Source organism: Enterococcus sp. 9E7_DIV0242, from assembly GCF_002140975.2.
GTDB lineage: Bacteria > Bacillota > Bacilli > Lactobacillales > Enterococcaceae > Enterococcus_L > Enterococcus_L clewellii.
In genome coordinates, this window is the sequence record NZ_CP147247.1 from 1,498,770 (window position 1) to 1,556,440 (window position 57,671).

At 39.5% G+C, this 57,671-nt stretch carries 58 protein-coding genes and 1 other RNA gene (2 of these 59 cut by a window edge); 12 read left to right on the forward strand and 47 right to left on the reverse strand.

Annotation, left to right across the window (positions count from 1 at the left end; genetic code table 11):
• The 8 genes from A5888_RS06975 to A5888_RS07010 all read right to left on the reverse strand — a co-directional run.
• Window positions 1-1,481 carry the 5' portion of a choline/carnitine O-acyltransferase gene (locus tag A5888_RS06975; protein ID WP_086350358.1) on the reverse strand. 286 nt of this gene lie to the left of the window's left edge, so the window shows 1,481 of its 1,767 coding nt (coding positions 1-1,481); the start codon lies at window positions 1,479-1,481; its stop codon lies off the left edge, out of view.
• 134 nt (window positions 1,482-1,615) lie between these two features.
• On the reverse strand, window positions 1,616-2,062 hold the full coding sequence (gene dtd, locus A5888_RS06980; RefSeq protein WP_086350359.1) for a D-aminoacyl-tRNA deacylase: 447 nt from the start codon (window positions 2,060-2,062) through the stop codon (window positions 1,616-1,618).
• A gap of 12 nt (window positions 2,063-2,074) precedes the next feature.
• The gene (locus A5888_RS06985) at window positions 2,075-4,288 is read right to left on the reverse strand and encodes a RelA/SpoT family protein (protein ID WP_086350360.1); all 2,214 of its coding nucleotides are present in this window, start codon (window positions 4,286-4,288) and stop codon (window positions 2,075-2,077) included.
• 463 nt (window positions 4,289-4,751) lie between these two features.
• On the reverse strand, window positions 4,752-5,396 hold the full coding sequence (locus tag A5888_RS06990) for a hypothetical protein (protein ID WP_086350361.1): 645 nt from the start codon (window positions 5,394-5,396) through the stop codon (window positions 4,752-4,754).
• Window positions 5,397-5,407: 11 nt separating this feature from the next.
• A complete protein-coding gene (locus A5888_RS06995) occupies window positions 5,408-6,160 on the reverse strand; it encodes a 16S rRNA (uracil(1498)-N(3))-methyltransferase (protein WP_086350362.1) in 753 nt (250 codons plus the stop codon).
• Window position 6,161: 1 nt separating this feature from the next.
• Entirely contained in the window at window positions 6,162-7,109 is a 948-nt protein-coding gene (gene prmA / locus A5888_RS07000; RefSeq protein WP_086350363.1) for a 50S ribosomal protein L11 methyltransferase, read from the reverse strand.
• A 15-nt stretch (window positions 7,110-7,124) separates the two neighbouring features.
• Window positions 7,125-7,610, reverse strand: a complete 486-nt coding sequence (locus A5888_RS07005; RefSeq protein ID WP_086350364.1) for a DUF3013 family protein — start codon at window positions 7,608-7,610, stop codon at window positions 7,125-7,127.
• 3 nt (window positions 7,611-7,613) lie between these two features.
• Window positions 7,614-8,246 carry a DNA-3-methyladenine glycosylase gene (locus A5888_RS07010; RefSeq protein WP_086350534.1) on the reverse strand — a complete coding sequence of 211 codons (633 nt, stop codon included), beginning with the start codon at window positions 8,244-8,246 and terminating at the stop codon, window positions 7,614-7,616.
• 255 nt (window positions 8,247-8,501) lie between these two features.
• Between A5888_RS07010 and A5888_RS07015 the strand changes: the two genes are divergently transcribed.
• The 5 genes from A5888_RS07015 (at window position 8,502) to A5888_RS07035 (ending at window position 11,755) form a co-directional block, all read left to right on the forward strand.
• Complete coding sequence (locus A5888_RS07015) at window positions 8,502-9,284, forward strand: hypothetical protein (RefSeq protein ID WP_086350365.1); 783 nt, start codon at window positions 8,502-8,504, stop codon at window positions 9,282-9,284.
• 34 nt (window positions 9,285-9,318) lie between these two features.
• Entirely contained in the window at window positions 9,319-10,596 is a 1,278-nt protein-coding gene (locus A5888_RS07020; protein WP_086350366.1) for a replication-associated recombination protein A, read from the forward strand.
• A 56-nt stretch (window positions 10,597-10,652) separates the two neighbouring features.
• Window positions 10,653-10,844, forward strand: a non-coding RNA gene (ssrS, locus tag A5888_RS07025) — 6S RNA.
• 80 nt (window positions 10,845-10,924) lie between these two features.
• Window positions 10,925-11,194 carry a hypothetical protein gene (locus A5888_RS07030; protein ID WP_339102011.1) on the forward strand — a complete coding sequence of 90 codons (270 nt, stop codon included), beginning with the start codon at window positions 10,925-10,927 and terminating at the stop codon, window positions 11,192-11,194.
• Window positions 11,195-11,281: 87 nt separating this feature from the next.
• The gene (locus A5888_RS07035) at window positions 11,282-11,755 is read left to right on the forward strand and encodes a universal stress protein (protein ID WP_086350368.1); all 474 of its coding nucleotides are present in this window, start codon (window positions 11,282-11,284) and stop codon (window positions 11,753-11,755) included.
• Window positions 11,756-11,863: 108 nt separating this feature from the next.
• On the opposite strand, the gene A5888_RS07040 is transcribed toward A5888_RS07035, so the two are convergent.
• The 7 genes from A5888_RS07040 to A5888_RS07070 all read right to left on the reverse strand — a co-directional run bounded on the left by A5888_RS07040 (window position 11,864) and on the right by A5888_RS07070 (window position 18,484).
• Entirely contained in the window at window positions 11,864-13,555 is a 1,692-nt protein-coding gene (locus A5888_RS07040; protein ID WP_339102012.1) for a recombinase family protein, read from the reverse strand.
• Between the two features lie 287 nt (window positions 13,556-13,842).
• Window positions 13,843-14,676, reverse strand: a complete 834-nt coding sequence (locus tag A5888_RS07045) for a replication-relaxation family protein (RefSeq protein WP_086350371.1) — start codon at window positions 14,674-14,676, stop codon at window positions 13,843-13,845.
• Between the two features lie 152 nt (window positions 14,677-14,828).
• Window positions 14,829-17,096, reverse strand: a complete 2,268-nt coding sequence (locus tag A5888_RS07050) for a type IV secretory system conjugative DNA transfer family protein (protein ID WP_086350372.1) — start codon at window positions 17,094-17,096, stop codon at window positions 14,829-14,831.
• 4 nt (window positions 17,097-17,100) lie between these two features.
• Window positions 17,101-17,313: a hypothetical protein gene (locus tag A5888_RS07055; protein ID WP_086350373.1), complete on the reverse strand. Its 213-nt coding sequence runs from the start codon at window positions 17,311-17,313 to the stop codon at window positions 17,101-17,103.
• A 185-nt stretch (window positions 17,314-17,498) separates the two neighbouring features.
• Window positions 17,499-17,711, reverse strand: a complete 213-nt coding sequence (locus tag A5888_RS07060; protein WP_086350374.1) for a hypothetical protein — start codon at window positions 17,709-17,711, stop codon at window positions 17,499-17,501.
• Between the two features lie 214 nt (window positions 17,712-17,925).
• Window positions 17,926-18,147: a hypothetical protein gene (locus A5888_RS07065; RefSeq protein ID WP_339102013.1), complete on the reverse strand. Its 222-nt coding sequence runs from the start codon at window positions 18,145-18,147 to the stop codon at window positions 17,926-17,928.
• Between the two features lies 1 nt (window position 18,148).
• The gene (locus A5888_RS07070; protein WP_339102014.1) at window positions 18,149-18,484 is read right to left on the reverse strand and encodes a hypothetical protein; all 336 of its coding nucleotides are present in this window, start codon (window positions 18,482-18,484) and stop codon (window positions 18,149-18,151) included.
• A 426-nt stretch (window positions 18,485-18,910) separates the two neighbouring features.
• Between A5888_RS07070 and A5888_RS07075 the strand changes: the two genes are divergently transcribed.
• Together A5888_RS07075 and A5888_RS07080 are read left to right on the forward strand one after the other, a co-directional pair.
• Window positions 18,911-20,098 carry a hypothetical protein gene (locus A5888_RS07075; RefSeq protein WP_339101833.1) on the forward strand — a complete coding sequence of 396 codons (1,188 nt, stop codon included), beginning with the start codon at window positions 18,911-18,913 and terminating at the stop codon, window positions 20,096-20,098.
• Window positions 20,099-20,255: 157 nt separating this feature from the next.
• The gene (locus tag A5888_RS07080) at window positions 20,256-20,612 is read left to right on the forward strand and encodes a hypothetical protein (RefSeq protein ID WP_339101832.1); all 357 of its coding nucleotides are present in this window, start codon (window positions 20,256-20,258) and stop codon (window positions 20,610-20,612) included.
• A 167-nt stretch (window positions 20,613-20,779) separates the two neighbouring features.
• Here A5888_RS07080 and A5888_RS07085 read toward each other — a convergent pair whose 3' ends face one another.
• Window positions 20,780-22,642 carry an LPXTG cell wall anchor domain-containing protein gene (locus A5888_RS07085; protein WP_086350375.1) on the reverse strand — a complete coding sequence of 621 codons (1,863 nt, stop codon included), beginning with the start codon at window positions 22,640-22,642 and terminating at the stop codon, window positions 20,780-20,782.
• Between the two features lie 269 nt (window positions 22,643-22,911).
• Entirely contained in the window at window positions 22,912-23,577 is a 666-nt protein-coding gene (locus tag A5888_RS07090; RefSeq protein ID WP_339102015.1) for a recombinase family protein, read from the reverse strand.
• Window positions 23,578-23,927: 350 nt separating this feature from the next.
• On the opposite strand from A5888_RS07090, the gene A5888_RS07095 reads away from it, so the two are divergent.
• Entirely contained in the window at window positions 23,928-24,725 is a 798-nt protein-coding gene (locus tag A5888_RS07095; protein ID WP_086350376.1) for a DUF2785 domain-containing protein, read from the forward strand.
• A 52-nt stretch (window positions 24,726-24,777) separates the two neighbouring features.
• On the opposite strand, the gene A5888_RS07100 is transcribed toward A5888_RS07095, so the two are convergent.
• The 16 genes from A5888_RS07100 to ulaG form a co-directional block, all read right to left on the reverse strand.
• Window positions 24,778-25,965 carry an acetate/propionate family kinase gene (locus A5888_RS07100; protein ID WP_086350377.1) on the reverse strand — a complete coding sequence of 396 codons (1,188 nt, stop codon included), beginning with the start codon at window positions 25,963-25,965 and terminating at the stop codon, window positions 24,778-24,780.
• A gap of 34 nt (window positions 25,966-25,999) precedes the next feature.
• Entirely contained in the window at window positions 26,000-27,007 is a 1,008-nt protein-coding gene (locus tag A5888_RS07105) for a class I SAM-dependent methyltransferase (protein WP_086350378.1), read from the reverse strand.
• 233 nt (window positions 27,008-27,240) lie between these two features.
• Entirely contained in the window at window positions 27,241-27,561 is a 321-nt protein-coding gene (gene comGG / locus A5888_RS07110; protein ID WP_086350379.1) for a competence type IV pilus minor pilin ComGG, read from the reverse strand.
• 13 nt (window positions 27,562-27,574) lie between these two features.
• On the reverse strand, window positions 27,575-28,027 hold the full coding sequence (gene comGF / locus A5888_RS07115; protein ID WP_339102016.1) for a competence type IV pilus minor pilin ComGF: 453 nt from the start codon (window positions 28,025-28,027) through the stop codon (window positions 27,575-27,577).
• Window positions 27,993-28,316 carry a hypothetical protein gene (locus tag A5888_RS07120; RefSeq protein WP_086350381.1) on the reverse strand — a complete coding sequence of 108 codons (324 nt, stop codon included), beginning with the start codon at window positions 28,314-28,316 and terminating at the stop codon, window positions 27,993-27,995. The genes comGF and A5888_RS07120 overlap by 35 nt, the downstream gene beginning before the upstream one ends.
• A complete protein-coding gene (comGD, locus tag A5888_RS07125) occupies window positions 28,291-28,740 on the reverse strand; it encodes a competence type IV pilus minor pilin ComGD (protein WP_086350382.1) in 450 nt (149 codons plus the stop codon). The genes A5888_RS07120 and comGD overlap by 26 nt, the downstream gene beginning before the upstream one ends.
• Window positions 28,715-29,023 carry a competence type IV pilus major pilin ComGC gene (gene comGC, locus A5888_RS07130; protein ID WP_086350536.1) on the reverse strand — a complete coding sequence of 103 codons (309 nt, stop codon included), beginning with the start codon at window positions 29,021-29,023 and terminating at the stop codon, window positions 28,715-28,717. Before comGC ends, comGD begins: the two co-directional genes overlap by 26 nt.
• Before the next feature lie 11 nt (window positions 29,024-29,034).
• Window positions 29,035-30,129 (reverse strand): competence type IV pilus assembly protein ComGB, encoded by a 1,095-nt coding sequence (gene comGB, locus A5888_RS07135; protein WP_249274528.1) that lies wholly within the window; start codon window positions 30,127-30,129, stop codon window positions 29,035-29,037.
• The gene (gene comGA / locus A5888_RS07140; RefSeq protein WP_086350384.1) at window positions 30,032-30,991 is read right to left on the reverse strand and encodes a competence type IV pilus ATPase ComGA; all 960 of its coding nucleotides are present in this window, start codon (window positions 30,989-30,991) and stop codon (window positions 30,032-30,034) included. Before comGA ends, comGB begins: the two co-directional genes overlap by 98 nt.
• 533 nt (window positions 30,992-31,524) lie before the next feature.
• On the reverse strand, window positions 31,525-32,205 hold the full coding sequence (locus tag A5888_RS07145; RefSeq protein ID WP_339102078.1) for an L-ribulose-5-phosphate 4-epimerase: 681 nt from the start codon (window positions 32,203-32,205) through the stop codon (window positions 31,525-31,527).
• A 13-nt stretch (window positions 32,206-32,218) separates the two neighbouring features.
• Entirely contained in the window at window positions 32,219-33,079 is an 861-nt protein-coding gene (locus tag A5888_RS07150; RefSeq protein WP_086350386.1) for an L-ribulose-5-phosphate 3-epimerase, read from the reverse strand.
• Window positions 33,080-33,083: 4 nt separating this feature from the next.
• The gene (locus tag A5888_RS07155) at window positions 33,084-33,722 is read right to left on the reverse strand and encodes a 3-keto-L-gulonate-6-phosphate decarboxylase UlaD (RefSeq protein ID WP_086350387.1); all 639 of its coding nucleotides are present in this window, start codon (window positions 33,720-33,722) and stop codon (window positions 33,084-33,086) included.
• An 86-nt stretch (window positions 33,723-33,808) separates the two neighbouring features.
• A complete protein-coding gene (locus A5888_RS07160) occupies window positions 33,809-34,108 on the reverse strand; it encodes a PTS sugar transporter subunit IIB (protein ID WP_086350388.1) in 300 nt (99 codons plus the stop codon).
• 37 nt (window positions 34,109-34,145) lie between these two features.
• Window positions 34,146-35,615, reverse strand: a complete 1,470-nt coding sequence (locus A5888_RS07165; protein ID WP_086350389.1) for a PTS ascorbate transporter subunit IIC — start codon at window positions 35,613-35,615, stop codon at window positions 34,146-34,148.
• Window positions 35,616-35,630: 15 nt separating this feature from the next.
• The gene (locus A5888_RS07170) at window positions 35,631-36,089 is read right to left on the reverse strand and encodes a PTS sugar transporter subunit IIA (RefSeq protein WP_086350390.1); all 459 of its coding nucleotides are present in this window, start codon (window positions 36,087-36,089) and stop codon (window positions 35,631-35,633) included.
• Window positions 36,090-36,266: 177 nt separating this feature from the next.
• Window positions 36,267-37,331 (reverse strand): L-ascorbate 6-phosphate lactonase, encoded by a 1,065-nt coding sequence (gene ulaG, locus A5888_RS07175; RefSeq protein WP_086350391.1) that lies wholly within the window; start codon window positions 37,329-37,331, stop codon window positions 36,267-36,269.
• A 205-nt stretch (window positions 37,332-37,536) separates the two neighbouring features.
• Here ulaG and A5888_RS07180 point away from each other — a divergent pair, with 205 nt between their 5' ends.
• The 3 genes from A5888_RS07180 to A5888_RS07190 all read left to right on the forward strand — a co-directional run bounded on the left by A5888_RS07180 (window position 37,537) and on the right by A5888_RS07190 (window position 39,801).
• Complete coding sequence (locus A5888_RS07180; protein WP_339102017.1) at window positions 37,537-38,304, forward strand: hypothetical protein; 768 nt, start codon at window positions 37,537-37,539, stop codon at window positions 38,302-38,304.
• A 13-nt stretch (window positions 38,305-38,317) separates the two neighbouring features.
• Window positions 38,318-39,085 (forward strand): DeoR/GlpR family DNA-binding transcription regulator, encoded by a 768-nt coding sequence (locus A5888_RS07185; protein WP_086350393.1) that lies wholly within the window; start codon window positions 38,318-38,320, stop codon window positions 39,083-39,085.
• A 188-nt stretch (window positions 39,086-39,273) separates the two neighbouring features.
• Window positions 39,274-39,801 (forward strand): GNAT family N-acetyltransferase, encoded by a 528-nt coding sequence (locus tag A5888_RS07190; RefSeq protein ID WP_086350394.1) that lies wholly within the window; start codon window positions 39,274-39,276, stop codon window positions 39,799-39,801.
• 81 nt (window positions 39,802-39,882) lie between these two features.
• Here the strand turns inward: A5888_RS07190 and rlmN are convergent, their stop codons facing one another.
• The 7 genes from rlmN to A5888_RS07225 form a co-directional block, all read right to left on the reverse strand.
• Window positions 39,883-40,959 (reverse strand): 23S rRNA (adenine(2503)-C(2))-methyltransferase RlmN, encoded by a 1,077-nt coding sequence (gene rlmN, locus A5888_RS07195; protein WP_086350395.1) that lies wholly within the window; start codon window positions 40,957-40,959, stop codon window positions 39,883-39,885.
• A 203-nt stretch (window positions 40,960-41,162) separates the two neighbouring features.
• Window positions 41,163-42,992 (reverse strand): FtsX-like permease family protein, encoded by a 1,830-nt coding sequence (locus A5888_RS07200; RefSeq protein ID WP_086350399.1) that lies wholly within the window; start codon window positions 42,990-42,992, stop codon window positions 41,163-41,165.
• Window positions 42,982-43,731 (reverse strand): ABC transporter ATP-binding protein, encoded by a 750-nt coding sequence (locus A5888_RS07205; protein WP_086350400.1) that lies wholly within the window; start codon window positions 43,729-43,731, stop codon window positions 42,982-42,984. The genes A5888_RS07200 and A5888_RS07205 overlap by 11 nt, the downstream gene beginning before the upstream one ends.
• 164 nt (window positions 43,732-43,895) lie before the next feature.
• A complete protein-coding gene (locus A5888_RS07210) occupies window positions 43,896-44,270 on the reverse strand; it encodes a hypothetical protein (protein ID WP_339102018.1) in 375 nt (124 codons plus the stop codon).
• A gap of 164 nt (window positions 44,271-44,434) precedes the next feature.
• A complete protein-coding gene (locus tag A5888_RS07215) occupies window positions 44,435-45,136 on the reverse strand; it encodes a GntR family transcriptional regulator (protein ID WP_339102019.1) in 702 nt (233 codons plus the stop codon).
• A 163-nt stretch (window positions 45,137-45,299) separates the two neighbouring features.
• A complete protein-coding gene (locus tag A5888_RS07220; protein WP_086350397.1) occupies window positions 45,300-45,716 on the reverse strand; it encodes a YjdF family protein in 417 nt (138 codons plus the stop codon).
• 363 nt (window positions 45,717-46,079) lie between these two features.
• Window positions 46,080-48,482, reverse strand: coding sequence for an FtsK/SpoIIIE family DNA translocase (locus A5888_RS07225; protein ID WP_086350398.1), 2,403 nt, complete (start codon window positions 48,480-48,482; stop codon window positions 46,080-46,082).
• Between the two features lie 295 nt (window positions 48,483-48,777).
• On the opposite strand from A5888_RS07225, the gene A5888_RS07230 reads away from it, so the two are divergent.
• Entirely contained in the window at window positions 48,778-49,599 is an 822-nt protein-coding gene (locus A5888_RS07230) for a VanW family protein (RefSeq protein WP_086350401.1), read from the forward strand.
• A gap of 139 nt (window positions 49,600-49,738) precedes the next feature.
• Here A5888_RS07230 and A5888_RS07235 read toward each other — a convergent pair whose 3' ends face one another.
• From A5888_RS07235 to A5888_RS07265, 7 genes are all read right to left on the reverse strand, one after another.
• A complete protein-coding gene (locus tag A5888_RS07235) occupies window positions 49,739-51,826 on the reverse strand; it encodes a DNA topoisomerase 3 (RefSeq protein ID WP_086350402.1) in 2,088 nt (695 codons plus the stop codon).
• A gap of 313 nt (window positions 51,827-52,139) precedes the next feature.
• The gene (locus A5888_RS07240) at window positions 52,140-52,508 is read right to left on the reverse strand and encodes a DUF1033 family protein (protein ID WP_086350403.1); all 369 of its coding nucleotides are present in this window, start codon (window positions 52,506-52,508) and stop codon (window positions 52,140-52,142) included.
• A gap of 181 nt (window positions 52,509-52,689) precedes the next feature.
• A complete protein-coding gene (mnmA, locus tag A5888_RS07245; protein ID WP_086350404.1) occupies window positions 52,690-53,811 on the reverse strand; it encodes a tRNA 2-thiouridine(34) synthase MnmA in 1,122 nt (373 codons plus the stop codon).
• Window positions 53,812-53,971: 160 nt separating this feature from the next.
• Window positions 53,972-54,145 (reverse strand): hypothetical protein, encoded by a 174-nt coding sequence (locus A5888_RS07250; protein WP_339102020.1) that lies wholly within the window; start codon window positions 54,143-54,145, stop codon window positions 53,972-53,974.
• 411 nt (window positions 54,146-54,556) lie between these two features.
• Window positions 54,557-55,189: a beta-phosphoglucomutase gene (gene pgmB / locus A5888_RS07255; RefSeq protein ID WP_086350405.1), complete on the reverse strand. Its 633-nt coding sequence runs from the start codon at window positions 55,187-55,189 to the stop codon at window positions 54,557-54,559.
• A complete protein-coding gene (locus A5888_RS07260) occupies window positions 55,177-57,360 on the reverse strand; it encodes a glycosyl hydrolase family 65 protein (protein ID WP_086350406.1) in 2,184 nt (727 codons plus the stop codon). Before A5888_RS07260 ends, pgmB begins: the two co-directional genes overlap by 13 nt.
• 297 nt (window positions 57,361-57,657) lie before the next feature.
• On the reverse strand, window positions 57,658-57,671 hold the end of the coding sequence (locus tag A5888_RS07265; RefSeq protein WP_086350537.1) for a glycoside hydrolase family 65 protein. The gene runs 2,290 nt beyond the window's last position; only the last 14 of its 2,304 coding nucleotides appear in the window; its start codon lies off the right edge, out of view; its stop codon occupies window positions 57,658-57,660.

Sequence of the window (57,671 nt, forward strand, 5' to 3'; positions counted from 1 at the left end):
GGCACCATCTTCTGTAAGCCAAATAAATGACGTTCCACTCCTAGGCCTTTTTGACACTTGACCAGTCTCTTGCTGTGAGCAGCTATTCCATCCAGAAACAATTCAGTCAGCTCTGCTTTCTCGAACGCTTTTTCTTTATTTAAAAATGCTTCTGAAAAAATCTTCTTCTGCGTACTCAGGGAACGTGCACATTCCGTTCGACCACCATAAAATCCACGCATCGCCACCGGTTCATAAACTGATTTCAAACACCCAAAAACATCCTTTTGCGCTACTGCCAGCGCCATATGAAAATACGCATCCGGACTTATCTTGAGCTCTTTCAATACATTTTTCCCAATGCCATCAACTGTTCGATGATGAATAGAGTATGCTGCGGCCTCTTCTTCCACTGCTCTGCGGCACCGTACCAACATCTCAAGCAATTCCGGAGAAAACTGCCAGGACAATCGATTGATCAAGCTCGTCTCCTGCCTTTGACTGGTAACAAGGGTCTCCATTTTGATTGCATCGAATACCTTTGCCAATAGGTTCATTGTCGGAACGCCATCGACCGCTGTATGTTCAATGTTAAACCCGATTGAACCATTTTTAGTAATCAGTGCCTGGAGTGTCTTGGTAAAAATCTGATCCTGCCCGTTCAACAGCATGGTAGCTACACGTTCCTCGACTGTTTCATCCTTTCCGTCAGTGAAACTCAAAATAAATAATGCTGTTTCAATCAGCTGACAATTTTCTGCATTCTCTTTTTGTCTATTCAACTGTTGATAGGCCTGATAAGCATTGCTTCTGTCAACACCGAACAGATAGGCCAGATCCCTTTCACCGCTCAAAGCAGGTTGTTTTACAGCTAAAATGTAGTTGATATTTTCTAAAATACTTTTCAAAGAATGCAGGTTTCCAGATGAATCGATGACTTCAAGCTGATAATAATTCCCTTCATTCAAAATAAGGACATAATTATTGGCTTGTTCATTTTTGAAAAACAGATCCTTATCAATAGTTGGTGTTCTACAGCTTCCAAAAAAATTTTCATAATAAGACATATCCACATGCTGCTTGTTTTTTGCAAATTCTAGCGGATAACTTTCCTCAACGAAAGCAAGGTAAATCTTAGTTAACTGATAAATGAGCTGTGCCGCCTTTTCTGCACGTGACGAAACACACCGATGCGCCTCATCTTGAATCACTAGCCCAAAGTTTGTTTCACTCTGAACATATCCGCGCCCATTCAAATAGCTTTCTTGCCAAAAATCAGCTAACCAGCTCCCTTCTGTTTCTTGCCAATGTAATTCCAATCGTTCTTGAAGTTTCAGCCCCTCATTTGTGGAAAACTGCTTCACGATTTTTTCGAAGTCCCTTTGTTCTAAGTCTGTCAAAAACGGCGCAGCCCATTCAACAAGCTGGCTCATGGTATGTGTTAGTTCTGGTACAGGTAATTTCCCCAATAATGGCAATAGTTCTTCTTTATACTTTTTCATTAAGACCTCCAAAATTGTTAACGCTTACTCAATAATCCATTATACCTGATTCAGCACCCATTTACATAGAATACTTTTACACTACAGTAAAACAGCCCACCATTCACAAGTTTACGTGAATAGCGGACTGTTGTTCATTTTTCTTTTGTATCAATAATGATTGTTACCGGTCCATCATTGGTCAATGTAACAGCCATGTCTCCACCAAATTCTCCGGTTGCAACAAGCAAGCCTATCTCCCGAAGCTGTTGATTGAAGGCTTCATATAGAGGAATTGCCTGTTCAGGTCGTGCAGCTGACACAAAACTTGGGCGATTGCCTTTTTTCGTGTCTGCGTACAATGTAAATTGAGAAATACTCAATATCCCACCACCAGCGGTTTGGATGTCTAAGTTCATCTTCCCTTCAGAATCCTCGAAAACACGAAGCTTACCGATTTTCCGAACAAGATAGCCGACATCCTCAAGTGTATCGTCTGAATGAATGCCCAATAGAACCATAAAGCCTGAGCCTATTTCTCCAATCATTTGTCCTTCAATTTCGACTTTCGCCTGAGAGACACGTTGAATCACTGCTTTCATTCTGCTTTCCTCCTAGCCATTTGTTCGACGAACGCTATGAACGTCCGGCACATTCTTGATTTTATCAACAATCGTTTTTAAATGCGACAAGTTCTGGATTTTCACAGTAATGTGAATGACAGCCATCTTATCTTTCGTCGGCTTCGCCTCGACACTAACTAGATTCTTGGTCATCGTACTGACAGCCATCAGAACATCATTCAGCAGGCCACTGCGATTGTAACCATAAATTTCAAGATCCGCGTCATATTCCTGACGAATATTGTTTGTGTCTTCCCATTCTACTTCAATCATCCGCTCAGCCAATTCTTCTTGGTGCTGAACATTCGGACAATCAGCACGGTGGATAGATACACCGCGGCCTTTTGTGATGTAACCGACGATTTTATCTCCTGGTACAGGATTACAACAACGGCTTAAGCGTACCAGTAAATTATCGATTCCTTGAATGACGATGCCGCCTTCATGGCGAACTTTCATTTTGTCGGATTCTTTTTTAACAGGCTGGGTCATCAGCTCTTCGGCTTCCTGCTTCTGACGTTCTAGTTCCTGCTCTTTCCGTGCTTTCTCAGTCAGACGATTTGCGACCACCTGTGCGCTGATTTCTCCGTATCCCACAGCAGCGTACAAATCATCTTCGGTTTGATAGTTAAAGCGTTCAACAGCTTCAGCAATTTTTGTTTTACTCATAAATTCTTTTGGCATAAAACCATGTTCATTCAAGAATTTACTGATTGCATCATGCCCCTTGATAATGTTCACTTCTCTATCTTGAACCTTGAAGAAGCGTTTGATTTTATTACGAGCTTTACTGGTTTTCACCATTTTCAGCCAGTCACGACTTGGTCCAAACGAATTTGGAGAAGTCAACACTTCAATGATATCACCGTTTTTCAAGGTATAATCCAATTGAACCATCTTACCATTGACCTTGGCACCTGTTGTTTTGTTGCCGATTTCTGTATGCACACTATAAGCAAAATCGAGCGGTCCAGATCCTTTTGGTAGCTCAGTAACATCCCCTGTTGGTGTAAACACATAGACTTTATCACTGAAAATATCTCCTTTGACACTTTCCATAAAGTCAGAGGCATCAAAGCTTTCATCCTGAAGCTCTAATATTTCATGGAACCAGCTCAGTTGTCTACTGTCGTCACTTTCTTCAACCTTATCTGTTTTGCCCTCTTTGTATGCCCAGTGAGCAGCAACCCCGAACTCAGCAATTTGGTGCATCTCGTGTGTTCTGATTTGTACCTCGACAGGGTTTCCTTTTGGCCCGATAACCGTTGTATGAATCGACTGATACATGTTCGCTTTTGGCATGGCAATATAGTCTTTGAATCTCCCTGGCATTGGCGTCCATTTTGTATGAATTGCACCTAAAACAGCATAACAGTCTTTAATAGAATCAACGATCACTCGAATCGCAAGCAGATCATAGATTTCTGTGAACTGTTTTTTCTGATCCTTCATTTTTCTATAAATCGAATAAATATGCTTCGGTCTACCATAGATTTCCGCATAGATTTCCAAGTCTTCCGTAGCTTTCTTAATATCCTCTACCGCTTCTACGATGTACTCTTCACGCTCTTCACGCTTTGTTTGCATCAAATGAACAATGCGGTAGTATTGCTTCGGATTGATGTATCTAAGAGCTGTATCTTCTAGCTCCCATTTGATACGACTCATCCCTAAACGATGGGCAAGAGGTGCGTAAATCTCCAAAGTTTCCTGAGCAATCCGGCGTTGCTTATCATCACGCAGATGCTTCAACGTACGCATATTATGTAATCTATCTGCTAGCTTAACCATGATAACCCGTAAATCCTGAGCCATTGCCAACAGCATTTTCCGATGGTTTTCAGCCAGCTGCTCTTCATGAGATTTATACTTGATTTTCCCAAGCTTTGTTACCCCGTCTACCAGCATAGCAACATCTTCACCAAACTCGTCTTTTAAATCCTCTAAGGTCACTTCTGTATCTTCTACAACATCATGTAAAAAACCAGTTGCAACTGTGTGAGGGTCCATATGCAGTTCAGCTAAAATTCCCGCTACTTGTATCGGATGAATAATGTACGGTTCACCTGATTTTCTGATTTGTCCTTCATGAGCCTTTTCCGCATATTTGTACGCTTTGGCGACAAAAGCCGTATGCTCTTTCGACATATACTTTGATACGATCCCTATGACTTCAGGACCCGTTACGATTTCATCTTTGGGCAAAATTCTCACTCCTTTGTTCTGTAGAGGAAAACATGCAAGGTTTGCCTGTTTTCTTCATTTTGATGGTCCGTTATCTATTACTCTAGAAGTTCCTACACAAGAGTAATAGTACTCTTTATAACTATGGATGGAACCAGTCAGATAACTGTCTGGTTCCTTCATTCTGGTGGTCCGATGTCCATTATTTCTAGAGGTTCCTACAACAGAATAATGGCCCTCCTTTTTACTATGGAGGAAATCAGGCAGGGTTTGGTTGTTTTCTTCGCTCTTGTGATTCGTTAGTCATTGCCCTAGTAGTACCTATGGCGTCCCTATTTCTCAGCACGTAACCAATTATCGGTGCTTTATGTATAAGCAATCTTTTAAAAGATTTTTTAGATAAAAAAGAAAAGTACTACTTGAAGCAGCAGCACTTTCAACACTCTTATTATACCTGAAATTTTCAGATTTTCAATTCCCTGATTTAGACTGATTCATCAAACAATGGTAGAATTTCTCTCGGATTGTTGACTCCGATAGTATTCGCGCCACCCTGAAGCAGAATCTCCATCTCCAGTAAGGTAGGAGAGTCGACATTGATTTGTATATGTAGCGGTCTTTCTTTGACTGCTCGGAACATTCCAATATAGAACAATGCTTTCTCTACAGATAGCGCATACCCTAATGAAATGACCTTGACGTTCACTCTGCCCATCTGAAATGCGATTTTTCCTCGCTCTTCTTCGGTCATTTCTGCTATATCGATAAAGAATCCTATAGAACCTTTGCCAAAGGATAGTGGAGCAAGCATCTGATAGGTCTGTTTGATAACTGCTAGGTTTTCTAATGTCGCTACAATGTGAACCTCTGTTGCACCGTTTTTATACAGCTCGCCCGTTTCAAATGCCTGTTTTCCCAACGTCCCAGCACCTAATGGGTAATCTGCAACACTGCCCACATGAATCGGCGTTCCTTCCAACAGTTGCTTTGTTCTGACAACATTGCATGGGAGGACGATGACCATTTTTACCTTGTAGTTTCTGATAAATAGTATTTCTTCTTTCAACTGCTGATCTGTCATTGATGGATCAAGCAGCATCACCGATATTCGATTTAAGTCTATCCCCATTAACTAGCCCCCTATAACAACATATCCAGTTGATAGCTGACTGCACTTAAGGCATACAGCGGTGCTGTTTCCGCTCGTAAAATACGCGGACCAAGACCACAACTGATTCCTCCATTTTCATAAAATATATCAATTTCATCTGGTGAAAAGCCACCCTCAGGTCCAAAAACAAACAACAAGCTATCTCCTTGTTTCAACTGTGATAAAGTCTCTGCCAGCACACGTTGTTCTCCCTGCTTAGCTGATTCTTCATATGCGATGAGAACCTTGTCATATTGAGAAAAGAGTGCAATCAATTCTTGTTCTTTCTCTAGCAAAAGAACATCCGGCATTAGTTGCCGATGCGATTGCTCCGCAGCTTCCTGAGCAATTTTTCCCAATCTTTTTACTTTATTTCCACGTTTTTTGTGGTCCCACTTCACGATTGAATTTTTAGCAGGAAAACCGATAAAGCGATGCGCACCGAGCTCTGTTCCTTTTTGAACGATCCATTCAAGCTTATCTCCCTTAGGCAATCCGCAAGCAATCGTCACATTTACCGGAAGCTCTTTATCCGTCTCTTCCTTAGAAAGCTCACGAACCAATACTTCTTGTTCATTGACTGCTACAATCTCCCCTTGAATCACGACACTGTCATCAAATACCAGAAATAGTTGATCCTCCGGTTTCATCCGCATCACACGTACAATATGATGATAATTTTCACCTGTAACTGAAAACTCCGAATGGTTCTCGTATGTTTCATTTATAAAATAGCGCTGCATGTTATTCGTCCTCTGATTTTTTTAAAATAATTGCATACCAGTCACCTTGTTGAAAAATCTGATCGACAAGAAAACCTGTCTCCGTCATTTTCGCAAGTACCATGTCCTTCTTCTCATGAATGATTCCGGAGACAATGAATGTACCATTTTCTTTCAATAAACGGTAGGCATCCTCAATCATTAAAACAATGATATCCGCCAAAATATTCGCAACGATCACATCTGCTGGCTGCTCAATACCAGTCAACAGGTTATTGGCTGAAACCTGAACATCTGCTGCCACAGGATTCATTGCCATATTTTCTTTTGCAGCAGTCACTGCGACTTCATCCAAGTCGAAAGCATGGATAGTGCCCGCACCAAGATATTTTCCGGCAATACTCAGCACACCTGAACCTGTACCGACATCAAGTAGTGTCTCGCCACCTCTCAAAACGGTTTCCATTGCTTGAAGTGTCAGTCTGGTCGTCGGATGTGTTCCTGTTCCGAATGCCATTCCCGGATCAAGCGTAATAATACTCTCTTTGTCATCCGCCGGCTCGTATTTTTCCCAGCTAGGGACGATCGTTAGGTATCTTGTCACTCGTACAGGGTGATAATACTTTTTCCACGCTGTTGCCCAATCATTTTCAGCAACCTCACTAACCGTCAACTCGTTCTTGCCGATTGACAGACCAAACTCTGGCAACCGCGAAATATTCTCTTTAATAAACGGAAGAATCTCCGGCAAGAATGTCGTTTCAGGAAAATAAGCCATGACCAAGGCGCCCTCTTTGATATGGGTAAACTGCTCCTTGTCAAGGATTTCGCCATATAAATCACTCTCAAAATTCTCTACATCTAGTGCATCCTCAATTGCAACACCACTAGCTCCTGCTTCCATCATGATGTTCGAGATCGCTTCGACTGCCTCGCTTGCGGTTTCAACCTTTACCTCAGTCCACTTCATTTCTATACCGTCCTTTTAGTAGCTTGGATACGGCAGAAAAACATCATTTTCCTCTGCTTGTTCCACTGCTTTATTGAATTTCTCTGTCTCCCAAACCAGCTCAAATGTTTCCTTTTCAGGATCATTCAAAAAATCTAGAAGTTCATCCTGACCATCAATCAGTACCTCATTTAGATAAGCCAAAGTACCGTCGATCACAGATTTTTTTAACCCTTTTTTTCCATCAAATGGAATGACAGCCAAATACTCTTCGGGATCAGGCTTCTGTTTTGTTTTCTGCTCATTATAAAAAATCAAGCCATCCTCAAACTCAATCACTTCTTCTTCCGATACAACACCTTGTGTATCATCGATTGATTCTCCCTCTTTGTTTTCAGCAAACAGGCGAACAATCAATTCTATTGTATGATTCCGTGTATCCCAATCAATTGCTGTGTCAAACTCATTGATTTTTTCGCTAAGCTGTCTGTCTAAGTAATCCAGCATTGTTTCTTTTTTCATCTTTTAAGCATCCTTCCAACCAAATGAATTTTTGTCGATCTCACTTTTTCTTTGTAAAGATATATATGGATTTCCTGCAACTGCATAACGTAAAGGCATATCAGTCCAAATCCCTTTGTTTGGAATACCGATTCGCGGTAGTGCGAGAATTTTTTTCGGATATTTTCGTTTTTCGGGAACCAGATGCAATGAACTATTAAAAATCGACTGTCCATACAAGTTTCGTTCAATTCCTAATGCTGCAACTAATTTTCCCGGCCCATTGGCTACATCAACACCTGTTTTTCCACCTCGCCGTTGAATCATCTCTTCAAAGCCTTCAGCCGGTTGCAGCCCACGAATCATCACACCTTGCGGCTGCCCCTTTTCTCCGGTCACCATGTTCAAAATCAAGTGAGTATGCATCGTATATAAATAAATCGTTCCCGGACATTCATACATTGCTCGTAAACGCGGGGTTTCCCGCATACCAAAGCTATGCGCTGCTTCGTCATCCGGTCCCAGATAAGCCTCTGCATCGACTATATAGCCAGCAAGAACACCATTTTCCGTTTCATGCTCCAAGTACATCCCTAAAAGATACTGCGCAATGTCTTCTGTCTTATTATTATTGAAATATTCGATTACGTCGTTCATATTTATACCACTCTCTATCATACACAATCCTTCGCAAATAAGCCATGAAAACAGCATATCTGATAAGCATTAGTTGGCTATCAGATTTCTGTTGACATATAAATAACTACCTACCAGATCGTTAATTTTTCTTTTACATTGTATCACATTTAAAAATACGAATGTATGTTCTTTTAAGAAAACATGGTATACTAGGGTGTATCTGAAGAAAAATTTGCCAACATATAGGAATTTTTGGCATGAAAGGGTCCGCTCATGAGCATTTTCAAAAAACTATTTGGTTCGAAGTATCCTGAAAATAGATCAACCTCAAGTGTTGAGGAAACAGGTGCTATCAACTATGACTATTTAGCTGACTATGGACTCAGTGAAAGCGAAAAATCGAGCTTCACTGCCTATAGTTACGTCCATCAAAATTATTCGATCCATCCTATCACTCAGGAGGAGCACCAAGCATTGGCATTCATGACAGACTTTCTACCCGATGTCTGCTTTTTATGGGGTGATGAAACAAGCAACTACGCCGGACTATTTTATCGAGGTCCGTTAAAAGGAAAGATAATGATTCTTGATCATTCTAATGCATTCTATGCACCCCTATACAGTAGTATGGATTCTTTTATTACTAGTATTATGGATGACTCAACTGATCTTGCAATACCAACTCTTTTTTCAGCTGAGCAATCAACAAGCTATCATGCGGACTATCCTGCGCATTCACAATCATTGGAAGAAATAGAAACGAATTATACTGCTGCAATGCAACTTTTAGCTATTCTTGACTCACTTTCCGATGACGAAGAGCATTATGCCCAAACCGTGTTTCAACTTTGCTATATCATGCCTTACGAGCATTTGGATGAATTATTGATATTCTTCAACTCAGATAACATGTATGTTTTACAGGAACTCCCGTATATTTTTGCCTTTCATCAGTATCGACCGGCCATTCCATATCTCAAGAAAGCCGTACAGAAAGCTACACCATACATAAGTAGTCATGCAGAGCGAGCATTGTCTTACTATAACCATTTATAAAAACTATTTCACTCCTTAGAAAGGAAGTTTATCTATGCAAAAGCCACTTGCTTATCGAATGCGTCCCAGAAACATCGACGAGGTTGTCGGACAGACTCATTTAGTCGGCGAAGGGAAAATCATCCGGCGTATGGTCGAAGCCCGCATGCTGTCCTCAATGATTCTATACGGTCCTCCCGGTACCGGTAAAACAAGTATTGCCAGTGCAATTGCCGGATCGACCAATTATGCATTTCGTATGCTGAATGCAGCAACAGACACGAAAAAGGACCTGCAAATCGTAGCAGAAGAAGCAAAAATGAGCGGCACAGTCATCCTTCTACTTGATGAAGTCCACCGTTTGGATAAAACAAAACAGGACTTTCTTTTGCCCCATTTAGAAAGCGGACGAATCATTATGATTGGCGCAACAACCGAAAACCCTTATATCACGATCAATCCGGCCATTCGCAGTCGGACACAGATCTTTGAAGTAAAACCATTAAGTGAATCGGATATTCAAGCGGCCATCGAAATGGCTCTAACTGATAAAGAACGCGGTTTGGGAGACTATCCGGTAACACTTGAACCAGAAGCGCTGCAGCACCTTTCCAGAGCGACAAACGGTGATCTGCGAAGCGCATTGAACGGCCTTGAGTTGGCCGTTCGTTCTACTCCTAAAAATGAGGAAGATAAAATTATTATTACGTTGTCAATCATTGAAGAGTGTGTCCAAAGAAAAGCACTGACTCATGACAAAAATGGGGACGCACATTATGATGTCATTTCTGCCTTTCAGAAATCAATTCGCGGTAGTGATGTTGATGCAGCCCTTCATTATTTAGGTAGACTGGTTGTTGCCGGAGACCTACCGATTATTTGTCGTCGGCTAATGGTTGTCGCATATGAAGATATCGGCTTGGGAAACCCAGCCGCCGCCGCTCGAGCAGTAACTGCTGTACAAGCTGCAGAAAAATTAGGGTTTCCTGAAGCCATCATGCCGTTATCCATGACGGTTGTAGAGCTTTGTCTTTCGCCAAAATCAAACTCGGCTAACTCAGCTCTAAGCCGTGCAATTGCTGATATCGAAGCAGGAAACGCCGGTGAGGTGCCTGATCATTTAAGAGACAGTCATTATTCAGGTGCAAAGGAGTTGGGCCGGGGAATCGGCTACCAATACCCACATGATTTTAAAAATGCCTGGGTGAACCAACAGTATCTTCCTGATAAACTGAAACAGGCCCATTACTACGAGCCGATCGATACAGGAAAGTACGAGCAGGCATTGCATCAGCAATATAATAACATTCAAAATTGGAAGAAAAATTCCTAAATTTTGTAAAAGCAATCTCATTGCTCAATGTAAAAAGCTATGCTATTATAAAGATGGTTAATCTGTGATGTGCGTGTTGTCTTTTTTGTGTGTTGACCGAACATTTTATTGATATCTCGGGATCCGACTAGTATCTAGACGGGTAGCAAGCCTTTTCATTTGGTAGCTCGAAGTTATGGATCGTGGAACCCACCTGCTAAGTGCGGGATCAATACTATAGGACAAATAACGGCATCGACGGATTATCCTTTTTTATAAACATTCCGGGCGTGACATTTATCTAAGGATGAAGTGTTACGTCTTTTTATTATTTTTTTGGAGGTTAGTCATGCACATTCAAGTATTGATTTTTGCTGCCGCTCTTCTTGCCATTTTTGTCAGCTTTTATATTCGGAAAAGTTTTCCGCAATTAGCAAAAGCATTTAGTAAAGAAATACCCAATGATTTTTTTCAGAGCTTTAGCCGTTTATTCTTAGTAGTTGGGATTATTGGCTTTCCTGTAGCAATCTTTGACCAGTTTTATTTTTCTCTACTGTATATTTTATTACTTATGGTCGTTTCCGCAATTTTCGGGTTGGCTTTTGCAAAAAAAATCTAATTGTTTCCTCCTTTTTGATTTGAATTTTTGAAGTTTTGTTCTACAATAAAAGTAAGAATACTTTCAAATAGAAAAGGAGTGATTTATATGTTACAAAATTACAATAAAATCATGGTCGCTGTCGATGGCTCTGCAGAAGCAGAATTAGCGTATCAAAAAGCTGTGAATGTCGCTATCCGAAATGATGCAGAATTACTACTCGCTCACGTCATTGACACTCGTGCCTTCCAATCTATTTCATCATTTGACGGTATGTTGGCTGAGCAAGCAACTGAGATGGCCAAACAAACATTATCAGATTATAAAAAACAAGCAGAAGAGCATGGCTGCGAGAACGTATCAACAGTTATTGAGTATGGTTCACCTAAAGTGATCATTGCGAAGCAATTACCTCAAGACCACAATGTCGATTTGATTATGATTGGTGCCACAGGTCTGAATGCAGTCGAACGTCTATTCATCGGTTCAGTTTCCGAATATGTTATTCGTAACTCAACTTGTGATGTATTAGTTGTTCGAACCAATCTAGAAAACAATACGCCAAAAGAAGAGAAAGAATGATACAGCTCATTTGAAAATGAAAAGAAGGTCTCCGAATGAAGCCTACAGTTAAAACACTAAATGTGTAATCTATAACCAGACAAGAAATAAAATCTTGTCTGATCTTTTTTATACTTTTAAATCTACATCATCTAACGCACCCACAAAGTTATAGTAAATGTCAATTTGCTGAGCTTGTCTGCAATGTCTGTCAGATTCATGAATTTCAATTCGTTCAATTAGAGTATTCACAATTAACGGCGTAAGTTTTTCTAAGTGGCTAAATTCCTTAATTACTTTCATAAACTTACTTACGTTTTGCTTTTGCTCCTTTTGCTCGTTTAAAATTTGACTTGTATTTTGCACAAAAGTTTTTAATTCTTGTTGTTCTGATTCATACTCTTTTGAAAATTGAATATAGCGCTCATCTGTTAGTTTGCCGATAATATTATCTTCATATAGTCGTTTAATGATTTTATCTAGCTCAATGATTCGCCGTTCTGCCTTGAGCAATTTCTTCTCTTGCTCTCTTAATTCTTTTGCGGAATTATTTTCAGCTCGTTCTTTTAGGAGGTTAACAAATCGCTTTTCCATATCTTTAACCAGTTTAATTTTTTGGTTAATATCCTTTAAAACGATTTCTTCTAAAATCACTTGGCGGATATAATGGGCGTTGTCGCATGAAACAGTTCGCTTCTGGTAGCCAGAACAAACATATCGTTCTTGGTTAGGCGAAACACTATTGCCTGTGCAAAAATAGTGACGATTGCCACAATCTGCACAAAAAGCAATTCCAGCAAATAACCCTTTTCGGTCGCAAGCCGTGCGCCGTTGTCGTTGCTTTCTGAGATTTTGCACAATGTCAAAAGTTTCTTGGTCGATTATCGCTTCATGAGCATTCTCAAAAATCATATATTTATCTGGTGTATTTTTTATCTTTCGCTTATCTTTGAACGATTTCTTATATGTCTTAAAATTTACGGTATGCCCTAAATATTCCATCTTTTCAAGGATGCTATTCACTGTCATAGCCTCCCATTGACAAGGGTTAGGCGGTAGCTTTCCGGTCGATTTTCTATCGTTATTAAGGGCATGTTCAGTTGGTGTGGGGATTTTTTCTGCATAAAGTTTTTTAGCAATTTTCGTAATTCCTAAGCCTTCTTTACAGTAGTCAAAAATCTTTTTCACAATTTTCGCCGCTTCATCGTCAACCAGCCAGTGATTTTTGTTGCTAGGGTCTTTCAGATAGCCATAAGGTGGATTTGTGGCAAGTTTTTCTCCAGATAAGCCTCTTTCTTTCATGACAGATTTAATTCGTTTACTTGTTCCTTTAGCTTGCATTTCATTTACGATATTAAGAAAAGGCAGAATGTCCATTTCGGACGTTCCCACGCTTTCCGTATCGACATTTTCACTAATGGACAAGAAACGAATATCTAATCTAGGAAATAGGAAATCCGTATAAAGCCCAACTTCTACCGCCGAACGTCCCAACCTCGACATATCTTTTACGACAAAATTTTTCACTTTGCCAGCTTGAGCTAGGTTCAATATTTCTTGAAAGGCTGGTCGCTTAAAATTTGTCCCTGAAAAACCATCATCAACAAAAAATTGAGGATTTTCAAGCTTATTTTCTTTAGCGAATCGCTCCAGCATAGCTTTTTGGTTAGTGATTGAATTACTTTCGCCTTGCTTATCATCATCACGAGAAAGCCGACAATACAAAACAGTTATATCTTGTTTTGCGTTTCTCGCTTTTTGAGGATTCAAAAGAGTATGATATTCAGTTGTCAAAGTGCTTTGCAAAGTTTCTTGGTTCATGGTAATTTACCCCTTTCATTTAGGAGTAGTCGAAACCTTGCGGTCATCTTCTATTATACCATTTTTACTAGCATAAATGTTGATTTGGCAAGGTTTCTTTTACTATTTACTGATTATTTTCTTCTTGATTTTCCAACTTTTGAATAGCTAAAGCCAGTAGAGAATTAGCTAATTTTTGGTAGCTTTCTTTCTTGACGTGGCTATTTACTACATAGGTCTTTTTTCCTTTCTTTAGCTCAAAAGTGCTATATTTTTCATGGGTTGGCTTAATCTCTTGGTTTTCGTTTTTAATCCTCCTCCTTTGTTTCATCTCCAGCAATTAACGTTTCTAGTTCGTCTAAGGTTATTACTCTGAAAAGCATTTCAGCTTTTGGAATAGCTTCATGGATATATCTTAAAAGCTGTTCACGCCGTTTGATATTCGGCACGATCCAGACCGTAAACGGAATTACGCCGATTTGTCTTTGAATCACACCAGAGTTAATAAATTTGATATATTCTTTGGCCTTGCGAATTATTCGCTTGGGGTTCTCCGTATTATTATCTACTTCAAACCAGTAAAATTGTTCCCATTCCCTGATATGCAAGTTTACATATAAATCAGGCTTCAAAAACCTTGCGACATTATTTTCAGAATAGACCCGCCAGCATTTACTTTCAAACTCTACGTTAATCAGTGAAATTTTATTTTGTTGCTCCATCTCCTTTAAACGAACATAGACTTCACCAATTCCAAGCGAATGTTCTAAAAATAAAATGTTTGGTTCATACAATCTTTTTCTAGTGGCTTTCAAATCTAAATCATCAAGTTTTAAAAACTGATAGCCAGCGCTGGTTATTGTCCAAATGGTCGCACCACTTCCAGCACGTTCACCGCCGATTCTTCTTTCTAAGCAATCAATTAAACCATGTTTCTTTAGTTTGGCAGTCATGCGATTACATGCCCGAATATTGCTTAAACGGCTAGAATTTTTGGTAAAAAATAAGCGTTGCAGTTGGTTAGAAGTTGCATATTTCACCATAAAAATGTGTTTTATGCAACCCGTCTCGGTTTCGCCAAGTAGCGCCGACAGGCGGCGAAGTTCGTTTTTGGTTATGCGTTCGGTTTGTTTTTTGGTCATGTTGGTTCTCCTCCTTGGGAGGTGGTACCGCAACAGCTAAAAAGAGAAAGAAGTGCGGTGTCAGTCGTCTCCCTTATTTTGTATAAAGTGAGTTGTCATACTTAATCAAGCCAAGCAATTACTTGCATGACGAGACAAGCGACAAGACGCTTTTATTCTTCTTTTTTAACTGGTTTTTGGCGTATCATGCCAACATTTATTGTTGAATCGATGTTATCTAATGGACTTAAATCTACCTCAGTTTTATCTTTTTCAATTAAATCAATATAACTTTTTTCGATTTCTTCCAGATTTTTTGCACCATATTTCTCAGCACTTCTGGCGAAAACTTCGGCGGGATCTCTCAAGCTTGGACGTGGCGGAAAAGTTTTTCCAGAAACGAACGAACTTAAGCTTGGATTGTTTAGTAAAAAAGCGTATATTGAGAATGGGACTGTCGTAAGATAGTCTTCAAACGACAAAGCAGGCGAAAGTGCGGAAAACTCTTTAGCGTCTGCTTTGTTTGTTGTTCCAAAAAAGATTTTGTTTCTGGCGTTGGCTAGCACGGATTCTTTCAGACTTGAATTTAGCTGTCCTAGGTGTTGATGGCAGAATATGAACTGCAAGCCTAGAGACCTTGCCATGCTTAGCATTTCCTCCATAGATTCACCACTCTTTTTGACGTATGCTTGAAACTCGTCGATGAAAAAGCTGACTTTATTTTTCTTTAGTTCTTCGGCAGATAGTTCGGCACGCTTTAATGCGATATTCCAAATCATGCCAATCAATAGGCTACCTACAATCTCAGAAACTTGATTTCCAACTATGGCGGAATTTAGAGGCACGAGCAAAATTTTTTTCTCCTCAAATATGCTTTCTAAATTAAGCAGTGGCTTGGGTTGAAACAATACTTGTCTAAGTGCTGGGCGCATAAGCACTCGCATTTTATTCATTACAGGCGCAAGCTGTTTATTGCGCTCACCATCTGAAAGACTATTGAAATATTCCCAGTATGCCTCAAGTCCTAATTTATCGTTTAAGTTTGCACTCATACGTTTTCTAAAACTCGGATTATTTAGTAAGATTTGAAGGTGAGCTAAAGTAACATTTTTATCCTTATTTTTCGCAAGTGTGAGGATTGCGGATTGAAGAATATCTTCTGTATACACTCCCCATGTCTCAGCGAATAATCCCTTTATAGAGGATAAAATCGCCTCACTCGTGCACTCTGCGTGGTTATCACTAGTGTTAAATGGATTTAAACCTACAGGATTGTTCATATCTGCTAAATTGAGTATCACAACATCATCAAGGCGGTGTTCAGGTATTTTCTGCACAAGCGATTCAATTAGGCTGTATTTCGGGTCTATGACGATAATGCCTTTTTGCTTGTTTTTGTCTGTTCCTCCAGCCTCTATATCTGAAAGAATCATATTTTCCATAACTACTGATTTACCACTTCCTGTGGGTCCAACGATGTGGCAGTGTCTACTTCCGGCTTCGTCGCTTAAATACAGCGGTTGACGTTCTTCTGGATTTTCGTGCATTGTCTCAGCAAAAGGGCGTAAAACTTTATCTCTCGTTAGCTTCTTGCTTGTTCTTGGTGGTAAAAGAATTTTCGGGTGAATATCTCTAATTCCTAAAAATGAACTTTCACCAGTCGGCAATAGAAACAAATTTGCCATTTCTTTTATACTTAGTCTCTGTGAATAATGCCACGGGGCTGTAGCTTGGTTTAAGCGGTTAGCTTCTTCGTTTTTTAGGTAAAGTTTCACCCCGATTGCTTCCAGCGTTTTGAGGGCGGAAAACAGGCTTAAAATATAGCTTTGTCGTTTGGCTGGGTCTTTTGCATTTACGCCTAATCGAATCACACAATTAAGCTGGAAGCTCTCCGTTTTGCTTTTAATTGAATTTCTAATATCTGCGGTCGCTACTGGAATATCTCCCGAAAGAATATGCCACCATGATGTTTGCGTGGGATCAGGTAGGTTCTTAGCGACTGCTTTTGGTGAAAGTGTGCCACCTATTACTAACTGTAAAACTAATTCATCATCTTTTTCTACTTGGGCAAGAGTTGTTAGGACGGCACGGCACAAGGCTTCGTTATCTGACGTTTTGAGCGACAACATCGGGCGAGTGGTGGAGAGTTTCTTACATAGTTTCACAGGCGTCCTTTTGCTCGTATGAGCCACTAGCGGACTGGAAAAGTCAATTCGTCCATATCCTCTAAAAATCTTTTCTAGACGATTAAATTCGCTTTTTTCGGCACCAAGAAAGAAGCGGATAGAATCACTTTCTTTAGGGCTTCTAATTTCCCAGATAATCGGCTTGCGTGGTTCTTGGGTAGCAATTTGCCCGACTAGTTCCAACACTGATTTAAAATCAATTTCACGTTGCCAGAACACTTGTTTAAAGGTAAGTTCATCAAATTTACGTTTCATCTGATTACCCCCAGTCTTTTCTTGCTTTGTGAACTCGCCAGCCAACTGTTAGCAGAATTACAAAGATTCCTAAGAATAGTAGTGGCAGCCAGACGGCAGATAACAAACGTATACCGTAATTTAACAGCCAACAGCCGATGGCGAACATAACCACATAAGAAAACAGCTTTTTCACTGGGTTCACGTCCTTTTCTTTGTCTTGATTTTGTTTTATCATTATTCATTTCAATCCTTTCTTTTTAGCGAATAACTTTCTCATTTCACCACACAAAAGTTAAAATGAAAATGGTAATATTCGGCAACTTTTCGAGCGGTGAGACAGGTGCGACTAGGGCAAAAATAGCAGTTTCTGACATGAAAAGACGGTGTTGTTTTAATTACTATAAAGACGATTTTTAGCGATCACGGCGGTTTTTTCGGATTCTTGTCATCTTTAACTGGCGGATTATCAAATCTATTTTCTCGTCTGTCTTGCCACTGTCTTTTTTTAGATGCGTTTTTTAATTTTCTGTATAACTCTGGATTCTTCCGTCCACTGTCGTTTTCTGGTTCGTCTGGAGGTGGAATCATTAGCAACATGACAAGGGCTAATAAAGCAATAATATTTTCAAGCATTTGAGTTCACCTCCTTTCGTGGGCTTTGCTTGGTTATTTTTCGTCTAGCCCGATAATTTCAGGGAACGGCCTACCTCAATGAAAATAAAATTCCTCTTTCAGTTTTTCGTCTGTTTCGTAGCGTATTTCTTCGTATAGGTCATTAAAAGTGTATTCTTCCATTTTTATTTCCTCCATTTCTTTTTAGATAAAGGGACGGTTTAGCCCCGTTATCTTAGTTTCGGTTTTTTCGTAAAGCTTCGTCATATAGCTTTCTCCGAGCTTCCATGGCGTCCATCTCAATCTGAATTTGAGTAAGAATTGTCTCAGCTTGGACAATTTCTTCTGGTGTAAACTGCGGTTGTCCATTTAGATCATCATTTATCCAGTTTAAAACCCACTTACCGAGCTTATGCATTGAGTAAATAAAACAGATTGCAAGAATTAGGCTAAACATATTAAATTCCTCCTCCAAATTTAGTCACTCGTTCTGATGCAGAAATTGTAAAATCATGAAGTATCCGATTGAAACAAGCTTGAGCCTCTGGATTTAAATGTGACAAGGTTGCAACATCTGAGGCAAGCAGTGCCGTTTCTGTCAACGCAGAATGAGCAACAATACCTTGCCCCTTGATTACAGCATTGTGTAAAACGGTGGAACGGACAATTAAAGCTGTGTCTTGAGAAATTTTTCTTTTCATTGCTGGTGAGAGGCTATCCATTGAAAAATTTTGTGGCGAGAATATTTCTGAGAAATGGGAGACTGGGTTATTTTGATTTTGTTGGTTTGGCATTTTGTTTTCCTCCTGATATGATTTTTGATGATTTATTTAATCTACTCAGAAACTTCACACTCTGCCGGCATTTCAAATATATGAGTGTTTTCGTTTCTAAGATTGATTACTTAATTAAAGTTTCTTGCTTGTCTTATATAGATATAGAATGACGACAAGCATACCTATAAAGTATGGGGTGAATACTAAAAATTTGAGCATATGGCATACCTCCTAATTTGATAGATAAGCGCTTATTCTTGTGATATTATTAAAAGTAAATGTGTATATGTTTATGCAACAAGGATTTGATGGTAGTTCTTTTAATAAATCCACTTTATCAAAAGAAACTATTACCATCATTATCGAGTTTATTACTAATTATTTTGGTAAAATTTGAGTTAGTCTAGTAATTTTGTGGAATTTACTGTAAAAGAGGTGCAATTCATGGAAAGGGTATGTTTTTATTGGTTTTGTATGCAATTAAAAAAGTTTTCAGGAAAAAGTAAGAAAGTTCAAATAGTTAATTTCTTAAACGAAGTAATCCATCCAATCTTAAGTTATGAAAAATTAACAAAATTGACAGACTATCCTGAGACGACAAATCCAACAAGAGATATTAAAAAGAAGGAAATTAGAAGTGATTACTTGGAATTGATTGACATTTCTAATGAAGATAAAAAACAAAAAGAAGTAAAAAGACTTTCAAGAGCATTCTCTGAGTTACCTAAAATTTGTAATTTTAAAATTGATACAATAGGGGCTTTTAAAGATATAAAAAAATCTATTTCTAGTAATAAAACAGAACTAAAAAAATACCTGTCAGAAAACGATTTTAAAGAGCTGTTAGCATTATTAGATGAAAAAGAAGTAGCTATACCAGATGTCCTTGCACTCTTGCTTATTTATACAATCCACTATATACCGAATTTTCGCGATAATCTTTTAGAAGAAGTAAAAGAATCAAACCGGGGAAATAAAATTTCTTTTCTTATCGATTTGCTTGAACAAGAGATAGTTTTCAATGATATAAGAACATATGGCTTATCTACTATAATTCACAATAACACTCTGTTTTCAGAAAAATTTGAAAATGACTTTATCAAAATAATTTTTGTTCCGAATGATAAATTTCAACCATTTTCAGAAAAGAACAAAAATGAATATCTTTTGAGTTTACTGACACATTATGATTATCTTCATATTCTTTTAACCACATCAATTTGTGACTCGAGAATCATACAGAGAGGTTTTATTGCCTCAAATTCAAGAATTGATAGAACTATTGATAGAAAAATAGAGACAGTATTTTATAAAACCAATAGTTTACCTAAACTTTTAGTTGGATATTTTGACACTTTTTATAGATGTATTGAGAGAATAGAAGACGTTGTAGAGATAGGGAGTGACAGTTCTGTGTTTATATCGCTTGAAAATTCCATCAAGGAGGAGTCTTTGGAACCTTATGACTTAAAAAATGAGAACTTTGAAAATGAAAATTTGAAAACTGCGCGTTTTGGAAGAGCCTTAAGAAAAATTACAGAGTTTACAGAGAACGAAAATATTTTTTTTAGATCTTGGACAAATGGAGAGCTAGAGGATGGATTAATCTGCTGGTTATTAATTTCCGAATGACAAAACATTGACTTAAATCTCATTTTATGATATAATTAAAAAGTTTTAGCTATGTTGTAAATTTCATATTATCTTTAATTTCCCGCCACTGGGATAGGTTTCAGAAAAACCTACTTAGTGGCAAGTGGGTTAATTTATCGAGAAAGTGTGATTGAATATGCTAAAAGATGATTTACAAGCTAGTATTTACAAAAAGATTATCCATGGAAAAACTGGTGGAGGAAGTCAAGAAGATGTAATGCGCCGGTTACTTCAAAATGGTTCAATAGGAGCTACATTAGACGAAATATACACCCATAATGATTTTGAAGCGACAGAAAGACTTATTGAAAAGAACATAGAAGATATCAACGAAACTCACAGAGTTGTTAAGGAATATATTGTTCGGCAAAAAGAAACATATGACTTCTTCAACCTGAACGTTATCGACGATATTCTTTGTCCTACCTTCGACTTGACTAGAGAAGAAATAGAATTTTTGGCAAATACCGAACCCTTTCAAGATTTTAACTAGCACCTTCCAGCCCTCACCCTGAACCTAAAAAATTCAGCGAGGGCTTTTTCTTTTCTCTTAAATTAGTAATGAGTGCATAGTAAAACAACCTTGTCTGGTCTTTAGACAAGGTTGCTTCTTTTGTTCTAGTGCTATTTGTAAGGTCTTAATGGGGTTGGTAGTTTAAATTATACTTTCTTTCTCTTAAACCATGCAAGTATAGAAAGCATTGTTAGAGATAAGCCAGCAATAACGGCGTTAGCTGTAGACTGTTCACCAGTTTGTGGCAAGCCGTCTTTATTTGTATTATTGCCAGTTGGTTTAGTTGTTGTGGTAGTGCTGTTTTGGTTGTTGCTATTAGTTTGGTTATTTGTGCTACTTGCTCCATTGTTGGAAGTGTTCGGGTCGTTTGAACTGTTTCCTGTGCCATTTGAGCCGTTGTCTCCAGTATTGCCACCGTTTGAGTTGTCTTCCTTAACTAAAGCGTTAATGGCGTCATTGATGTCTTTAGTTGCTTGGTCAATTTGGTCTTGAGTGCGGTTTGGGTCTTTTAAGATTTCTTCGCCTTTATTCAAAGCTTCTTCTAGAGCTTTGTCAGATTCCCAACCACCCTCAGTGATTTTATCTTGACCGTTTTTAATCGCTTCGGTCAATTTGGAATCATCGACATTTGTTACTGGCGGTATAACATCATCTGTAACCGTCACGACAAAACTAGCTTCTCCGTAGCTTTCAGATTTTAAAGTTCTAGTTCCGGCTTTACCAAAAGTAATTGTTCCATCTTTTATAACGTCGCTAGAATCGGAACTAATCAAGGCACCATATTCATTTGGGAAATCGAGGATTGTTGTTTTCTTAGTGCCATCACTAAAATATTCAATCTTTTCAAGTTGGTAAGTTTTAGATTCGCCAACTTTAGCGGAAGTTACTCCAATTACGTTAAGTTCAATATCTATGGTTGTTGGTGGAGTAACATCATCTTTAGTGACAGTTACCTCTAAAGACATGCCCGCATTACTTGCGCTTAAGGTTCTAGTGCCTTCACTACCAAAAGTGATAGTTCCATTTACGATTATGTCGCTTGGGTCTGAACTAGTTAACGGTAGACTGGTATCCTCCACATTAACAATAGTTTCAATCGAAGTGCCATTGCTCCAATATTCAACTTTATTGTATTTGTAAGTTTTTGTCTCTCCAACTTTAGCGGTAGTATCTCCGATTACATCATAAAATTGATTTGTTGGCGTCAGTCGTCTATACACGAATGCAAATACGGTATTGTCGCCAATTATTTTAGTTTGAGTAGTGCTTTCAAGCACAAAGAAACCTTCAATCTCAGGGGCGGTTTCAGTAATAGAATCACCCTTATTAGCAGATTTAGTAATATCTGAAACTCCGGAAACAGAATTGCCAGTTACTTCATCTACGCATTTGATCGTGTAATTTACAGTTTCGGCTTGGTTTAATTCGTCTTTAACTTTTTGAATTTCTGCTTCTAGGGCTGGGATTAGAGAGTTGTCTATTTCAACCAACCATTGAGCTGGAACTTGTCCAAAGTCGCTTTCGTAATAGCCAATCATTGTGTCCATTTCGCTAAGCATTAAGTTTATGTTCTCCATTTGACTAGCAGTAGCTCCAGCAGTTACAAGGTCACTTGCTTGTTGCTGGTAGTTAGCAAGTTTAGTTCTATATTCTGTAACTACATCTGGATTACTAAAAGGTGCTACTGCTTGTGTTCCAGCTTCTTGAACATTCTCCTTAACTGGTAGTAGCTCCTCTAAAACTGGTGCTTCGGTTGCTGGTTGAGTTTCCTCAACAACTTCTGGTTGGACTGGCTCAATTATTTCAGTTTCTTCTACTGGTGTAACTTCCTCAGTTGTTGCTGGTGTTTCTGCCACTTGTTCCACTGGTGGCGTAGTTTCTGCCTCATCTGCTAAAGCCTTAATTGTCCCGATGGCTAGCGGACAAATTAGTAAACCAACTGTGAGTAGTTTTGTGGCTTTTTTAACCCGTTTGCTTTGTTTTAATCTTGCTATACGCGTATTCTTCAAGATTTAAATTCAGCTCCTTTGCTTTTTCATTTTTTAAAACCATTCATCTTAAAATAAATGTAGTTTCACCTCCGTTATAAACTGTTTCAAACGGTCGTTAGAAAAATGTTTGAAAAACACAAAAAAGCCGATTCAACAAAAGCTCTCTAAACCTTGTTAAATCAGCGAATATGAATATTTACATTGTATGTATAAGTGCTAAATATTGAACCTTTTTCAGACGACCGTCTGAGAAAGAAATGGTTTCAGTAAAATTCTACCATATACAATTACACTTTGATAGGTATTTTTAAATTCTTGCGTCTAGAAACCCCATATTTACGGGCTACTTTGTAAACGGAACTTTCTGAAATATGAAGCCTTTTAGCTATTAAAGATATTGGTATAGTATTCATCTGGTATTGCTTTAATATTTCTAGTTCTTGTTTCTCGGTTAAAGAAGGATTACCAAGAATTACGCCGTTTTCCTTAGCCTTACGCAAACCGTCCTTTGTCCTAATGCGTATATTATCTAATTCAATTTCTGCAACATATCCCAAAACAAGGCACAACAAGCGTCCAGTGAGTGAATCGGTTTCAATATTTTCTTGCAAGGAAATAAGCTTGATGTTGTGTTGGTTTAGCTCGTCGATGATGTTTGCAAGAGTCAACATTTTACGAGTGAGGCGGTCTAGTTTGTAAATTTGTAGAGTAATGATTTTATCTTGTTTTGCTAGTTGTTTAGCAAGTGATATAGCATTTGTGAGTTCTGGTCGGTTGTCGTTATCTCCGCTTTGCTTTTCTGAAAAGATAATATCGCAATTCTTTAGTGCTTCCGTCTGGACTTCTAAACCTAATTTCTGCCGATCGTCTTGAGATGAAACACGAGCATACCCGATTTTGACCTTGTCTAATTTCTCCAGTTCCTTTACTTTCTTTTTCTGCTGTTTTTCCATGTTGGAAACCTCCATATATATTATTTTGTCTTACATATATATGGTAAAACGAAATGGAGGGAATGACTAAAAGAAGGTAAATAAAAAGCCTGTAGTTTTGAGGACTACAGGTTTTTATGACCGCAAGGATTAACTACTTTTTTTATTAGTTTTGTAAATAGTGTTTTAGTGGTAGCTTCCTAAAGGAAGGCCTTCTTTTTTTAGTGGTTTACGATTCAGTAATACCCAGGCCTTTGATCAATACCTCAAAGCTTGTTTTCTATCGAAACACAGTTTCTTTTGGCTAAAACCAGCCTTTCACTGCATTCGTTTGGTATACTAGCAGTAACACGAATAACGGAGGAAAAAGTATGGACGAACGCATTTTAATCACCAAAGAATTGGAAAGTAATCAACCAGCTTCTGATGAGCTAATCCACTTAATGCTTCAAAACATCGGCTCGTTATCAGAGGATCTACGGGAAGCTATCTATAGCGGTTGGTGTGAACTTTTAGAGAATAATCGCTTAACAAACAGTCAAAAACAGTGGCTAATGGATGAGATTTTTGCGAAAGAGCTCCTTTATCAAGGTATTGAAAGGGGGCAGACAGACGATACATTTACAAGAAGCTTCACGTCACTACTCCTTGTACAGTTGTTGAAGGATCATTATAGGAACAACTGGATGAAAAACGAGATGGAACAGCAGATTATCTCCACTTCCTTACGCTATATGGAAGTAGAAACAGACAATCGCGGGCTGGTCCCAGTTATCGGCTGGGCGCACGCTTTTGCTCATGGAGCTGACCTATTGTCTGCTATCGCTCGTTCTGAACAAATAACAGGGACCAATGTACGACAAATCCTTTCTATCCTTACAAGAGCTTTACTAGAAATCGACGATTTTCTATGGGAAGAGGAAAGCCGAATGGTTCCTGCCATCAACGTTTTAATAAAAAGAGAACTTCTTTCTCAGGATGATTTAAACCATTGGATTCAACAAAATAATCAAACAATTCTTCATCAAAACAATCGTAACATTTGTTGGAATCGTTTTTTGATCTCCCTCTCTTGGGTATTAAAATTTGAGTTGATTGATTTTGAACTTGTTCAAGAATCTATCTTTGACTTTCTTCATAGCTACTATAAAAAAAGGGGCATCATCTAACTGCAAAAAACAAGGAAGCTACTTCAAAAGCAGCTTCCTTGTTTTTGAGTTATTATCCGCGTAGACGCTCTACGTCACGAGCAATCATCAATTCTTCATCCGTTGGAATCAACAGAACTTTAACTTTTGAATCATCTGTTGAAATCACTGTTTCTTTTCCACGTACATTGTTCTTCTCAGCATCGATTTCGCAACCAAACCAAGTCATACCTTTGATTACTTCGCTACGAACATGAGCATCATTTTCACCGATACCAGCTGTAAATACGATGGCATCTACACCGTTCAATACAGTTACATAGCTTCCGATATATTTACGGATACGGTCAGTAAATACGTCATATGCCACTTGAACTTCTTCTTTGTCGATATTGTTTTCCAAGTCACGCATATCACTAGAAATCCCTGACAAGCCCAAAAGACCTGATTTTTTATTTAAGATGTCGATCATTTCTTTAATGTCTGTCAAACCTAATTTGTCCATCAAGTATGGTAGCAATGAAGGATCGATATCACCGGAACGAGTACCCATTGTAACACCAGCTAATGGCGTGAAGCCCATAGATGTGTCAACCGATTTTCCACCGTCAACCGCAGTGATTGACGCGCCGTTTCCTAAGTGACAAGTGATGATTTTTAATTCTTCGATTGGTTTGCCCATCATTTCAGCTGCACGCTGCGCAACATATTGATGGCTTGTTCCATGTGCACCGTATTTACGAGCTGAGAATTTTTCATAATATTCAGTAGGAATACTGTATAGATAATTATGCTTAGGCATTGTTGTATGGAAAGCTGTATCAAAAACAGCTACACTGATAATCTCAGGTAGGATTTTTTTGAATGCTTTGATTCCCATTGCGTTTGCAGGGTTATGAAGAGGAGCTAAATCTGCCAGTGCTTCGATTTTCGCTAATGCTTCATCATCAATAACAACTGATTCTTTAAAGTCTTCTCCACCAGCCACGACACGATGACCTACGCCGGTAATTTCATCATAAGAAGACAAGATGCCCAGTTCAATCAGTTTATCCAACAGCATTTTTACAGCAACATCATGGTCATTGATATCAACGATTTCTTCGAATTTTTGATCTTCACCATATTTGATTGTAAAAATAGAGTCGTTCAAACCAATTCGTTCAACGATCCCTTTTGCGATAACTTCTTCATTAGGCATAAGATATAATTGCCATTTTAAACTTGAACTTCCAGCATTGATTGCAATTGTTTTAGACATGATACTCTCCTCTTTTAAGTTTATTGTAAGTAGTTTATTTCAAATTTGAAGATTTCCAAGCTTCAAATTGTTGAAAAAATTGAGTGACTTTTTCCGGTTCTTTCAGTGATCCAAGTTTGGCAAGAAGCACTTCTTTTACTTGATTGCTCTTCTCCCCTTGGTTCTGGATAATCAGAATACTCTTTCGTGAGTGCTCCGTTTGGAACATCGCATCCGGCAGTTGAATCACACCTTGTAAAAACACATTTTCCTGAATCCACTTCTTAAGCTGTTCACTTTGTTCTGTTTCAAAAATATTTGTAGGTACCAGAAAAAGACCAAAACCATCGGGCTTCACATATTTCATCGCTTGCTCCATCAACAAATGGTGCGCAAAGGTATGTCCTTCCATAGCTGCTACAGTAAATCCGGCTGCTTTATCATCGTTCGGATAATAGCCAATCGGAAGATCACTGATCGCTGCATCAACAGGATCGATCAATAACTCTTGAAGTCCATCTTGATGGAATAGCTTGATATCTGTCCCGGTTAGCCCGCTATTCACAGACGCAACCGATAACAAGGTATCATCAACATCAACACCATAACCAGTTATTTGCTTCTTGGACAACTTCAAGTTCAACAGCACCGTCAATAGTAAATTACCCATTCCAGATGAAATATCAAGAATCTGTAAATTATCTGTGTCTGAAAAGAATTGCTCCATCAGATAAACAAAAAGAAAACCGATACTATCCGGTGTAAGCTGATGATTGGCCTGCACAGGCTCATCCTTATTCCCTTTCAGCAGAACAAGCTGAGTCAAACGCCGAAATTCTTCGGGCTCCAAATCAATTTCTTGAAGCGCCTTATAAAGTTCTTTCAATTTCAAAATTGTTTCTTCATCAGGTTTTCCGTCGAGAACACGAACCTGGAAATTATCCAGTAGATTATCCCCATTTTCAATGTATGCATCCAGAAATGAAGTATCCAACGATTTCTTCAATAACTGTATTGCTTGTTCCATCAACTCGAAAGCCTTTTCGATTTTCTCAGAAAACAAAAAAACACCTCAACTTCTAGAAAAATATAACAACTTTTATACCTGTTCTATTTTATCTAAAAAACGCATAATAATCAATCAATTTTACGACAATATTTGTAAATTAAGTTTCTCTGCCCTAGAAATACTGATTTCAAAGAAAAATTCTCATTGTTTTAGTATTTTTTACCAATCTGTATTAGTGAAATTCTCATCCTGTTTGATACACATTTCACAAACTCTTATTCTGATTTCTACTTCTCTAAACGCTCATGAAATGTATAACGATTTTCTGAAACAATTACTTGAATTTCTATTTCTTGATCTGTACGATAGAATTCAACCATTCCCGTCGAGTACGTTAGGCTACCTTCCATGCCAAGCGACTCGCCTTTTTTTATTTCTGATAGAAACATCATTTTCATGATTCGTGCTGTGTAGAAATCTCGCGTACTTTCTGTATAGGAATGGGTCAAACGATAATCAGTGACCATCAATAAAAAGAACTGCATAAACAAATAGAAAAAGAGAAGCACCGTGACAATGACACTTCCCTTATACTTTTTTACGGACATCCGTACGCTCCTTTCATAGAATCAGAACAGCCTCCCTACTTTTCCCATTTTCGAATCTTAGTTGAATCTGCACCCTTTGCTTTTCCTGCTTAAACACAACAGCTTCTACTCTCATCAGCATAGGTTGGTAGCCGCCATTTGCGGATTTGACAATCTTATTCTTTTTAAACTCTATTAATACTGTATAATTCTGAGATACATCATGAAAAGTCAGAAGATTAGCCTCAGCTGAAATTAGTCTGCACCCCTCCAATTCCTTTTCAAGCTGAATCAGAAAAATATGCCATTCTTTCTCGGATCTGTTTTGCAGATGACTGCCAATTACCTGTGCATTTTTGACATAGCCTGAAGCCAACATACAAATAACGGAAAAAAGAAAGAGCGCCATTATACTTTCTAAAAGCGTAAAACCCAACAACCGATTCTTTCTGCTATTGGCGTTCAATACTAAATGTCTCTGTTCCATGTCTGACCTCCGCCTTTATCCATTTCTCTCCATCTTGAGTAATCGTCACAAAGTACTCCTTATCGCTACGATACACAGTCTGACTCGATACTTCCTCGTATCTCTCATGATCTGCCACTTCCTCGTACAATACTCTTTGCAGAGTAAGCTGACTGTTCAAATCTGAGGTTTTACTATAAAGAAAATAATTCGCTGAAAGAAATCCGCCAATCACGAGAGTCATCAGCGATAAAGCCAACAAACTTTCCGCAAAAATATACCCACTAAAGTGCGATGATATTTTTGGCATAGCGACCACTCCCCATTTGAAATTGATAGTCTACCTGTTTCTTTTTATTTCTCCACACAAAACTATACTTGGATAATCGACCATTATTTCCTGTTCCTTTCTTGAAAATGATTTTTTCAGGTCCAACAGCTTCTAACTCCTTTGGAATAACTAGAACATTTTTCGTATGGGCAGATAAAAATGCCAGTTCGTTGCTTTTCGTGAAAATAATGGTCGTATCTTCCTCCCCTGTGACAGCCAGCTGTTGGATATGAAGCACTTGGCGTTCAAAGCTTCCAAAGAATTGTCCGACAAGAACGTTCTCCTGACCTCTCTCCAGCAATAGAGAGGGTAATCCAATTAGAAAAGTAGTAACAAACAATACTAAAAGCGTTTCAACTAATGTGAAACCGGCATAATTACTTGTTTGCTTTGTATTTGTCATATTGCTCCTGTGTAATATATCCCTCTGAGAGCAGCACATCAATGGTTGGAGCCTGATCATTTTCCAGCCTGTAAACATCCATTTGTGTCTCCACAACTTTGATTATTGCTTCATTCCCTTTTTTATCTATACTGTCTTTCTGCTTGGATAAATTTGGAGCAAATAAAAGAATCAAAACAGAAATAATCAGTAGAACAATCAACATTTCTAAAAGAGTAAATCCTTTCAACGGTTTCTTTAATTTTCTCGATACATTTCCTGTGTAGCATTCGACAATACCCATTTTTCTCGTTTTCATAATTTCTCAATCCCTCCATAAATTGGCAGTAGCATGGCTGCATAGATTCCTACAACTGCAGCTGCGATAATTAAAAAGATTATTGGCTGAAACCATTGAATCAACTTTTCAATCCTCGTAAAAAAGCTATTTCGGCATAATTCACTGTAAATCAGCAGCTCTTTGCCTAAACTTCCTTTTACCTCTCCTTGTTGGATAATCAACGATAGCTCATCTGCAAAAAAAGGGTATGTACTGAGTTGTTGATAAAAAGCTACACCCTCGATCAATCCTTTTTCTATTGCGGTCGACAGTTCTTTCATCAATGATTCGTTTATTAAATTGCCCATCAAGCCAACAATATGCTTGATTTCCATCCCCTGATCAAAGAGCTTGCCCCATTCCAAAGCAAAAAAACCGGAAAGGTATTGGATATAATAGGTCCGTAGCCAAGGAACCTTAGACAGAATGATCGCTCGTTCAAGTGCCGTTCGACCTTTGAGAAACTTCGAAATACCGATATACAAAAGAAGGACCAACAAAACAAACCCACCGATAAAATACGGGCTTCCCTGTACGATCAAAACACCTACATTGTCAGTCGAGGTCAACCCACTCATTTGCAACTGGGGTAACAGAAACTGCCTCATACCAATCAATGCTGAAAAAAGAAAGACAAGCAATATCAGAGGGTAAATCAATATCTTCTTCATATTTTCCCGTTGCTTTTGTATGGTCACTAAATGCTTTTCTATTCCTTGTAATGTTCCCGATAAATTGCCGTGGTTCTGAGCAAATTCAATTTGTGTAATGATCTCTGCTGAGAGATCTAATGCTGTCAGTGAATGCGTCAGTTCTTCCCCTTGCTCTAGCTCATCAATCAAAAAATCAAGCATGCTTTGCGGAAATACTTTCGCTTTCTGCATAAAAGAAAAACTTTGGTTGATTGAAAAGCCATTATCAATCAGCTCCGCCAAAAGCTTGAAAAACGCAGCTGATTGTTTCTTTGATAAGCTAAGCTCTTTGTTCTTTGAAAAACGTATTTTTGTCAATAAAGCCATATGCCCAAGCCTTTCCAAGCAGTTCATTCCAGCTCCTGCTTTCTTCTTCAAAAAGTGAGTACTCCATCAATAAAGCAGAATGCTCTTCGGTTCCCACTGCGATTGGAATCAACCGTTGGTAGATAACACTACGCAAGCATTCCTTCATTTCTCGTTCTTGAACACCTAACTCAACCAAGCGTTCGGTTGCTCCCACAATGCCTCTGCTATGAACCGTTGCAAAAACCGTATGACCAGTCAAAGCTGCTCTGATAGCGGCTTTAGCTGTCAGTGAGTCTCTTATTTCCCCGATAATCAAGATATCAGGACGATGCCTCAGACAAGCCTTTATCAGCACGTCATAGGTTAAATCAATCTTTGTGTTCGTTTGTAGCTGCAGAAAGGAATGCTCTTCAATCTCAACAGGGTCCTCAATGCAGATGACCTGACTATTTCTTCTATCTTCCTTAGCCAGCTTGTACATCAAGGTTGTTTTTCCTGAGCCAACTGGTCCACAAAATAGATGGAGGCCAGCTCTTTTCACACCGGTTCTAATCTTCGTCAGTTGGTGCGGCAGCACATAATTTTCTTGGCTCTGCCCAAAGGAATGCAGAAAGCGAATGACCAAGCTTTCCCGTTGTCTAAAATCACCAACAGTTGACAAGCGTAGGCGTCGTTCCTGAGCATCTACCAGATAAGTCACTGCACCAACCTGTGCCTTTCGTTTCTCTCCCACATCCATTTGACCAATAAACTTGAAATGGAAAATCAGCTTCTCTCCGTATTCCTTTGATAGCTGTCTGTATTTCTTCTTATACTGAGCGACTCTAAACAAAACATCGTATCGATCTTGGTCGGGTAAAATATACAGATCTTGTGCTTTATTACGAATCCCCCATTCAATCAACTCTCTGGAAAAGTCTTTTATATCCATAGCTTCCTCCTCAAAACAAATTACGCAAAATTTGTTAAAAACAACAAAAAAAGCCAAGACAACATTTTGCCTTAGCTTTTATGTGGGGTTGCCGGATGATTCTTTTTATTGAAAAAAAGAAAATGTCTTCTGCCCAACCAGTTATTTGAAAAGATACAACTCAAATTTTTGCATATTTTTTCAAGAGGAAAAAATGAGAACGCTAGATAAAATAATATGGCAAACGTCATCGAAATGACGTCTGCCATATTACTAAGAGTTTTAATGCACTATCTTCCCCAAAATAGTTTATTGCTTTTATATGTATATTATACTAAAAATTTTATATTTGTAACTTTCAAAAATTGTGTAATTTATTGAAATTTTTGAGAAAAGAGCTTTTATCTGAAAGGGTCAGATAAAAGCTCAGGCTTTATACTAAGACAAAGCACTAGATCTCTTACATTATAGCAGATAGTCAGAAATTCATTTTCTCAAATTTTTTAATAAAAGTCAGTTATTTTTGATAAAATGGAATGAAGTTTTCTTTATTTTTACTGACCATAATATGCATTTTTACCATGTTTTCTAAAATAGTGCTTGTCCAACAGATAGTTCGGAATCGGTTTTACCTTATCATTGATACTCTCAGTCTGTAAAGCCATCTCAGCAATTTCATCCAAAACGATACTGTTTTCGACAGCCTTTTGTGGCTCAGGTCCCCAAGTAAATGGACCATGTCCATATACAAGAACACCAGGTACTGCCTGCGGATCGATTGCCAGCTCTGCGAAGGTCTCTGCAATAACTCGACCGGTTTCCACTTCATAGCCCTCTTCGACCTCAGTCGCTGTCAATTGTCGTGTACAAGGTACTGCACCGTAAAACGTATCTGCATGGGTCGTGCCATAAGCAGGCAGTTCTCTACCTGCCTGTGCCCACATCACTGCATACTTGGAATGCGTATGTACGACTGAACCAATCTCTAAAAAGGTTTGATAAAGAATGACATGCGTCGCCAAATCAGACGATGGTTTCATTCCTTCTTCTAAAACTGCTCCAGTTAGATCTGTTACGACCATATCCTCTGCCGTCATTTTACTATAAGATACACCACTTGGTTTAATGACGATTACTCCCAGCTCCCGATCGATTTCACTGACATTTCCCCAGGTCAGCTTAACGAGACTAGCTTTCGGCAACGCAAGATTGGCAATGTACACCCGTTCCTTCATTTTTCTTATCTTCTCATGCTTCAAAATAGCCTGCCTCCTTTAAATAGGGAAATAGAAAGCTCTTCGCTCTTTCAATCTCCTTTTCAGGTGTTTGACTGGTCTCACTCCACATTTCTATTAGAAACGGACCATTATAGTCCAGTCGTTTCAATGTTTTCAAACAACCGGAAAAATCAACACAGCCGTCCCCAAAAGGAACTTCCTTAAATTTTCCACCAAACGCATCTGTCACCGCCAACGTATCTTTCAAATGAATTGCAGAAATCTGGCTGATCCCTTTTTCAAGCTCATAACCAATATCATTTTCCGGCCAGGCAGACAGATTGCCTAAATCAGGATATACCTGTAAATAAGGCGACGGAATCTGTTCCTTTATTTTTAAAAATTTAGAAATAGAATTAATGAATGCATCATCCATAATCTCGATAGACAAAACTACCTCTTTTGATGCAGCCATCCCAACAGCCTTCTTTAGGTTTTCTATAAAATAATTTCTGGATGCAATGGTTTTTTCTTCGTAATAGACATCATATCCGGCAAGCTGAATCGTACGGACACCCAAATCTGAAGCCAAATCAATCGCTTGCTCCATAATCTTTAGTGCTTGCTCTCGAACAGCTTCCTCTTTTGAACCAAAAGGAAAACGACGGTGACCACTCAAGCAAATAGACAAAATCTTTATGCCTGTTTCATGAATCGCATCAATCACTTGTTTTCGTTCTTCCTTGGTCCATTCCAATCTGGATAATCGTTCATCCGTTTCATCGATTGACATTTCTACAAAATCAAAGCCCAGTTTTTTTGCCAGTATCAATCGCTCCAACCAGCTGATCCCTTTGGGCAATGCTTTTTCATAAATTCCCAATGTTGCCATTCGGTCACCCCCAAATACGGTTAATTTCAGCTTTAAATGCTTGTGCCGCAGCTTTTGGATCGTTTGCCGCTGTAATTCCCCGCCCTGTAATGAATGTATACACATCTACGCCTGCAAACAACCTCAAGGTATCTACATCCAAGCCGCCTGTAACAGAAACCCTAAAACCCATATTAATCAATTTTTTGACTTTTGATAAATCTTTCTCGCCCCATGTTTCTCCGGCAAATAATGCATCTCGGCTTTGATGATAGATAGCTTGAGAAATACCGGCATCCAACCATTTCTGTGCTTGCTCATAGGTCCAGTCTCCGTATAATTCGACTTGTACCTCTTCTACTTCTTTCGCAGCTGCCTCCATTGTCGGAATCGTTGCACAGCAGATGACCGTCATCCAGTCAGCGCCTGCATCCGCACAGTTTTTGGCAACAGTTCCACCCGCATCGGCACATTTTGTGTCGGCGATGATTCTTTTGTCCGGGTAAAGCGCTCGTACACAACGAATCGCTTCCTCTCCTGCTTGCAGGCAAAGAATTGTCCCCACCTCCAGAATATCAACAACATCTCCTACATTTTTTACATCTGCCAAAGCACTCGGCAGGTTCGAATGATCCAATGCTACTTGCAAATTGGGTACTCCCATCTAATTCTTCCTCCTAAATTCATTATAGAACGCAGTGAGTGAGTATCCATCGACCCACTCACTATTGTCAATGAAGCAGCATGGTTCTATTTATATTTTTCTTCCAATGTCGTTTCTTTGACCTTCTCTTGCACCTCTTTCGCCGACATAACATTGCGAATGCCAATGACTGTGATTCCTTTTTCTTTCACTGCATCAAACATATTCAGGAAATTCATTGGTGTAAAAACAACATCATATTGTGCTGCAGAGCTCTTTCCTTCTGCAATCGAGCAATGATGGATTTTTGTAATCTTGAAGCCCATTTCCGTCAATCCTTTTTCCACACTTCTCATCATCATTAAGCTTGTTCCAGATCCATTTGCACAAGATACTAATACTCTCATTATAAATTCCTCCTAAAATTTTTTTTTATCTACTCAATCAAGCAGCCATTTTTTTCACATATTCATCATAGTCATCAACAATCAAGAAATACCCTTCTGGATTTGCCCGATATTGCAACTGTGGGATGGCAAGAAAGGCAATCACAACAACTGCGATTCCCGCGTAACCTAAGAATTTCATGATGACTGTTGCTAGCGGCCAAACTGTCGCCCAGTCGAACATACCTAGGTAACCACCATATTGCGCCAAGCCCACAAAGGACGCAATCAATGCAGAGCCTATAACCTGAATAATTCCTGAAAGGAACGGGAAGATACATGCCGCTTTCACCCCACCCCGATTATTCGCAAACAAGGCAATCGCTGCATTATCAAAGAACAATGGGATAAATCCGGCAATGACGATAACAGGCGATTTAAATAGAATCAGCAAGCCAATCGTCAGAAATTGTCCCAGTGCACCGAACAAGAAACCAATAGTTACGGCATTTGATGAACCAAAGGCTAAAGAAGCAGAAACATCGATCCCTGGTACAGCACCAGGAAGTAATGTATTAGAAATCCCTTGGAAAGATGCCGTCAGCTCATCCACGAATGTCCGTACACCAAGCTGAAGAATAGCCAGATAAACCGCAAAATAAAGTGAGGTTTGTAGAATATAGAAGAAGAAGCTCTGTCCCTCTACCATAAATTCTGCACTGATCAGATAATCCTGTCCTAAAACAAGCATGATGATCCCAAAGAAGAACAGCATGAGAATTGAAGTGGAAACCATGTTCTCATTAAAGATCGATAAGAAGCCCGGAAAATTAAGGTCTTCGATTCGCTTGTTATTTTTTCCTTTTTTCATCTTTTCCGCTAAACGAGCGAAGATATAGATTCCGAACATTTGCTGATGGGCAATCGCAAAACCTGCGCCCTCAGTCAGCTCCTGTGTGATGCCAACGGTAAGATTTGACCCTACTGCCCAATAACAACCAAGAATAAGTCCCATGATCAATAGAATCTCTACACGACCTAAGTCTGGAAAACAAAACAGTAACAACCAGAACGCTGTTGCAGCCTGTTGAATCTGAACATTTCCAGTTGTGAAAACAGCGCGTAGCTTCGTGTATTTCTTGAAGCGAACCAATAAGATATTCATGACAAAAGCAATCAAAAGTAAAATCATCGTGTCACTGAACGTCCGACCAAATGTTTCTTCGATCCCAGCGGTCACCGCATTCTGACCAAAATAGGGATCAATTACCATCGCATCCAAATCAAAGCGTTCTTTTAGACCCACTAGAATGGGACGGAAATTGTTGACCAGTCCACCGGAACCCACACTCAGAATCAAATAACCAACCGTTGCTTTTAAGAAACCCGCAACACTTTCATAAAATGGTTTTTTTAGCAGCATATAGCCCAATAACACAATAAATCCAATCAAAAATGCCGGCTGCGTTAAGATATTCGCAGCAAAATAATCCCAGATACCTAATAAAAAATCTAAAAGCTGATCCATTTTACCCCTTCTTTCTTATAAATGATATTTCCCCATAACGTCCTTATAATCGGCCATTGTTTCAATTGCTGACAAATCCTCGATTAGCCCGTCTATCATCAGCATTTCAGAGAGATTGGCAATATTCTGCATATGTTCTTCGCCATTTTTCGCAGCTAAAGTAAAGAATAGCTTAGCGTTTTTCTCCGGATTCCCTTCTTCAAAAACAACCTCCTCTGGCATCTTGGTAAAGGCAATCCCAGTTCCAAATACTCCCTCACTTTTTTCAGAGGAATGGGGCATAGCCACTCCCGGAACAATCACGATGTATGGACCGAACTCCTTCACACAAGAAATGATTTCATCCACATAGGTTTGGTTGATGATCTTTTTTTCTAAAAAATTTTCGCAGCTTATTCTGATTGCATCTTCCCAATTTTCCGGTACTCTGTCACTAAAGCGAATCAAATCATTTTCATAAAAATAACTCAGCATTGTGAATCCCCTTCCATTTTTTAGTAAAAATCAAATTGATACTGGAACAAAAGCAGCAACATCCATAAAATTTGATTTCGTTCCTTATTTTCGAGAGTTGAGACAGCTAAAACCAACCTTCATCTTAGCTGTCCTCTCGATTTTTAGTTTCTCACACTATTTCCACCACTTTCTCTCCTATAAAAATGAAGGAAACGGCGTATCATTCTCTACCGTAAAGACATCATCAAACCCTCTGTAGAAGTTGAATTCCAGCTTGTCTTTATCGTTCGGATAAGTGAATTTTCCACCAACCTGCCAGATAAACGGCTTGAATTGATAGTTCAAACGATCCTTTTTGAATTTCCAAATCTCAGTGATTTCTTTCGGATCAGCCATGAAGTTTGCCCAAATATCGTAATGTACCGGAATAACAACCTTTGCATTTAATGATTCTGCCATTCTCAACATATCCACAGAGGTTACCTTGTCTGTAATCCCGCGAGGATTTTCTCCATAGGCACCTAGACAGACATCAATCGTGTGCTCATTGCCATGTTTGGCGAACATATTTGAGTAATGAGAATCTCCTGCGTGATAGATATTGCCGCCAGATGTTTCAAACAGATAATTCACTGCGATTTCGTCCATATCTTGAGGCATTTTTCCTCTCAATGTCACGTCTGGATCTTCACAGGTAACTAATGCTGTTCGATCGAACGCTTCTAATGCAACAAGCTCGATATCTTTTACAGCCACTCGATCCCCCGGGCGAACGATCACCGTTTTCTCTTCTGGAATCCCCCATTTCAGCCAAGTGTTGACTACTTCTTTCGGTCCGATAAACCGTGCATCCGGGCAATTCTGATGCACAGCGGCTGCCGTGTTGATATCCAAATGATCGGAATGAATATGTGTGACAACCAGTGCGTCAACATCCTTTACTGCAAAAGGATCGATCACAAAAGGCTGTGTCCGCAAATTCGGCTGCATGTTTTCACAACCACTCATGCGCATCATCTGATGTCCTTTTTTCATCTTGCCATTGCCGTGGCTTTGCTTTCCTGTGCCGCACCATAAATCACAAAGAATATTGGTTCCTTCATGAGATTTCAGCCAGATACCTGTACAGCCCAGCCACCACATAGCTACTGTCCCTTGCTGCACTTCTTCGTGTTCGATTTCTTCATTTAAATAAGTTCCCCATTCTGGAAAAGTACTTAAAATCCAGCTCTCTTTTGTTACATCATGAATCGTTGCCATATGCTACCTCCATTATTTTGATTCTATTCAGATTTCGTTTACATTTTTATTCTACAATAAAATAAACCGTTTTCAATCTATTTTTACGATCATCAGAACTTTTTACGATCGTTTATATATTTTTAAGTCTTTTTATCGATCGTTTAACTATTAAGAATATATTTTAAGATTGTTTTATGCTATTATTACCTGTGAGGTGAGGGAAATGAAAAAAATATTCTGGACAAGTATTTATAGTGGAAAAAAACTGATGCTGTGGTGTGTTTATTTGATTTTTGTTCTATATATTGTAAAATTAGTCATTACAACAGAACAAACTGGAGCAAAGCTTATTTTTGCAGTCATTGGAGCAATTGTTGTAAGTGTTGTTTTACTCTTTGAATATCTGAAAAGAAAATACGATCATATGATCTATTCATTAGCAATGGACTGTTCCATTCCACAAGCCGAAGCGTTGAAGCAACAGTTGATAGAAAAGGATATTTTCCATGGTTTTAGACGCTCTATTTACATTTTCGATGCGTTACTGCTGTTGGATAAAGGGGATTATCAAGGCTGTCTGAACCATTTGGCTGCTCACGAAGCATTTTTCCGATCCACCTATGATTATTTATTTATCTATTATCATACACAGCTTCATTGCTATTACTTCCTAAACCAGCACGAACAGGCAGAGCAAGTGCTACCTGCCCTTCTTAAGCTAAAACAGCTGAAAAAGAAACAGCTTAGCGGACTCTATTCTTGGGAGGAGATCGAGGGAATCAAATTTTATTTACAAGGAAGAAATAAAAAAAGTGTTGAAGCATTTGAAAGAGTCGATACCACCCTTTTGAATAATCGAGAACAGGCGTATCTCTTTTACATGATGGGGCGTAGTCAGCTTGCTGCCGGACATCTAGCTGAGGGAAATCGATTGATAAAAGAAGCGCGGTTAATCGGAACCACATTGCATATAAAAACTGTTGGGGCATAAGGAGAGAAAAACTATGAAAAGTTCGTATAAAATGATTCAAGATAGGCGTGAACAGATCATTGATTTATTGAAGGAAAAATTGACTGTTTCGGTTAAAGAAATCAGCGAAGCTCTGCAAGTATCTGAAATTACTATTCGACGTGATCTAACCGCTTTGGAAAAGATGGGCTTGATCCTCAGAGAGCATGGCAAAGCACAAATTATCCAAAAAGAAAACGGCGAAATTTACAACAAAGAGCTGGAAGCCTTGAAATGTCTAATCGCACAACGAGCAGCGGCCTTCGTTAAAGAAGGGGATACTCTCTTTATTAATACAAGCTCCACTGCTCTATCAGCAATAAAAAAACTGGAGGAAAAGCGAGTGACGATTGTCACCAATAATGTAAAGGTAGCAAGTATCGATCATCACCCAAATTCTACGGTTATCTTGTCTGGCGGCGAGATTCGCTTTCCTAAAGAAGCTCTTGTTGGTGATATCGCGATTGAATCCTTTTCTAAGATGTCATCGGATATTTCAATCATCGGCTGCTCTGGGTTAAGTCTTGAGAATGGTATCACCACACCCGTATTACACGAAGCTAAAATCAATTCATTAATTATTGAACGAACCAAAGGTCCTGTCGTTGTTGTTGCAGACTATCGAAAAATAGGCTTTTCTTCAAATTTCACCAGCGGCAATATCAAGGATATCGACTATCTGATCACCGACAGCTTTGCACCACCTGAAGCCATCAAGTCCTTTGAAAAAGCCGGTGTTCATGTCATTCAAATTGAAATTTAGTAGCTAAAACAGACGTAAGAAATAAAGAGGGCAACTTTTCACCTTTTTATTCCTTGCGTCTTTTAGATTGCGCTATACTCAATTCTGCCATATTCTGATACCCAAGCTGTCAAACTTCCTGTATACTAGACAGAAAAAAACAGCCGATTACTCCATAATAAGCTGTTCTTGAAGGGATTGATTTTATTATGACGATTCATTTGGCACTCGCCAATCAGGCAGACGTAGATGAACTAGATCAGCTATACGATACAACAATCGACTATTTAAATCAGCACACCAATCACCCCGGTTGGAAAAAGAACCTCTATCCGGTTAGAGAAACTGCCATTACCGGTATCAAGGAAAAAAATCTTTATATTGTCCGAAAAGATGAGCAAATCATAGGAACAATCATTCTTAACCATCATCCTGAACCAGCCTATGACCAAGCAACTTGGGCGATTGAAGCAACGAGTAAAGAAATATTGGTAGTCCATACGTTTGTCGTGCATCCAGATTTTTCCAATCAAGGAATCGGTGAACAAATGTTATTGGCTGCTTGTGAGCTTGCTAAAGATAAAAAAATGAAGGCGATTCGCTTAGATGTGTATAGACGGAATGAGCCTGCCATACGACTCTACGAAAGATGCGGCTTCCACTACGTCGACACGGTGGATCTAGGTCTTAGCGAACATGGTTTGGACCGTTTTAAACTCTATGAAAGAGTCCTTTGAATAAAAAAGAACTGCTGTGTCATTTCCGGATATACTTTCCAGAATGTCGCAACAGTTCTTTATTTTATCTAATTAAGAAGGCTATTTTGCAGTTGCCTTCTTTTCTTTTTTGATTTGCTTGCTTCTTAACTGCCCGCAAGCAGCATCGATATCCGTACCATGCTCCCGACGTATCACACAGTTGATCCCATTTTTCTTCAAGACATCGTAGAATTTCAACACATCGGCCTTTGAGCTGCGACTGTACTGATCATGTTCACTAACCGGATTGTATGGAATCAAATTGACATAAGTCAGCTTCTTCTTGTTTTTCAAAAGATCCGCTAACTGCTGAGCATGCTCCGGACGGTCATTGACCTCTTTCAACATGATATATTCAAACGTAATCCGTCGATTGGTTTTTTCTATATAATTATCAACTGCCGCCATCAATTTTTCAATTGGGAAGCTGCGATTGATTCGCATGATCGATGTTCTGACTTCATTATTTGGTGCATGGAGTGAAATGGCCAGATTGACCTGTAAACCGTTTTCTGCAAACTCATTGATTTTCGGCACTAAACCGCTTGTTGATACAGTAATATGACGGGCACCGATTGCCAGGCCTTTCGCATCATTGATGACATGTAAAAAGCCCATCAAATTATCATAGTTGTCAAACGGCTCACCGATTCCCATAACAACCACATGACTCACACGTTCATCTTCCTGACGTTCATCAAAATAATGCTGAACCTCCATGATTTGAGCAACGATTTCTCCGGCAGTCAAATCACGTTGTTTTGTCAGTAACCCACTGGCACAGAAGGTACAGCCAATATTACAGCCGACCTGTGTTGTCACACAAACAGATAGTCCGTATTCCTGACGCATCAGCACAGTTTCGATCATGTTCTTATCGGGAAGCTCAAAAAGATACTTTACTGTTCCATCCTGTGATTCTTGAATAATCACTTGCTTTAATGGGTTGATGATGAAGTTTTCTTCTAATACCGTGATCAGCTGTTTTGATAGGTTGGTCATTTCGCTGAAGCTGCGAACGCGCTGAATATACAGCCATTCCCATACCTGTGTCGCACGGAATTTCTTTTCACCATGTTCAATAAACCAGTTGATCAATTCTTCCTTAGTAAATCCATAGATGGAGATCTTTTCCACTTATTTTCCTCTTTTCCTCAAGACATTCGTTTCATTACTATAACGCATTCTCTTTGCCAATGCAACAAGAGTCAGATTAAATTTTCATAGAGTTTTCATGGAAAGAAAAAGATCAGAACAATCCTCCAAAAGAAAATTGTTCTGATCTATCTACTCGAAAAATCATCTAGTTACTATCTAGTATTATAGGATATATAGTCTGGTTAAGCCTGAACCATTTGATAAACCTTTTTGAAGTAAAAGATTCTGGCAATCAAATAGTACACCACCTGAATCAGGATAAATGCTCCTAAGACTTGCCAGCCTGCCAGCTGCATCGTCTGATTGAAGATGTGGTACATAGCACTCAAAGCAACGATTCCATGAATCACTGAAACAATGATTGGTGTAAAGAAAAGAATCCCTACTTGCTGATTGATCATTTTCTTCAATTCTTTCTTGGTTAGGCCCAATTTATAAATCATTTTGAACTTCTCTATATCGACATCCATGTCACTGTACAAGCGGAAATACAGGAAGCTGCCAGCAGAAACGAAGAAGACAATACCGATGAAGACACCGACAAACAGAATTGGTTTATAGCTATCTATAATAGATTGTGCCATGTAGGTTTTCCCTGTGAACTGATACTTGCCATCTTGCGTTTTACCCAGCGCAATCATTTCCTCACGTGAAATATCCTTTGGCTCCCAAACCGTACCAACAGTGTAGGTTGTTCCATCAAGATTCATTTCATCAGGCACAACTACCGCTGTACCAAAGAGAGAGAGCACCTTCTCTTTTTCAGCTCTGGCAACTGGCAGTGTTTGCTGATCAGGAAGGACAACCTGATTTATGTTTCCAGCATCACCAGCACCACTGAACTGTGTATCGAAAATCAACTGAACCGCTTGCCCATTCGTTTGGATCGATGGTTGTTCCGCTATTTGAGCCAGACGATTGTATTCACTTTCTTTAATATAGCTCACTTGATTTTGATCCGTATAAATTTTATAGTCGCCTCGCTCTGTCTGAACCCCTTTTTGGTCTAATAAATCAGAGAATTCACTGAGTATTGGTGCAACCTCAGCTTCCTCTCCCGACAATTGAAACTCATACGGCATACTATCTGTCGATTCAAGAATCATTTGTTGGAAGCTGTAAAGTGTGCCAATTGCCGCAAAGGCTACAGTCGAAATGATCGACACTAAAAAGAAAGAACGTGCATTGTCCTTCATCCGAAACGCTAAATCGGAAAAGACCACCATATTGGTTTTTTTCCAAAATATCTTTTGACTGCTTTTCAGTTTCTCGATGCTCCAAACACTTAACTGATTGAATAAGAATCTCGTTCCTACAACGACTAAAAAGATAACGGGAATCATCACGATCGGTACCAATTGCCCCGGTACCAATAAAGCTATTCCATAGCCTCCGCCAATCAAAAGAATGGCCAACACACCTTTAACAAATGATCCCTTGAGCGACCCTTTTCCCATGTCTCCGGCCTTCAATAACGTTTGCAGACTAAGTTTTGGCAAACGGAACTGTATAAAGAAAGAGATAGCGAAAAAAAGTAGCGCAAACGAGACGATTGTAATGATCAATGCCTGTAGCGGAAAGTAAAAGGCCAGATTGACATGAATCAGCTTGTTGCTGACAAACAAGATAAACTGAGAGAAGAAGATTCCGGCAATACTACCAACAAATGTTGCGAAAAAGCCGATCACTAAGTTCTCAATAAACACCATTCGTTTTAGCTGCTTGGGACTCATTCCTTGAATCATCAATAGCCCAAATTCTTTTTTTCTCGATTGAATAAACACATCCATCGAATAAAGAACAAAGAAGAAGGAAAAGCCGTAAATGATGATTGCAGCTGCGAGCATCCCTTTTTGGGCGCTGGCATTCAATCCATCCGATAATGCCGGGTGGAAGGCAAACCCTGTAAAGGTAAAGAACACCATAACCGAAAACAAGGTGCTGAGGAAATAGGCCATGTAGAGTCGCTTATTCCTCATCGTATTTCGAATAACAAACTGTCTAAAATTCATTGCCGACACCTTCAATCTCCGCCAGATTCACCATGATTTCATCGTAAAACTGTTTTTGACCATTTAACTGTCTGATCTCCTTGACCAGTTGTCCGTCCTTGATGAACACGATGCGTTGGCAATAGCTTGCTGCAAGAGGATCATGAGTCACCATTAAAATCGTAGCTCGTTCCCCTCTGTTTAACTGCTGTAAAAGACCCATAACATCTTTAGACGACTTTGTATCCAGATTTCCTGTCGGTTCATCCGCTAAAAGCAATTGGGGTTGATGAATCATCGCTCGGGCAACTGCCACCCGTTGTGCCTGTCCACCAGAGATTTCAGCAATTCTCTTTTTCAGTAAAGATTCAATCCCTAATCGTCCGGAAAGATCGTTTAATTTACGCTTCATCACTGAAATTTTTTCCCCATCCAGCGTCAAAGGTAAAATGATATTTTCTTCTACTGTCAACGTCGGCATTAAATTAAAGTTCTGAAATACAAAGCCCAGTTCTCTTCTTCGAAACTTTGCGATCGCTTCCTGATCCATCTTGTGAGGGTTCTTGTCATTCAATACAATTTCTCCTGATGTCGGCTGATCGATCGTAGCCACGAGGTTCAAGAATGTACTTTTCCCACTTCCGGAAGGCCCCATAATTCCGATAAATTCACCATCATTCACTGTAAGGTTAAGACCTTTTAAGGCCTGATATTTAATTTCATCCCCATAGGTCTTTGATAAATTTTCAATTTTAAGCATTAATCTCCACTCCATTTCTTTTCTCCTATATTCTAAAAGAAAGAAACGAGCTGGACAATTGATACAGATAACAGCTGACTTACATTTTTGTCATGTTCCTACTCTTTATAGCTTGAATAGAGGCATGCTTGGTCAAGATACTAGTACGAATCCTTTTTACTCACTCAATCCCAACGTTTTTCATAGTCAAATGTGTAGCCTAGCTCATTAAGAATTTCTATCCCATTATTCAGCTCTACTGTTCTTGATAACTGATTTAGTTGGAGGTGTTTCATTGAAAAAGAAATAATTTCCATAATAAAACGCGGTTGATTTAAATTGATGACTACAGGCTCACCCATATAAATCCCAGGAACCCCTCTATTGAATGGACAATACCCATGATCCCAATTACCCGTTCGAAAATTGATGAGCAATTTTCCTTGTTTATCAGCACTTTTAATAATAAGAGCAGAATCATTCTGATAGTCATAATCATCAAACGAATATTTCCACAGATATGCTTTACCATCCACAACTATTTTGCGAAATGTTGCCATAAATAAGCTCCTCCCTATCTTTTTTAGTGTATTTGGTCTGTTAATTCCTGCCATAACTAATTATTTACCCTAAAAAAGAACTTAAGCTGTAAACACATGCCCAAGTCCTTTTTTCAGTCTATTCAGATTCAATGTTTCCAGAAATTCTCAGAGACAGACCTGCGCTATGCCTCATATTCAATAACATAAGGATGCATTGCAGTGTTATAAAGAGCCTCTGAAAATTCGACCACTTGATTCTTTTTACCAAACGAACGACGGATTCGCTTCATAGCCATTTTCTCAGTCGTATCCAATAAAGCTTGTTGTTCCGCTGTTAATTCAACAATCTGAAAACTGTCTTCAAATCGGAAAATCTCAATACTATGTTGATCAAGAATTCGATACAAAGAGTCCTTGCTAAATTTTTCAATGGATACATCGGAAAGCTCTTTTGGAAGAAAATAATTAAAATAGATATAGGGACGATCATCCAGTAAATACAGCCTTGAAAACTTCACTGCTTCTGCTCCGAGACAGTCATATGCAGCAGAGTCTTTCGGCAAATCAATCAGCTCCAATTGGAGACTCTTTTTGACGATATCAAGCCCTGATTCATGCAGATACTCTGTAAATGTACCTGCTTTGGAAATTTTGTTGTATGGGCGGTCACTCAGCACAGTGGTCCCTTTTCCGCTCTTTTTTTCCAACAGCTCTTCGTCTGCCAATATTTCTATAGCACGACGAATGGTAATTTTACTGACGCCGAAAAGCTCCTCAAGCTCTGATTCTGTCGGCAATAAAGATCCTACCGGATATTTTCCACTTAAAATATCCGCTTTAATCTGCTCGGCCACATCCATATACAATACACTTTTTCTTCTCATCTTCTTCCACCTCAATTTTTACTTGATCAACAAAGCTATTGCTAGTTATCAATACTTCATTGAAAATCTATACTCCCCTTAAAACGTGCTTTCTCAAATTACTTTCCTCTATTCAAGCAAAAATCAATGCTTCAATACTTAATGTTCCATCACAGTTAACCCATCAATGACCTTTTCTTTTTTCCAGCCGCTTCTGCCGCTTCTTTTCAAAAATATCCTGCTTCTTCTCTTGTTTTTGGTTCCTAGTCGTATGCTTTCGTTCTTGCTTTAACGCTTCTCGCTGCTCTGCAATTGCAAGCTGTGCCTTTGTTGACAACAACGGTTTGTTTTTCTGTTTTTGAAGCAGGCGTTGCATTCGCTTCGGGTTGATTGTTGTTCGTTCTTTTTCTTCACCCTTGATCTCGCTATGCCAATCTGTCTCCATAATCTCCGGCAAGCGCTCACAAATGAAACGCTCAACATCCTGATCCTTCGGTTTACTGCCGAACACATGACGATGCACACGCAGCCGCCCTTCTGCATCTTGATACTCTACCAAACCACTCCAATACTGCCCATCAAAATAAATCGTTAATTCCATTGTGTACCTCCTCCTTAAAATAGAACAAGAACAATGGACGACCCAGGAGGGAAGGTTACTGACAAATTATGCTTTTGTACTACCAACCAAAACGTGTTTTTATGCCCTTATACTAATCATACAATAAATGAGAAGGATTGCAATTCCGTTAATTCCATTTTCTTCATAAAAAATGAGCAACTAATCTTTTCAATAACCTAAAAGTAAAAAATAGATAACCAAGACCTCTTTGAAAAGCAAATTCCCTGTTATAACAGACATCTAATTCGATCTCATCTACAAATTTTTAATCAACTAAAACACAAAAAAACTGAGTGTCTCATTAGACCCTCAGTCTTTTCTAATTTACATGTATATACTGGTTTACAGTTGATCTGGATCATGCTCCGGCATTTCCTCTTCTGGCTCTGCCTCAACAAAAACTTTACGAGGCTTACTTCCTTCAGACGGCCCAATCACATGATTTTCCTCTAGCTCATCAATCAAACGAGCAGCACGATTATAGCCAATCCTAAACCTACGCTGCAATAATGAGATACTTGCTGTCTGCATTTCAACCACCAAAGCTTTCGCTTCTCCATACAGCTCATCCTGCGGGTTGTCGCTCCCGCCGCTACTTGTGGCAATCTCTTCAGTCGGCATCATATCTTCCTGATAATCTGCTCCTTGCTGTTCCGTAACAAATGCAACGACACGCTCAACCTCTTGATCTGAGATAAATGCGCCCTGTATACGTATCGGCTTGTTCTCACCCATCGGTAGAAACAGCATATCTCCTCGTCCCAATAGTTTTTCTGCACCGTTACTATCAATAATTGTCCGTGAATCCGTACCACTTGAAACAGCAAAAGCCATTCGCGACGGTACATTCGCTTTGATGATTCCTGTAATAACATCTACACTTGGTCGTTGCGTCGCAAGAATCATATGGATACCAGCCGCCCGTGCCATTTGCGCCAATCGAATGATTGCATCCTCCACTTCATTACTGGCAACCATCATCAAATCGGCTAACTCATCTACGATAACAACAATAAATGGTAGAATCGGACGATTATCACCGTCCTCCAGATTTTTTTGAATCACAAGATTATTATAGCCTGAAATATTTCGAACCCCTGCTGCAGCGAATTTCTCATAACGAAATTCCATTTCCTGAACAACCTTTTGCAATGCCTGAGCGGCTTTACGCGGATTCGTTACAACAGGTGTCAATAAATGAGGAATGCCATTATAGACATTCAACTCAACCATTTTAGGATCGATCATCATCATTTTTACTTCATGAGGTTTGGCCCGCATCAAGATACTTGTAATAATCCCGTTAATGGCAACTGATTTCCCACTACCGGTAGATCCGGCAATCAACATATGCGGCATCTTCGTTAAATCTGCGGATTGTACCATTCCGGAAATGTCTCTTCCTAATGGCACCTCCAACAACTTATCCGGATGACTCGGTTGCGCTTCAACAATATCTCTGAAAGAAACAGTACTCACTGTATTGTTTGGTACTTCGATCCCAATCAAGGATTTACCGGGAATCGGAGCTTCCATCCGTACATCCTTGGCAGCCAAGGCAAGTGCGATATCATCAGTTAAACCAACGATTTTACTGACCTTCACACCAACAGCCGGCTGAATCTCGAATTTAGTTACAGATGGACCCAGACTTGCTTTGACGACCTTGGCATCTACATTGAAACTCCGGAAGGTCTGCTCAAGAACCCCAATATTGCTCTCTATCTTCTGATACTCATCACTTTGATCCGTTGCCGGAATCGAATCCAGTAAGTTCGGTGATGGTAACTGATAATCTCTATCTTCTGTCTCAGCTGAGATTTCAAATTCCAAGTCAGTATTGTCTTCATACTGATCAGACAGCTCTGGTTCCATTGGCTGCTGGCTCTCTTCATAATACTCTTCATAGAAGCCCGCTTCCTGATTTTGGAAACTGTCGATCGGTACCAACGTCAATTGCTCCGGCTCTTGCTCGGGAGCATCGAATTGCTCTCTTTCAGATTTCGCCAGCTGTTCTCCCGGCGTATGCTCTCTCACCTGATTTTTCTCCAACCATTGCTCGGCCATTTCTTTTGCACGTTCCTGTTTCGCTGCTTCTTTTAACTTCTTTTTTTCTGCCCGCTTTTCAGATTGTGCGGAGAGTCGTTCATCACTTTTAGCAAACAAGCGTCCCAACGCGTTACGAAACCATTGAATACCGTCAAGAATTTGTTGAAAATCCAACATGCTAATCATATAGCCACCTAATGCAATAAGTAATACAGCAATCAAATAGCTCCCAAGCTGTGCAACCAGAAAGTGCGTCATTGAATACAGAACAGCTCCGACCATTCCACCACCGACATTTTCCTGAACAACATTTCTAGTCAGATCCATCTTCAGAAAATCCCATGTTGTATTGAATATATTTGGATTGCCGTTGCCAATATTCCTGAACCAATAGGCCTGAATAAATAGCAGAACACCAAGATAAATCAGTCCGCCGCCAATAACCTTCCGAGGCGATTTTACTGGAAAATTATCTCCAAATAGAATCAGAGAAAAACCATATAACATTAATAGGATCGCTGCTGCTGAATAAGTGTTTCCAACAACCAGACGCAATCCGTTAGCAATCAAAACTCCTAAGAAGCCTAATTTCAATACTCCGAATAAACCAAAAAATACAAAGAATATTCCTATAAAAATATAACGCAGCTGTTCTTGCTGCTTCTGTTGCTTTTTGGTTTTCTTTTTCTGCGCCATTTTTGCCCCCTCTTCCTCTTTCCAATAACTTCCATTATACCTAAAAAATAAGCCGAACAAAAGTACCCCCATTCGTTTTTACATTCAATTAGAAAAAAATCAAGTATCTGTTCTATTTTATTTGGCATGACAAGGAAAAATTGCTCTCTATCCTTATTGCACTAAGCAAAAAATAGAGTAAAATTTTTATTAATATTACAAACAAAGAAACATTACAGTAATACATTTGACTTATTTGTAATACCATGTAATACTATTGTAGAAAAAGGGGAGTAATAATTGGAGGGTATGTTCCATGGGAAGAAAATTGTTTTGCGAAATTTCACCAACGACTTACAAAATTTCAATGGCAAAAAATAGAGTAGGTAGAACGATTCATGACAAACTGAGCAAGCATCTTTTCGCTTCTGAAAAAAGAAAACGACACTTGCCTGTTTCTATTTATAAACATCGGTCCTTGATGCGAAGAAAACTTGGAAATGTCGATCTTCACTTACAAAATAATAAAGTGGTCAATCTTTCGCTGTCCACACCTAAAGTTTCAGGTATTCTGATCAAACCTGGGGAAACTTTTTCTTTTTGGCAGCTGGTAGGCCCTTGTAGAGACAAGGACGGTTATAAAGAGGGCCTAATGATTGGCAAAGAAGAAGCCATCAGTGGTGTTGGAGGAGGTATGTGCCAGTTCACCAACTTAATTCATTGGATCATCTTGCATACACCATTTGAAATCATTGAACATCACCATCACGATGGGCTGGATCTTTTTCCTGATTTCGGACGCGTGATTCCGTTTGGAACCGGCACTTCTATTGTCTATAATTATTTGGACTATCGGTTTAAAAATACGACCGATCAAACGTATCAACTGGTTACCTATATTGATGAAGCCTATTTGCATGGAGAGCTTTATGCAGAAAAGGAACAGCCCTACAGCTACCATATCAAAGTGGAAAATGAATATTTTAGTCGTGAGCAAGGGGTTGTTTATCGTAACGGAAAAATCTATCGTCATATTATTGAAAAACGAACGGGAAATACACTAAAAAAAGAGCTGATCAAAACCAACCATGCAAAAGTTGTTTATGACACCTCTCATTTAACTATCATCGATCAATGATGTCTGAATAGCTTTTACTATTTTTAAAGTGGCTGGGACATAACTCAATTCCTACGCCTTATCTACACTTAAATTCAAATAAACAGTGGGCCAGAAGCAGTTTCTTCAACAATAAGCTTCTGGCCCAACCTCTTATACATTATTCGTTTGTTTCTCCCATCGCAACTCTTAATGCTGCTGCTAATGGACTTTCTTCCGGTTCGTCCTTTTGAGAATATTTCTTCATCAGACGACGTTCCTCATGCTTCGTAATTTTCTTACTACGCTGTTTCTTGTCCTCTATTTTTTCGCTTATTGAACAATTATTACACTTGAAATAGGCACCATTTTTTCCTTCAATAATGACCATCTTCTTGTGACATTGCGGACAACGATGATTGGTTGTTTTTGGATCTTTCCGTCTTCTATAGCTACATTCCTGACTAGAACAAACATAAATTTTCCCATCTCTGGTATTTTTCTCTCTTAAATTCTCGCCACAGTCCGGACATTTTTTCTGCGTAATCGAAAAATCCTGGTATTTGCTTTCACTTTTTTTGATCTCACTGACCAGACGTTTCGTATCAGCTTCGATTTCTTTCAAGAAAGCCGTGCTGTTCTTCCTCCCTTTGGCAATGTCCTCTAATGCTTTTTCCCAGTTCTCAGTTAGCTCTGGCGTAACAAGAGATGGATTGACCAATTGAAGCAACTGCTTACCTTTCGGAGATACCTGTAAGCCTTGTGGTGTTCGCTCCATCAACTCTGATTTAATCAGTTTTTCGATGATCTCAGCTCTCGTTGCAGGCGTCCCAAGACTGTGCTTCTCCATGGCACCAAGTAAACTACCTTCACTCAACGCTTTAGGCGGTGCGGTCAATTCCTTATTGATTGTGAAATTCGCCGGAACAACCATGCCGACCTTCCAATCCGCACGAACAATCGCATCTTCTTTTTCCTGTTTCCAGCCAGCCTCTTCCACTTTATTCTGACGGAAGATAAACTGCTCTTTGCCAAACTGAACCGTGATTTTTCGTTGATTGGCACGATGCGGCTTCGCGAAAAGACCTAAGAAGCGATTAACGATCATAAGATAAATCTTCTGTTCATCATTGCTTAGTTTTTCAAATCTCGGGGCTTGTTCTGTCGGTATCAAAGCGTGGTGATCGCTGACTTTACTATCATTGAACACTTTATCTTGAACAACCTTGCCACCATTTTTCAAATAAGCTTTGGCTTCTGGGAAGCTAGTACTAATTGCCTGTAACCGTTCTTTCATTGTCGCTTTCATATCTGTAGTCAAATATTTACTATCTGTCCGCGGATACGTCACGATTTTATGAAACTCATATAAACTCTGAACAAGTGAAAGCGTCTTTTTCGCCGAAAACTGATAGCGTTGGTTGGCGTCTCTTTGTACCTCGGTCAAATCATAAGGTAGTGGGGCTTGCTCCGTTTTGATTTTATCCTGAATATCAGAGACTTTTCCTTTTTGCTTACTCAGCTCCTTCACAAAGCTTTCCACTTCATTCCGCTCTTTGAAAGCAAATTGATTTTTTTGTTGCAGTCGCCCCTTTTCCTTTTCATGTAGTAAATCGACAGTGAAGTAAGTCTGTGGACGAAACGCTTCAATCTTCTTCTCCTGATCACGAACAAGTGCCAGTGTTGGGGTTTGAACACGTCCAGCAGATAAATTATCCTGATATTTTACCGTCAATGCACGTGTGACATTCAGCCCCACCAACCAGTCTGCTTTTGCTCTAGCCAAAGCGGAATAATACAGATTGTCGTATTCTTTTGCCGGCCTTAATTTTTTAAAGCCATCGTTGATCGCCTTATCTGTTTGAGAGGATATCCATAACCGTTTGACTGGTTTATCGAAGCGAATATATTCTAAAATCCATCGAGCGACCAGCTCCCCTTCACGTCCGGCATCTGTCGCGATAACCACTTCACCAATGTCTTTACGATTTGCCAGCTGCTTGATCGCTTTCAATTGATGACCCGTTTTAGGTAATGGCTTGATTCCTAACTGCTTTGGCAGCATCGGTAAGGTCTCCATCTGCCAGCTTTGCCATTCTTTATTGATATCCTCCGGCATTTTCAGTCCTAATAAATGGCCCAAAGCCCACGTAACAATCGCGGTAGGACCTTCATAATAACTTTTATTTTTATTGTTAGCTTTTAAAACCCGGCTCAAATCTTTTGCTACACTAGGTTTTTCAGCAATGATCAATTGTTTTTTTGACATAGTGATCTCCTTTGTTTTTTCTCTGTAAATCCTATTTAAATCATACGCTTATGAAAACCATCTTCACTCTAAGACGGCCTGAGCTTAATCAAACTTTGACCTCTAGTATATCTTTCATCAAAGGACAGTTCTGGTTCAATCAACAAAATTTACATATACTTCTGTATTATAACAAACCCCGAGGAAAAATTACCTATTTTTTTCAATCTAAAAATGAATCGGCCCAACTAAATAAAATCAACTTGATTATTCTTTGTTGTCCAGGATATGCAAATGGCTGAAGCAGAAATTGCCTCAGCCATCACCTATTCACTTATCTTACAAGACTACTCTTGCAGCATTTTGGTTTTCCACACTGATCGGTGGTTTCATAGAGATCTTTCACACTTTCAAATGCGACCGGCTTATCATTTTGTAAAAGCGCTAATCCCATATATTGTTGGAGGTCTTCATCACATTCATCACACCAGCGTTCATCCCCATCATTCCAGAAAGCAGAAAGATAGTTTGGCTTAGCACTTGTATATGTATATTCTGATGAAATCTCCTGCCATTTTTGCAGGTAGTATGTAGCTGCCTCTTCCAAACAGTCAAATTCCTGTTTTTCCACAATGTCCTCGTGCCAATCCTCGAAAAACCACCATGGTTCGTTATCTCCGTACATTGTTATCACTTGGTACACATTTTTCACCTCTTTAAATTCGTACAAATGCTATTGTAGTCAGTTCCACTCGAAGTTGCAAGTAATTGAACCGTTAAAAAACAACGGTTATTTATTAAATAACAATAAACAGAGAACCGAAACCCGGTAAAGAACAAGGGCCCGGTCCATCTGCCATCGCTTTTAATCGATGGATTTCACTTTAAATATATTGGAGTGTTTTTTCTTCTTTATACGCTTGATCAATCAAGCCTCCGCCTAAGCATTCCATTCCATCATAGAATACAACTGCTTGTCCTGGTGTGATCGCCCGTACAGGTTCATCAAAAATCACTTCTGCCCGATCTCCATCCAACAAACGAACCGTTACTGGTACGTCTTGCTGACGGTAACGGAATTTTGCTGTGCAACGAAATTCCTTTGGTTTATCTTCGGTTGTTGTAAAATGGATTTCGCTGGCATCTAAATGTGTTGCATACAATGTCGGATGATGGAAACCTTGCCCAACATATAGCGTATTTGTTGCCAGATCCTTGCCAATAACGAACCACGGATCTTGTGTTTTGCCTCCGCCACCAATACCTAGTCCTTGACGTTGACCGATCGTATAGTACATCAAGCCATCATGCTGTCCTTTGATTTCTCCATCTTCGGTAACCATGTTTCCCTTTTGGGCAGGTAAATAGTTACTCAAGAAGGATTTGAAATTCTTTTCTCCGATAAAGCACACACCCGTGGAATCCTTCTTCTTAGCAGTGGCTAAGCCTGCTCGTTCTGCGATTTCTCTAACCTCAGATTTTTCCATCCCACCAAGCGGGAACATCGTTTTTGCTAGTTGTTCTTGAGACAATTGGCTCAGGAAATAGGTTTGATCTTTGTTATTATCTATACCTCTAAGCATATGGACTGTCCCATCTTCCTCTTTGCTTACTTGCGCGTAATGACCAGTCGCCACATAGTCAGCACCTAATTGCATGGCATAATCCAAAAATGCTTTAAATTTGATTTCCTTGTTACACATCACATCTGGATTTGGGGTTCTACCTCGACGGTACTCCGCCAAAAAATATTCAAACACCCGATCCCAGTACTCTTTTTCAAAATTGACCGAATAATAAGGAATCCCGATTTGGTCAGCAACCTTTGCGACATCCTTATAATCTTCCGTTGCTGTACAGACACCATTTTCGTCTGTATCGTCCCAGTTCTTCATGAAGATCCCGACCACATCATAGCCCTGCTCTTTCAATAAAAGAGCCGTTACTGATGAATCGACACCGCCACTCATTCCGACAACAACACGTGTTTCGCCGTTATCTTTCATTGTATCACCATCATTTCATATAGATTCTGAAATATCCACGATTTGAAGGTCGCTGTTTCCAGTGATACTCATTATACTAGGATTTTTTGAGATGTAAAGATGTTGACCATATCTGTAATTTCTTCTTTATAATCCAATCATTTCTCGTCTCCTATTCTCCTTATGTGTCCTTCAAGCGAATCAAAAGAACTCGTTCATCTAGCGTATAAGCAGCATTTTCGATCCATCTTTCATGCGCTATCGAGTAATCGACGATTTCAAGCGGCGGATCGAGGCTCACGTATTTATAGGCAGAACCCAATTCCTGCTTTTTCTGATTGCCCTCCTTGATCAACACATGATCCTTGACAACGGTGGAACAGAAAAGCGGTTCAATTGTCCTGCTTTGCCTCGAGTTGCCAGTTCTACTTTTCTTATTTGCTAGATAGACTAGACATTCTTTCCACCATTCATCTACTTGAAAATTAGTAGACTGGAAAGATAATAGTAGAATGGTATGCGTAAAGATAGTTAAAGGAATTAGCTAATCGCAGAGGCAGCAACTACTAGTAGCGAGCTGCGTCGATGTCCGCTCAACACTCGTAGGCCCTAAACTGCGACGAGTCACAAGCGAGAATGCCTCAGTGGTAAACCACTGTTTTTCGAGCCTCTTCGAAGAGGCTTCGGCAGGAAAATGTCCCCAAAAATAAAAAGGCAAGGCCTGTCATTCAGAAAATTTCTCTGCCTTGACGGCCTTGCCTCTCTTCTATTTTACCAATTCATAAAGTCCCGCTACTACTTTGTCTGCTTCAGGAAGATTTTCCTTCGTGCCGATACCAATCACATACATTCCTGCTGCTTTTCCTGCCTGTACACCAGCCTGAGCATCTTCAAAAACAATACAGTCCTCTGGAGATAGCCCCAAACCTTGCGCCGCTTTCAAGAAAACTTCCGGATCAGGCTTGGCATTTGTTACCTTTGTTCCGTCAATAATCACATCAAACAGCTCATAAATATTCAGGCTTTTCAATATGGAAACGGCATTTTTACTAGCTGATCCCAATGAGATCTTAACTCCTTCCTTCTTCAGTTGGAGAAGGTATTCCTTTGCCCCTTTTAGAAGCTCGTCTTCAGTCATATCTTTGATGAACGTCAGGTACCAGTCATTCTTCATTTCTCGCAATCGACTTTGCTCCAGCTCATCTTTTTCGATTCCACCTAGTTCTAAAAGAATCTCTAATGAGCGGACACGGCTTACTCCCTTTAGTTGTTCGTTTTCCTCTTCAGTAAAATCAAAACCTAATTGATTTGCCAACTTTTTCCAAGCCAAATAGTGATATTTCGCTGTATCGACCAATACACCATCTAAATCAAAAATTGCACCCTTCATTGTTTCCATACTTTTCCACCTTCCTTTGTTACTTCTACATGATAAATTTCTTCCTTCAATTGAACCTTGAAACGCATTTTCTGCCAGTGCTTTGGTAGTTTAGGGTTCACCGAAACTCTTCCCTCGCTGATTTTCAGACCAGCAAAGCCCAAAACAGCTGCCATCCAAGCACCACCATTAGCTGCCGGATGTGTACCGCCGATATAAATCGTCCCTGCAAATTGCTTGGATTCACCGGTCAAATCAACAGATGCCGTCTTCATAAAGTACGGATAGGCCCACTCAGGATCACCAATGTCACAGGCTAGCAACGCATAGATGCAAGGGCTTAGTGAAGAACCATGCTCAGTTCTTGGCTCGTAATACTGCCAATTCTTCCGTTTGACTTCCTTGGCGTATTCTTCCTTGAATAACGTCAGTAATAAGACCACGTCTGCCTGTTTCAAGATTTGTGTATCTGCAGCAACCCCATAAGCTCCGCCCCAATACTCTTTTGGATCGATCAAGCGAGAACGAACCGTATCTACTGTCGTATCTTCTAGCTTAAAATAGCCATCAAACTGTTCGATTAGCCCCGTTTGATCATCTGGCTGAGGAACGTACAATGCTTTTTTCATATTTCTCAGCTGCTCTATCTCTTGCTCGTACGCCAATTTTTCAATCAACGCTGCTTTATACGTAGGGGAATCTTCCAGTTGCTCCAATACCTTCTCTGCAATATTGATCGTGTAGGCAGCCATTTTGTTGGTATAGGCATTGTTATACACGCGTTCATGGTATTCATCCGGACCAATCACATCAATCAGTTCAAAACGTTCTTTTTCCGGTCGATAGTAAGCATACGAGTTGTAAAAGCGAGCACACTCAAGAATGACTTCTGCACCACCATTCATCAACAGCGCCAACTCTCCTGTCATCTGAAAGGTTTCCCAAATCCCATAAGCAACCGCCGCACTGATATGGATTTGCTTATCTCTAAAATACGTACGCATTGGACGTTGAGTAAATACATCCGTCACATTATAGTCAGAACAGGCATCTTGACCATTCTCTTGACTTTCCCATGCATAAAAAGCGCCACGAAAACCATATTCTGCTGCCTTAGCTCGTGCTCCATCTAACGTTTTTATACGATAATCTATCAAATTTTTAGCTGTTTCCGGTTCCGTATGAAGAAAGAATGGCAGCATAAACATTTCTGTATCCCAGAACACAGCCCCTTTATAGGTCTGACCAGATAATCCTCTGGCCGGGATCGAAGTCGCCTGTGAGTTCCGAGGAGCAATGATCATCAACTGATAAATACTATATCGTAACGCTAACTGAGCTTCGTCATCTCCTTCAATTTCAACATCAGCCATCGACCAACGCTGTGCCCATTCTTGCTGATGCTCCTTCTTCAGCGCCTGATACCCTTTCTGGTTCGCTGAATGACTTGCCTTTACAGCATATTTTAGAGGTTCCGCCACATCCTGAGAGGTATAAATAGCGATTGACTTTGTAAAATGATAGGTCTGTCCCGCTTGCGCAACAAACTCGATTTGTCGAAATATTCCCTTCTCTGTTTCAAAAATCCGCTGCGTGCCTTCAAAATCTGTAGTAAGAGTATCTGCAACTGTGATCGTATGCTTCATTTCACCACTGATCGCTGACAGTCCGAGCGTCTGTCCCTCTGAATAATGACTATACTCAAATAAATGAGGACCATTGATATCCCAGACATCACCATCGATTCCCGTGACTAAACGTATATTCGTAGTATTCTCTAAACAGAAAGAATAGGACATCAGCAGTAAATGCTTGTCTGTACCACTTGCGAATCGCTCGCTTACAACCCTTACCTCCCCAGATTTACCAGAGAAAACCGTTCTGCGTTGGTGAAGTGCCTGATGCATATCTATTTGCTGCTGATGTGCACATACTTCCTTCGTTCGAAGATCATACGGATCACCATCAACAAATAACTGCGTGTACAAACCATTGGGGGCATTGATTGGTTCCCGCCAAGAAGCTCCTTGCTGATCGTAAATACCAGACAAATTACACGCTGGTAACTCGCTTTTATCATACTCCTCCATCGTTCCTCGATACCCAAAGTACCCATTTCCTATTAAAAATTTATTGCCAAAATCAATCGTTTTTTCAAGCTGTCTGCCTTCTTCTGAAATCAACCAACTCATGATTTTCCTCCTTGATCTTTTCCTGCTATTCTATTGGCAGCTTTTTTCTATCCATCACTCATTCGATTTAAAAGACTAAATTATTCTCTACTGCAATCCACTTGTGACTCGTACCCCTGACTGTTAAAAAAAGAGATGGACGGCTATTGCTTCGCTATCCATCTCTTTTATCAGCTATCACACTCAGTTCATTTGACCTAGTGCATCAATTTTATAGTTCGTTCTTTCACTCTCGTTTTTCTGATCTTTGTTGTTGAACGATCGCTTGTTCAACTAAGCTGGCTACATCTGAGACGCTTACTGATTGGCTG

Coding starts and splice junctions, on each gene's coding strand:
- A5888_RS07090 (WP_339102015.1), bottom strand. CDS start 23,577: ATGGAAAAACAGCAGAAAAAGAAAGTAAAGGAACTGGAGAAATTAGAC.
- A5888_RS07050 (WP_086350372.1), bottom strand. CDS start 17,096: ATGAAACGTAAATTTGATGAACTTACCTTTAAACAAGTGTTCTGGCAA.
- A5888_RS07045 (WP_086350371.1), bottom strand. CDS start 14,676: ATGACCAAAAAACAAACCGAACGCATAACCAAAAACGAACTTCGCCGC.
- pgmB (WP_086350405.1), bottom strand. CDS start 55,189: ATGGAAACAATGAAGGGTGCAATTTTTGATTTAGATGGTGTATTGGTC.
- ulaG (WP_086350391.1), bottom strand. CDS start 37,331: ATGGCAACGATTCATGATGTAACAAAAGAGAGCTGGATTTTAAGTACT.
- A5888_RS07030 (WP_339102011.1), top strand. CDS start 10,925: ATGCACATTCAAGTATTGATTTTTGCTGCCGCTCTTCTTGCCATTTTT.
- A5888_RS07035 (WP_086350368.1), top strand. CDS start 11,282: ATGTTACAAAATTACAATAAAATCATGGTCGCTGTCGATGGCTCTGCA.
- A5888_RS07230 (WP_086350401.1), top strand. CDS start 48,778: ATGGGAAGAAAATTGTTTTGCGAAATTTCACCAACGACTTACAAAATT.
- A5888_RS07160 (WP_086350388.1), bottom strand. CDS start 34,108: ATGAGAGTATTAGTATCTTGTGCAAATGGATCTGGAACAAGCTTAATG.
- mnmA (WP_086350404.1), bottom strand. CDS start 53,811: ATGAAAGATAACGGCGAAACACGTGTTGTTGTCGGAATGAGTGGCGGT.
- A5888_RS07150 (WP_086350386.1), bottom strand. CDS start 33,079: ATGGCAACATTGGGAATTTATGAAAAAGCATTGCCCAAAGGGATCAGC.
- comGC (WP_086350536.1), bottom strand. CDS start 29,023: ATGGGTATTGTCGAATGCTACACAGGAAATGTATCGAGAAAATTAAAG.
- A5888_RS07145 (WP_339102078.1), bottom strand. CDS start 32,205: ATGAAGGAACGGGTGTACATTGCCAATCTTGCGTTGCCGAAAGCTAGT.
- A5888_RS07120 (WP_086350381.1), bottom strand. CDS start 28,316: ATGCCAAAAATATCATCGCACTTTAGTGGGTATATTTTTGCGGAAAGT.
- comGA (WP_086350384.1), bottom strand. CDS start 30,991: ATGGATATAAAAGACTTTTCCAGAGAGTTGATTGAATGGGGGATTCGT.
- A5888_RS07005 (WP_086350364.1), bottom strand. CDS start 7,610: ATGAAAAAAGAAACAATGCTGGATTACTTAGACAGACAGCTTAGCGAA.
- A5888_RS07190 (WP_086350394.1), top strand. CDS start 39,274: ATGACGATTCATTTGGCACTCGCCAATCAGGCAGACGTAGATGAACTA.
- A5888_RS07095 (WP_086350376.1), top strand. CDS start 23,928: ATGGACGAACGCATTTTAATCACCAAAGAATTGGAAAGTAATCAACCA.
- A5888_RS07180 (WP_339102017.1), top strand. CDS start 37,537: ATGAAAAAAATATTCTGGACAAGTATTTATAGTGGAAAAAAACTGATG.
- A5888_RS07225 (WP_086350398.1), bottom strand. CDS start 48,482: ATGGCGCAGAAAAAGAAAACCAAAAAGCAACAGAAGCAGCAAGAACAG.
- A5888_RS07010 (WP_086350534.1), bottom strand. CDS start 8,246: ATGAACGACGTAATCGAATATTTCAATAATAATAAGACAGAAGACATT.
- A5888_RS07220 (WP_086350397.1), bottom strand. CDS start 45,716: ATGGAATTAACGATTTATTTTGATGGGCAGTATTGGAGTGGTTTGGTA.
- A5888_RS07020 (WP_086350366.1), top strand. CDS start 9,319: ATGCAAAAGCCACTTGCTTATCGAATGCGTCCCAGAAACATCGACGAG.
- A5888_RS07015 (WP_086350365.1), top strand. CDS start 8,502: ATGAGCATTTTCAAAAAACTATTTGGTTCGAAGTATCCTGAAAATAGA.
- A5888_RS07080 (WP_339101832.1), top strand. CDS start 20,256: ATGCTAAAAGATGATTTACAAGCTAGTATTTACAAAAAGATTATCCAT.
- A5888_RS07155 (WP_086350387.1), bottom strand. CDS start 33,722: ATGGGAGTACCCAATTTGCAAGTAGCATTGGATCATTCGAACCTGCCG.
- A5888_RS07060 (WP_086350374.1), bottom strand. CDS start 17,711: ATGCTTGAAAATATTATTGCTTTATTAGCCCTTGTCATGTTGCTAATG.
- A5888_RS07205 (WP_086350400.1), bottom strand. CDS start 43,731: ATGCTTAAAATTGAAAATTTATCAAAGACCTATGGGGATGAAATTAAA.
- A5888_RS06995 (WP_086350362.1), bottom strand. CDS start 6,160: ATGCAGCGCTATTTTATAAATGAAACATACGAGAACCATTCGGAGTTT.
- A5888_RS07100 (WP_086350377.1), bottom strand. CDS start 25,965: ATGTCTAAAACAATTGCAATCAATGCTGGAAGTTCAAGTTTAAAATGG.
- A5888_RS07055 (WP_086350373.1), bottom strand. CDS start 17,313: ATGATAAAACAAAATCAAGACAAAGAAAAGGACGTGAACCCAGTGAAA.
- A5888_RS07075 (WP_339101833.1), top strand. CDS start 18,911: ATGGAAAGGGTATGTTTTTATTGGTTTTGTATGCAATTAAAAAAGTTT.
- dtd (WP_086350359.1), bottom strand. CDS start 2,062: ATGAAAGCAGTGATTCAACGTGTCTCTCAGGCGAAAGTCGAAATTGAA.
- A5888_RS07165 (WP_086350389.1), bottom strand. CDS start 35,615: ATGGATCAGCTTTTAGATTTTTTATTAGGTATCTGGGATTATTTTGCT.
- A5888_RS07215 (WP_339102019.1), bottom strand. CDS start 45,136: ATGAGAAGAAAAAGTGTATTGTATATGGATGTGGCCGAGCAGATTAAA.
- comGD (WP_086350382.1), bottom strand. CDS start 28,740: ATGACAAATACAAAGCAAACAAGTAATTATGCCGGTTTCACATTAGTT.
- A5888_RS07040 (WP_339102012.1), bottom strand. CDS start 13,555: ATGAACCAAGAAACTTTGCAAAGCACTTTGACAACTGAATATCATACT.
- A5888_RS07260 (WP_086350406.1), bottom strand. CDS start 57,360: ATGAGTTGGTTGATTTCAGAAGAAGGCAGACAGCTTGAAAAAACGATT.
- A5888_RS07070 (WP_339102014.1), bottom strand. CDS start 18,484: ATGCCAAACCAACAAAATCAAAATAACCCAGTCTCCCATTTCTCAGAA.
- A5888_RS07210 (WP_339102018.1), bottom strand. CDS start 44,270: ATGGCAACATTTCGCAAAATAGTTGTGGATGGTAAAGCATATCTGTGG.
- comGG (WP_086350379.1), bottom strand. CDS start 27,561: ATGTCCGTAAAAAAGTATAAGGGAAGTGTCATTGTCACGGTGCTTCTC.
- comGF (WP_339102016.1), bottom strand. CDS start 28,027: ATGGAACAGAGACATTTAGTATTGAACGCCAATAGCAGAAAGAATCGG.
- A5888_RS07235 (WP_086350402.1), bottom strand. CDS start 51,826: ATGTCAAAAAAACAATTGATCATTGCTGAAAAACCTAGTGTAGCAAAA.
- A5888_RS06990 (WP_086350361.1), bottom strand. CDS start 5,396: ATGGGGATAGACTTAAATCGAATATCGGTGATGCTGCTTGATCCATCA.
- A5888_RS07200 (WP_086350399.1), bottom strand. CDS start 42,992: ATGAATTTTAGACAGTTTGTTATTCGAAATACGATGAGGAATAAGCGA.
- A5888_RS07185 (WP_086350393.1), top strand. CDS start 38,318: ATGAAAAGTTCGTATAAAATGATTCAAGATAGGCGTGAACAGATCATT.
- A5888_RS07065 (WP_339102013.1), bottom strand. CDS start 18,147: ATGTTTAGCCTAATTCTTGCAATCTGTTTTATTTACTCAATGCATAAG.
- prmA (WP_086350363.1), bottom strand. CDS start 7,109: ATGAAGTGGACTGAGGTAAAGGTTGAAACCGCAAGCGAGGCAGTCGAA.
- A5888_RS07170 (WP_086350390.1), bottom strand. CDS start 36,089: ATGCTGAGTTATTTTTATGAAAATGATTTGATTCGCTTTAGTGACAGA.